Source organism: Anaerobacillus alkalilacustris, from assembly GCF_001866005.1.
GTDB classification, from domain to species: domain Bacteria; phylum Bacillota; class Bacilli; order Bacillales; family Anaerobacillaceae; genus Anaerobacillus; species Anaerobacillus alkalilacustris.
This window is the reverse complement of sequence record NZ_MLQR01000036.1, coordinates 1-57,671: the sequence shown is the minus strand read 5'-3', so window position 1 is coordinate 57,671 and position 57,671 is coordinate 1. Positions and strand designations below refer to the sequence as shown.

Genomic DNA, 57,671 nt, shown 5'->3' with positions numbered 1-57,671 from the left:
AGTTGTAGAAAATACGAACCTATTTGATACATTTTTTAAACACCCAAAAATAACAAGTGAACGAAAAAAAGAGCTTGTTAAAGCTAGCTTTCAAGGGAAAATCAGTGATACGCTGTTAAGTACATTATTCCTACTCATAGATAAAAAGCGTGAGGGGATTCTTTTTAAAATGGCAGAAGAATTCTTAAAGCTATCGAACGAAGAACAAGGGATTGCAGAGGCGAAAGTTTTCACTGCAAAACCACTAACAGATGCAGAAAAGGTAGCTTTCTCAGCAACTTTTTCAAAAGTATCTGGTAAAGGAACACTAACCATTGAAAATATCGTTGAACCTGAGTTAATCGGCGGCTTTAAAGTCCGTATTGGTGATCGTATATATGATGGAAGCGTTTTAAGTCAACTTAGACGTATAGAGCGTCGTATGATTTCTGGGAACGTTAGTAGATAGGGGTGAAGGATATGAGTATCAAAGCTGATGAAATTAGCTTAATTATAAAAAAGCAAATTGAAGACTATCAGTCTCAAGTTGAAGTTAACGATGTCGGTACCGTTATCCAAGTTGGGGATGGTATCGCAGTAGCACATGGTTTAGAAAATGTCATGGCTGGAGAGCTTCTTGAATTTTCTAACGGTGTCGTGGGTATGGCTCAAAACCTAGAGGAAAATGCTGTAGGTATTATTATTCTTGGACCTTACACGGAAATTCGTGAAGGTGATGAGGTAAAGAGAACAGGCCGCATTATGGAAGTACCTGTAGGGGATGCACTACTTGGACGTGTTGTTAACCCACTTGGACAGCCTGTAGATGGATTAGGTCCAATTGAAACAACACAATCTCGTCCAATTGAAAATGAAGCACCTGGTGTTATGGATCGTAAAAGTGTTCATGAACCATTACAAACAGGAATTAAAGCCATTGACTCTTTAATTCCGATCGGACGTGGTCAACGTGAGTTAATTATCGGTGACCGTCAAACAGGTAAAACAGCGATTGCGATCGATACAATTTTAAACCAAAAGAACGAGAATATGATTTGTATTTACGTTGCCATTGGTCAAAAAGAATCGACCGTTGCAGGTGTTGTTGAAACACTTCGCAGGCACGGTGCACTAGATTATACAATCGTAGTTACGGCAAGTGCGTCTCAACCAGCTCCACTATTATACTTAGCTCCTTATGCTGGGGTATCAATGGGTGAGCACTTCATGTACGAAGGAAAGCACGTATTAGTTATTTATGATGATTTAACAAAACAAGCATCTGCTTACCGTGAACTTTCACTATTACTTCGTCGTCCTCCAGGTCGTGAAGCATATCCAGGGGATGTATTCTACTTACACTCACGCCTACTTGAGCGTGCAGCAAAGTTAAGTGATGCAAAAGGTGCAGGATCACTTACTGCTCTACCATTCATTGAAACGCAAGCAGGTGACGTATCTGCTTACATTCCAACGAACGTTATTTCCATCACTGATGGACAAATCTTCTTACAATCTGATCTATTCTTCTCAGGGGTACGTCCAGCGGTTAACGCAGGTCTTTCCGTATCTCGTGTAGGGGGATCAGCTCAGATTAATGCGATGAAAAAAGTTGCTGGTACACTGCGTCTTGACCTCGCATCTTACCGTGAGTTAGAGGCGTTCGCGCAGTTTGGATCTGATTTAGATAAAGCAACACAAGCGAAGCTAAACCGTGGTGCTCGTACAGTAGAAGTACTTAAGCAAGGTTTACACGAGCCGTTAGCTGTTGAAAAGCAAGTACTGATTCTTTTCACACTAACAAGAGGCTTCTTAGATGACATCGTAGTAGAAGATGTCAGCCGTTTTGAACAAGAGTTATTCACTCATTTTGATCACAACAATAAAAATCTATTAGAGCAAATCCGTTCAACTGGTAAACTGCCTGACGAAAACGAACTGAAGGCTGAAATTGAAGCATTTAAGAAAAACTTCGTAAGTTCAAAGTAAGAGAGTATGTTCACTAGGTAACGATATTGAAAAATCTTCCTCACTAGACTTGTGATCTATCGTTCTTGTGAACCACTCTCTATAAAGATGGGATACCAGTTTAGAAAAAAGGTGGTGAACGGAACATGGCTTCTTTAAGAGATATAAAAAATAGAATCAATTCAACAAAAAAGACGAAACAAATTACAAAGGCGATGCAAATGGTATCTGCAGCCAAGCTTAACAAAGCTCAGGCTAAAGCCCAAAATTTTCAGCCTTATACGGATAAAATTCGTGATGTAGTGGTTTCTATTGCTGCGGGTAGCAGTGAGAAAGAAAATGTTCATCCGATGCTACAATCACGTCCTGTTAAGAAAACAGGTTACATCGTTATTACTTCTGACCGTGGGTTAGCAGGAGCATACAACAGCTCAATTTTACGTACAGTAATGAACACAATCAAACAGCGTCATAAGTCAGATCAAGAATACGGACTAATCGTTATGGGGCGTATCGGTCGCGATTTTTTCAAAAAGCGTAAAATGCCAATCATTCAAGAGATTGTGGGCTTATCTGATAACCCAACTTATGCAGACATTAAAAATATCGCAATGACAACTGTACAGATGTTTACAGATGAGATTTTTGATGAATTGAATGTTTTCTATAACCATTTTGTCAGTCCGATTAAACAAGACGTAACAGAAACAAAGCTGTTACCGTTAACTGAACTAACAGCTGACGCAGCAACTCCAGAATATATTTACGAGCCAAATGAAGAGGTAATCTTAGAGCAGCTTTTACCGCATTATGCTGAAAGCTTAATCTATGGTGCCCTTCTCGATGCAAAAGCTAGTGAATTCGGGGCGAGAATGACAGCAATGAGCTCTGCGACAGACAATGCAAGCTCACTTATTGATGATCTTACACTTAAGTATAACCGTGCTAGACAAGCTGCAATCACTCAAGAGATTACGGAAATTGTCGGTGGAGCAGCAGCCCTTGAATAACCTTATTTTGGCTTGATTAGGAAGTTAGGAGGAAAAATGATGAACAAAGGACGCGTAACTCAAGTTATGGGACCAGTTGTTGACGTAAAGTTCAACCGCGGGGAACTACCTGAGATTTATAACGCTTTGAAGATCCAGCATAAAGCACAAAATGCTGGTGAAGTTGATATTGACTTGACATTAGAAGTTGCCCTTCACTTAGGTGACGACTCGGTTCGTACAGTTGCGATGGCTTCTACTGACGGTGTTGTCCGTGGGTTAGATGTATTAGATACTGGCGCTCCAATTAGCGTACCTGTAGGTGAAGTAACATTAGGACGTGTATTTAACGTATTAGGGGATAACATCGACTTAGACGCTCCAGTACCAGCTGGAGTAAGAAGAGACCCTATTCATAGACAAGCGCCAAAATACGAAGAACTTTCTACTGAAACAGAAATTCTTGAAACAGGAATTAAAGTAGTAGACTTACTTGCTCCTTACATTAAGGGTGGTAAGATCGGTCTATTCGGTGGTGCCGGTGTAGGTAAAACAGTATTAATCCAGGAGTTAATCAACAACATCGCTCAAGAGCACGGTGGTATTTCGGTATTCGCTGGTGTAGGTGAGCGTACTCGTGAAGGAAATGACCTTTTCCACGAGATGAGTGATTCTGGAGTTATTAAGAAAACGGCGATGGTATTCGGTCAGATGAATGAGCCACCTGGAGCACGTATGCGTGTTGCCTTAACTGGTTTAACAATGGCAGAATATTTCCGTGATGAGCAAGGTGCAGACGTACTTTTATTCATCGATAATATCTTCCGCTTTACACAAGCAGGTTCAGAAGTATCAGCCCTACTTGGACGTATGCCTTCAGCCGTAGGTTATCAGCCAACATTAGCAACGGAAATGGGTCAGCTTCAAGAGCGTATCACATCGACAAAAACAGGTTCAGTAACATCGATCCAAGCGATTTACGTACCTGCCGATGACTATACGGATCCAGCTCCTGCTACAGCGTTCGCTCACTTAGATGCAACAACGAACCTTGAGCGTAAGCTTTCTGAGATGGGTATTTACCCAGCTGTAGATCCATTAGCATCTACTTCAAGAGCACTTGCTCCTGAAATCGTTGGTAAAGAGCATTATGAAGTAGCACGCCGTGTGCAGCAAACACTTCAAAAGTATAAGGAGTTACAAGATATCATCGCCATCTTAGGTATGGACGAGTTATCAGAAGACGACAAGTTAGTCGTACACCGTGCTCGTCGTATTCAGTTCTTCTTATCACAAAACTTCCACGTTGCAGAACAGTTTACTGGGCAACCAGGATCGTACGTACCAGTGAAAGAAACAATCAATGGATTTAAAGAAATCCTTGAAGGTAAGTATGATGATCTTCCAGAGGATGCATTCCGTCTTGTTGGACGTATCGAAGAAGTTGTTGAAAAAGCAAAACAAATGGCATAGAAAAGCGAAAGCACCTTGGGTAGCTTCGTAAAGCGTTGGAAGGCCGTTCTGCAGTGGTTGATTTTTACCGTAAGAGACGGGCGGAAGCGTAGGAGAAGCTAGGTGCTGTAGCTAGACAGCTCGAAAGGCAAAAGCATCTCGGGTAGCTTTCAAAAAATATAAATCCAAGCTCTTTCAGTGAAGCTTTTCTTCACTGAAAGTAGTCTCCACTCAAAGAGTAGCAACTTAATGTAGCGCTCTGAGTCCTTAAGGAGGGTTTTCATGAAGACAATGAATGTCAGTGTTGTAACCCCTGATGGTAAAGTATTCGATGGAGACGTTGAAATGGTAAGTGTGAAAACAATGAATGGTGGACTTGGGATTTTACCTAATCACATTCCTTTAGTTACGCCATTAACCATTGGAGCGGTTCGAATTAAGCGTAATTCTGAAATCATACTTGTAGCAATCACTGGTGGACTGATGGAAGTTCGCGGCGATCAAGTAAGTATCCTTGCAGAAACAGCTGAATTACCATCAGATATTGACGTATCACGTGCCCGTGCAGCAAAAGAACGAGCCGAACGTCGCCTGCAAGAAGCAAAACTAGACGATATCGACTTCAAACGTGCTGAAATGGCCCTCAAGCGTGCCATCAACCGCCTTGAAGTTGCAGATAGAAAATAAAAAAGACGCCACGTGCGTCTTTTTTTCGTTTGGTGGGTACGGCGAGGCTGTGCAGCATGGGTTGGAGTGCGCGCAGAAAATCCAGGGAACGCGCATAAAGCGATGGTCGCGCACAAATGTGGAAAACCGCGCAGAAAGTAGAGTGAACCGCGCACAAAATCCGGGGGAACGCGCATAAAACGATGATCGCGCACAAATGTGGAAAACCGCGCACAATCGACAGGGAATCGCGCAGAAAGTAGAGTGAACCGCGCACAATCGACAAAGAAGCGCGCAGAAAGAAGAGGGAATCGCGCACAAAATCCAGGGGAACGCGCATAAAACGATGATCGCGCACAAATGTGGAAAACCGCGCACAATCGACAAAGAAGCGCGCAGAAAGAAGAGGGAATCGCGCACAAAATCCAGGGGAACGCGCATAAAACCGACGCCCGCGCATTGGAGAGGCAACCGCTTTTAACTCAATCCTGTTTACTAACTTACACCAAATATAAAATTGTAATAAAATATGACAAGCAATTAAAAACATAAGGAAGGATTTATAAAAAAAAGGTAGAATTGTAGGATCAAATAAAAAATAGAGGTGAAAATATGATAGAAAAACATCAAAGTAAATCTCCCAAAATATATGGATTAGAAGTTTTAAACAGACGTGTACCACCAACACACTTCAATAAAACGAAAATAGAGCACGATCTGTCTTTAGCGCTATCGGGTTACCGTGGTGAAAAATCAATAAGTTACTATTTATCATTCCTCGATCCAGATAAGTACTCTATATTACATGGCTTACGCTTAAGAGATGCATTAAATCGTTATTTCCAAATTGATGTCTTGTTACTATCGAATTTTTTTCATATGATAGTAGAAGTAAAAAACCTTTCTGGTAATTTGTATTTAATGCAAGATCCTAATCAACTGGTTAGAACTTCAAATGATAATAGTAAAGAATACTTTCAAGATCCAATTCTCCAAGTGCGTCGCCAAATTGTTCAGCTCCAATCATGGATGAAAAAATATAATTATCCTCCTCGCCCCATTATCTATTTAATTGTCTTTGCAAATTCTAATGCAGTTATTGAGATTGCCCCTGATTACGATGAGGCCAAAGAGACTGTTATTCGTTCAGAAGCTCTCCCTTTCAAATTTGAGGAAATTGAAGCCACATATAATATTCAAAATGTACAACAGATAGATATAAAAAAGCTTATTCATCTATTGATCAAAAAAAACGAGCCATTATATGCAAACTTACTTCAAACATATGAGGTACGTGCAGAAGAGATTATTAAAGGAGTATCTTGCCCTAACTGTTCACAAATCCCCATGAAAAGACTAAATGGAACATGGTATTGTCCTCGTTGTACAACAAAATCAAAAGAAGCTCACGTATCTTCACTAAAAGACTTCCAACTACTTTTTGGCCCCACAATTAACAATAGTCAATTTCGTTCATTCTTAAAAATCGAATCTAGGTCCGTTGCCACTCGCTTGCTAAAGTCTATGAATTTAAATCACTCAGGTCAACAAAAAAATCGAAAATATATGCTCCCTCCAATAATTTAAAAATATTTATAACCATTTCAACTTCACTTATGAGTAATTCAATTAAAATTGTATGGGTGACGGCTTAAGAAAATTTCTGTAGTCTAGTTTGAGCTGTACCCATAATCAATAAGTGTGCACCACGATCGCGCACAAATGTGGAAAACCGCGCACAATCGACAGAGAAACGCGCACAAAACCGACGCCCGCGCACAAAACCGACGCCCGCGCACAACCTACAATCCACCCACCTTCCCCATGCGGCGCCCCTCCATGTCAACACTTGCACGTCTACAAATCACCTTAGCAAACTATTATATTCGTAAAATTTTTATTTAGAAGTCTTAAAAAAAATCAATGTCAAAAATGAGGATTTCGTCGACAGGATTCGACACCGTCAAACAAGTTCAGCGCGACCCAATGTAAGTAATGAAAAATGATAAACCCTTTAGTATCAAGGGTTCGGTCGGTTAGTAACATAACGATAGTAATTTGTATAATATCCAGGCACTTGAGAAAAATGTGGACATATTTTGAACGGCTTTGTTATAATTTAGTAGGGGAGTTGAAAAAAATAAAAGACTAAATAGCAATAGGAATGGAGGGAGAGAGCGCATGGATTTGGATTTATATCTAAATAGTTACGTGTATGTGATCATATTCTTGCTTTTAGGTATTGCACTTCCAGTAGGGGGATTAACGTTTGGTAGGTTAGTAAGGCCTCACAACCCATATCCTGAAAAATTAGTCCCTTATGAAAGTGGTATTTTGCCAACTGGGGATGCTCAAATACGCTTCAGCGTGGCCTACTACATAGTAGCGCTAGAGTTCGTAATCTTCGACGTTGAAACCGTATTCATATATCCTTGGGCAGTAGCCCTTGATCATCTTGGATGGTTCGGGATTAATGCAATGCTGATATTTATTGTTGTTCTTGCGTTAGGCCTTGCGTACTCTTGGAAAAAGAAGGTGCTAGAATGGAACTAAAAAAACAGGGGTTTGAAGAGTTTGATCCAGCAGTAGTCGAAGAAGTAAAGCGTAATGTTCTTGTTACGAAGGTAGAAGAAGTAAAAGCATGGGCGCGTACGAGGTCATTTTGGCCATTAAGTTTTGGGTTAGCCTGTTGTGCGATTGAAATGATGGCCACAGGTGCAGCGCGTTATGACTTAGACCGTTTCGGTGTTATTTTCCGTGCATCTCCACGTCATGCTGACTTGATGATTGTTGCAGGAACAGTAACTGCTAAGATGGCACCAGTCGTGAAACGCTTGTACGACCAAATGCCAGAGCCCAAATGGGTTATTGCAATGGGATCCTGTGCAACTTGCGGAGGACCTTATCACAAAGCTTATAGTGTTGTTAACGGCGTTGACAAAATTATTCCTGTCGATGTTTACATCCCAGGTTGTCCACCAACTCCACCTGCGTTGTTAGACGGCATTGAGAAACTTCGTGTTCAAATTCGTGAAGAAGCGAAAGGTAAGAGAAGGAAGAAGGTGGGCCAAAGGATATGAGTCAAAAATTATTAGATAAAGTACTAAATAAAATTGAAGAATTATCCGGCCCGGAGGTCGTTATAGAAAGTAAATTAAATTTCGAAGAACCTTTTTTAATCATTGATAGTGAAAATTGGAAGATAGAGATTCCTCAAATGCTACGAGATGATGAAGAATTAAGGTTCGATTTCTTATGCTGTTTAACAGGTGTTGATTATGAGGAGCATATGGAAATCATTTATAACTTTTATTCAATGGAACTAAACCATTATCTTTGTATAAAAGTAAAAACGCCAAGATCGAATCCAAAGGTAGTTTCTGTACAACCTATTTGGAAAACGGCTGATTGGCATGAGCGTGAAGCATATGATTTATTAGGCATTGAGTTTCCAGGTCATCCGAATTTAACGAGAATTTTACTAGATGATGACTGGGAAGGACATCCACTTCGCAAAGATTACGAGTTTAATAAAGAAGAAATGGGTTTATCGTAGGGGGTGACTATTGATGAGTATAAAAACTGAGCAAATGGTATTAAACATAGGCCCGCAACACCCTAGTACACACGGTGTATTTCGTATTGAGGTAGTCATGGAAGGTGAAATTATTAAACAAGCAAGACCTGTGATCGGTTATTTACATCGAGGTACAGAAAAACTTGCTGAAGATTTAACGTATTCTCAGTTTATTCCATACACAGACCGCCTTGACTACATGAACGCTATGACAAACAACTATGTCTACTGTGCTGCTATAGAGAAGATGATGGGACTTGAAGTTCCTGAAAGAGCTGAGTATTTACGTGTCATTACGATGGAGCTTAATCGGATTGCAAGTCACCTTGTTTGGTGGGGAACTTACTTACTAGATATCGGTGCTTTAAGTCCGTTCATTTATGCGTTCAGAGATAGAGAAACGATCCTTGACCGACTAAACGAAATTAGTGGAGCGCGAATGACGTTTAACTATATGCGCATCGGTGGTGTGAAGTGGGATGCACCAGACGGTTGGATTGAAAAGGTAAAAGAAACCGTGAAAGATCTTCGTGAAAAAATGGAAGAGTACGACACACTTGTCACAGGAAATGAAGTTTTCCTAGGGCGAACAAAGGGTGTAGGAATTATTAAGAAAGAAGATGCCATCAATTGGGGGCTTTCAGGTCCAACCTTGCGTGGTAGCGGTGTCAATTTTGATCTGAGAAAAGATCAGCCATATTCAATTTATGATCGTTTTGATTTTGATGTGCCAACAAGAGAAGAGGGCGATTGCTTTGCGAGGTACGAAGTAAGGTTGGAAGAAATGCGCCAATCTTTGCGCATTGTTGAGCAAGCGTGCGAGCAAATTGTTGAAGGCGACATTATTCATAAAAAAGGCCAACGAATTATGATGCTTAAGCCACCAGCTGGCGAAACATATTTCCGTTGTGAAGCGTCAAAAGGTGAAATTGGCGTTTACGTCGTCAGTAATGGGAAAAATAAGCCTTACCGTGTAAAGCTTCGTCGTCCATCGTTTGTAAACGTAGAAATTCTTGCTTCTATGCTAAAAGGTAGAAACATCGCTGACTTAGTAGCAATTTTCGGAAGCCTTGACGTCGTTTTAGGGGAGGTCGATGCGTAATGGAACTCCTTTTTATGGTGTTTTATGGTGTAGCTGTTTTAGGGTTATTACTAATTGGCGTTATGTATGCGATTCTCTTTGAAAGAAAAGTTATCGGATATATGCAAGTCCGTATTGGGCCAAACCGACACGGGCCATGGGGAATGCTGCAAACCGCTGCAGACGTTATGAAACTTTTAATGAAGGAAGATATTATCCCATCACGAGTTGATAGAAAAGTATTTATTATTGCTCCGGTTCTTGCGTTTGCACCGTCATTTATGGTGTTAGCGACGATTCCTTGGAGTGAAAATTTAGTCGGTGCAAATTTAAATATTGGTGTTCTTTACTTTATCGGTATTTCTTCAATCTCAACGATTGGTGTACTGATGGGTGGATGGAGTTCGAACAATAAGTATTCATTAATGGGAGCGATGCGTGGAGTCGCTCAAATGATTAGTTATGAAATTCCACTCGTTCTTGCCATTATTGGGGTTGTTATTTTAGCTGGTTCATTAAACTTAAATGACATTGTCTATGCGCAGCGTGACATGGGAGTTTGGTTTATCGTACCGCAAATTTTAGGTTTTGTTATTTATTTAATTGCAGCAATTGCTGAATTAAATAGGTCTCCGTTTGATTTGCCTGAGGCAGAAAGTGAGCTTGTATCAGGGTATCATACTGAATACAGTGGATTTAGAATGGCATTTTTCTTCCTTGCTGAATACGTGTATGCAATTGCCATTTCAGCGCTTGCGACAACGTTGTTTCTTGGAGGATGGCTAGGGCCAATTTTACCAGGTGTTGTATGGTTTTTCCTCAAAATGTGTATCTTTATGTTCATTTGGTTTTGGTTACGTGCAACAATGCCACGTGTCAGAGTGGACCAATTAATGTCCTTTGGATGGAAGGTTTTAATACCACTAGCACTACTTAACATTGTCATAACGGCAGTGATAAAAGTATGGATGGGGTGATGTAAATGTTTAATTTTTTAAAGGGTTTCGGTGTTACGCTGAAATACTTCGCAAAAGAGAAGGTTACCATCCAATACCCAGAACAAAAACCAGAAATTCCAGAACGTTTCCGCGGAATTCAACGATTTTTCCCAGATAAATGTATCGTGTGTAACATGTGTGTCAATGCATGTCCAACGGATGTGATTACGTTAACAGGAAAGCCACATCCTGACAATCCGAAGAAAAAAGTGATTGATACGTATAACATCGATTTTCAAGGCTGTATTTTATGTGATTTTTGTACAGAGGTTTGCCCAACTGATGCGATTGTGATGACGACAAAGTATGATAATCTTTCAGACTATACTCGTGATCCGATGTATAAAGACATTGATTGGTTGTCAGCGAACGATGTGTACGGAAATTACACGGTTGAAGAAGAGAAAGAAGAAGCTAAGCGGGGTGAAGAAAAGTGAATGCAGAGTTAATTATTTTTCTAATCCTAGCCATTCTTTCAATCTCGTGCTCCGTTCTTGTCATTATTTTAAAGAGAATTGCACATCGAGTGTTATGCATGGCATTTACATTCTTCGCTGTTGCAGGACTTTACTTTTTACTTAGAGCAGAGTTCATCGGAATTGTTCAAATCATGGTTTATGTAGGGGCACTTTCAATCCTATTTGTTTTCGGTATGATGATGACAGATCATAAATCAGTGTCCATTGGACCAAAACGTACATTTAGTTTTAAAATGGTAAGTTTAGCAGGGGTAGCAGTATTGTTATTTCTCATGTTAAAGGGGATTTTCACTTTAGATGTACCTGGGCAAGAATATTATATCGGAAGTGCAGAAGCAATTGGAATTGAGCTTTATGGAAACTACGTCATCGCGTTCCAAGGTGCAGGAATACTGTTGCTTGCTGCTTTAGTAGGAGCCATTGTTTTGGCACGAAAGGAGGCCGATTAGAATGGTACCAGTTCAGTTATATCTAGCACTAGCGGCTATTCTATTTTGTATCGGCTTATATGGAGTACTGACGAGAAGACATCTTGTGATCGTTCTTGTTTCAGTAGAGTTAATGCTCAATGCTGTTAATATTAATCTAGTCGCGTTCTCCAGTATTGGACCGTTTGCCAACATTACAGGGCAAGTGTTTACCTTGTTTGTTGTGACAGTTGCTGCTGCAGAGGCGGCGGTTGGTTTAGCGATTTTAATAGCATTATATCGTAATCGAAAATCAATTGATGTCATAAAACAAGATCTTATGCGTTGGTAAGGCTATAGCTAGTAGAAATTGTTCAAGAACTTTTTGAACGACCTCTAGTAGACTAAATGAGGAAAAGGTGATGGTATGATACAATATGCCTGGATAATACCCGTCTTCCCACTATTAGCCTTCGTAGTGCTTTTACTTTTTGGAAGATTACTGAAAGAGAAAGCGGCATACGTTGGAATTATTGCAATGGCTGCTTCATTCGGGGCGTCGTTAATCGTCTTATTCGAAAGAATCGGTGGGGAAGGTTATCAGTATGTTGTAAGGTGGATCACGTTTGGTGAACACACAATTACAATGGGGTACGAGGTAACAGCATTAAACGCGATGATGTTAATTGTTGTTACAACAGTAAGTTTACTTGTTCACTTATTTTCAAAAGCATATATGCACGGGGATGATCGTTTCCCAGTGTTCTACTCTTATTTAGGGTTATTCTCGTTTTCGATGTTAGGACTTGTGTTGTCACCTAATATTCTTCAACTCTTTATTTTCTGGGAGTTAGTAGGGTTGTGTTCATTCCTATTAGTAGGTTTCTGGTTCTTTAAACCTGAAGCTGCTGCTGCGGCAAAAAAGGCGTTTTTAACGACAAGAATCGGAGACGTGGGACTATTTATAGGTTTAATACTTATATTTATTTATACTGGATCATTTGAATATGCTACCATTTTTGCTGCTATTGAAAATGGTTTAGTAGAACAAACAATGGTGACGATCATTGCTATCTGTATTTTCCTAGGGGCAGTCGGGAAATCGGCACAATTCCCGCTTCATGTATGGTTACCAGATGCGATGGAAGGTCCGACACCAGTATCAGCGTTAATCCACGCCGCTACGATGGTAGCTGCAGGGGTATACTTAGTGGGGGTTATGTATCCTGTATTTTTAGCATCAGAAACGGCATTAACCGTTGTTGCGTATACAGGAGCGATTACAGCGATTTTCGCAGCATCAATTGCGCTTGTTAACACTGATATTAAGCGTGTGCTTGCGTATTCAACCATCAGTCAGCTTGGATTTATGATTTTAGCTCTTGGAACAATGGGGTATGTAGCAGGTTTATTCCACTTAATGACTCACGCGTTTTTCAAGGCACTTCTATTTTTAGGAGCTGGTAGCGTTATTTACGGAATGCATCACAGACAAGATATTAAAGACATGGGTGGTCTTTGGAGCAAAATGAAGATCACAGCCATTACGTTCTTAATTGGAACACTAGCGATTGCGGGGGTACCACCTTTTGCAGGGTTCTGGAGTAAAGAAGTTATTTTAGCGGCTGTTTTATACAATGGCGATCCGTTCTTGTTTGCGATTGTATCAATCACAGCAGCGATGACAGCGTTTTACATGTTCCGACTTTTCTTTAAAGTATTTACTAAGGAATATCGTGGTAGTGATAATTTAGAAGCAGGTGAGCATCACCATGAGCCACATGAAAGCCCAAGTGTGATGACAATCCCTCTAGTTGCATTGGCCGTACTTGCCATTTTTGCAGGGTTTGTAAACACGCCAATCTTCGGTTTTGGACTTGAAGCGTTCTTAACAGAAGGAGTGAATGTAGGTTACCAAGCTCACGGAGAAGTCTGGTTGATCCTTTATTCAATTGTGATTGCTGCAGCTGGTATTTTCTTAGCGTACTTAATCTACTATAAAGGCACAATTTCAGAAAGCTATTTTCCTAATCTTGTACCAGGAGTGCACAAACTATTATTAAACAAGTATTACATGGATGAGCTCTACGCAGTCGTTTTTGTTCGTCCGGTTGTCATTCTTGGAAAAGTTCTTTGGGGAATTGATCGCTTTATCATTGATGGAATCGTGAATATGCTTGGCTACCTAACAAAGGGAACAGGCTATGTCATTTCTAGAAGGCATACAGGACAACTGCAAACGTACGGTTTAGTAACCGTTGTTGGCGGAATGGCAGTTATGATTCTCGCCTTTGTATTAAGGGGGTATTTCGGATGATCCCAAATATATTAAGCGTACTCGTCTTTTTACCTTTATTAGGGGCATTAATCATTTTAACTATTCCTAATGAACATAAAAATGTCATTCGTTCAGTCGCTGGCATCACTTCATTTGTAACTTTGATTATTTCAGTGATTGTTTGGAATGTCTTTAATCGAAGCACAGCAGGAATGCAGTTTGCTGAAAACTATACGTGGATCGACTTAGGGTTTGTTTCGTTTAACTATCAATTAGGTGTTGATGGACTATCGATGCCACTTTTAGTATTAACAACGATTGTTACATTCCTTGGGATCGTTGCATCAGTATCAATTAAAGATCGTGTGAAAGAGTACTTCGTTTGGATGCTTATTTTACTAACAGGGATGCTAGGAGTATTTGTAGCACTAGACATGTTCTTGTTTTTCTTATTCTTTGAATTAACGTTAATTCCAATGTTTTTTATTATCGGAATTTGGGGTGGAAGTCAAAAAGAATATGCAGCATTTAAGTTTTTAATCTATACAGGACTAGGAAGTGCAGTCATGTTAATTGCCTTCTTTGCGATGTTCTACCAAGGCGCAGTCGCTGAGGAAGCAACGTTAAACTTCCTACGATTAGCTGAAATTTATGCAAATCCTGCGAATGCTCACATTATTTCAGATGCATTTAAAGCTGGTTTGTTCATAACTTTATTTGTTGCTTTTGCTGTAAAATTACCAATTTTCCCTTTCCATACGTGGTTACCAGATGCCCACGTTCAAGCGCCAACTCCAGCTAGTATGATTTTAGCGGGTGTATTGTTAAAAATGGGTGCATACGGATTACTTCGTGTCGGATTTGGAATTTTACCAGATCAAGCAGCAAAATTTGCCTTTTTAATCGCAATCCTTGGGGTTGTAAACATCATTTATGGTGCACTACTCGCTCTCGTTCAAAAAGATTTGAAAAAACTTGTGGCGTACTCAAGTATTTCACATATGGGGATTGTCCTATTAGGTGCAGCGTCATTCACGACGCAAGGTATGCAAGGCGCAATTTTCCAATTAGTTTCTCACGGCTTTATCGCAGCACTTCTATTCTTTATGGTTGGGGCGATTTACGAGAGAACTCATACACGTATGATCGAAGACTTAGGTGGTTTATCAAAAACGATCCCAATTTTGGCTGGGTTCTTACTGGCTGCCGCTATGGCTTCAGTTGGACTGCCGGGCATGTCAGGATTCGTTAGTGAGTTGTTAGCATTTATGGGTATTTTCGGGGCATCTCCGGATATCATTCCTGCTGCAAAAACAATCGCTGTTGTTGCGGCACTTGGTATCATTCTCACAGCTGCATACTTACTGTGGGCGATGCAAAGAACAACATTTGGACAATTACATCAATCGAATGCACATTTAGAAGATGCACGTCCAATTGAATATATCCCAATGATTTGCTTACTCGGTTTAACGATTTTAATTGGGGTGTACCCAGCGATTTTAAGTGACGTTATTAATATTACAGTGATCGACATTGTGTCGAAGATAGGGGGTTAAAGACAATGACAGCATTTAACGCAGACTGGTCTTTAATGACTCCGGAGATTGTGTTGGCAATACTTGCTTTAACAGTGTTTACGATTGATTTTACAACGGGGATACGTGGAAAAAAACCGTTCATCGGTATTTTAAGCGTATTGTCACTTTTAATTACGATCATCCTTGTCGTTATTTTTAACCAAACACCAGGATCAATAGGTGCAACGTTCGTTGTTGATCCTTATGCAATGCTATTTAAGATTGTCATCTTAATTGGGGTTGCACTTGTGATTATTAATTCCATGTCTTATATGGAAAAGCACCACGAAATGTATCAAGGTGAATTGTACTCGCTTTTACTTTTTGCAGCACTTGGTGCGATGTTAATGGTGTCTTCTGCCGATTTAATTACGTTATTTATCGGACTAGAGATCCTAAGTATTTCTTCTTACTGTTTAGCTGGCTTCCGAAAATCTCAAGCAAAATCGTCTGAAGCAGCGCTAAAATATGTTGTGTTAGGTGGAACAGCATCAGCGTTCATTTTATACGGGATGTCGTTTATGTACGGTTTAACAGGAACGACGAATTTGGGGGAAATTGGAGCAGGGATCCAACAGCTATACGGACAATATCCGTACCTAGTGATTATGTCATTACTATTTATGATTGCAGGTTTCGGTTTTAAAATTTCGATTGTACCGTTCCATATGTGGGCCCCAGACGTTTATGAAGGCGCGCCAACACCAATTACAGGGTTTTTAGCTACTGTTTCAAAAGTTGCTGGATTTGCGATTATGATCCGAATTTTGGCTGTAGGTTTTGGTGGAATTTATCATGAGTGGTATTTCGTGATTGCTGTGATTGCAGCGTTAACGATGATTGTCGGTAACACAGTTGCGTTAGTACAGAAGAATGTGAAGCGTCTTATGGCTTACTCAGGAATTGCGCAAGCGGGTTACTTACTCGTTCCACTTGCTGCGTCACTTTCGTTTAACATTACGATGAGTATGATCGTTTACTACGCATTTGCTTATATATTTATGACATTAGGGGCATTTGCGATTATTACACACGTAACGGAAAATGCTGAAAGTGAGGATATTTCTAGCTTTGCTGGACTACAAAAGCGGTCGCCGTTTTTGGCGCACTCAATGACGGTTTTCCTTCTTTCGATGACAGGTTTACCGATCACAGCCGGTTTTGTTGGGAAGGTGTACATTTTCTTAGGCGTCATGTCGAGTGAAATGGTATGGCTCGCAGTGGTTCTAATTGTAACAAGTACAATCTCGTTCTTCTATTACTTTGGAATTATTAGACAAATGTACATGATGGATCCTAAGGAAGATAGTAGCATGCTAAAAGCACCGACAAGCATTTCGCTTATCGTGACGATTTCACTTATCGGTACTTTCGGCCTAGCTTTTTTTGCCAACATGCTGACCAACTATATGAACGGCTTAATGTGGATCATCCTTTAGTATTCACAAGTTATAATAAATTCAAACCTACCAGAATGAAAAATTTTGGTAGGTTTTTATTTTGGAAGAATGAGTTCACATCGGCTACTTCAGCGTGATGTGCAAGGTGGATCAACGATCGTGCTTTTTTGAAGTTTAGAAGGTGAGCTGCCGAGGAAGCGGACTACAGTTCCGTTATTTCTGAAAAAATGGCTGTTTTTTGAAGCTAATGGACTTAGGTTCCGTTATTTGCTATTTTTCGTGATAATTCTAGAAATTTTGAGCAAATAACGGAACCACGGTCTGCAAAAAAATTTAAAATGAAATATTTTTAAAAATAACGGATTCTCTGTCCGATCCGATAAAAATATCATTATCTTCATTTGTCGAAGAAAATAGTCAGTTTTCTTCATATTTAAAATAGCTTTTTATTAGAAATTTCGTTATTATAAGAAATGTGTCTGTTATATAAGTGGTTTTTTTTAGTATTATCATATTTTTTCATATGTAGTCACGAAAAAAATTATGATATATAACAGAAATACGTAAGGTTAGGGGTTTTTACAAATGTTAGAACAGTTTGGACAACAAGCTCTTGTCCACCTTCTTGTAAATCTCGCGTTTTTAGTAGTCATTTGGTGGGCTTTACAAGCGTTTCGCTTTGAATTCCTTGTGAAAAATCCAAAAGGACCACAAGGTAAAGTATTGATGATTATTACAACTATTGCGCTAACACAGTTAGTAAGTGGCTTCTTTTTAGATTACCTAAACTGGTCAAAAATGCTTCGCTTTCTCTTTTAAAAGCGGTCTAGCTTCAGCTTGGTCACTTCGTAGCTGTTTTACGACGAGTAAACGGAGTGTAACAAGAATAGCTGCTCGTGACCAAGGTGCTTCTGCTTTCCTTAATTAAATACGGATTTTGTCGACTTTTAACTACAACTTCCATGTATTTATGCTCTCGAACTGGTAAAAATGCTAGTAAGAGAATAGTTCGACGAAATCGAACGTATAAGGAGAGAGAGAAGCATGGGGAATAAACATAAGCTGCACATCATATTTTTTGGTATTGTGTTCTTCAGTCTTTATTATTTAGGACTAAGTGGGAAAGGAGAAGCAACGGTAGAAAATCCGTTCTCTGAATTAAACCAAATTGTAGATGTAATGGATAAACATGATATTGAGCTTACTGAATGGACGCTATATACACGGGGTCACTTAAATCACTGGACAGAACCAGGTGAATATGAAAAAGAATTAAAGACAATTCAACAGATGATAAGCCATTTTGATTGGGAACCACTAAAAGATTACCCAAAAAACCAAAAGAAGGCGATCGGCACATTTATTCACCACGATATAGGTGTTATCCAAACACTTACCTACATTGTCTACCCTCACAACAAGCAGTTACATTCATATCTAATTTACGAAGTTCAAGGTGTTCAAACGTTATCCGAAAAGCAATTAGACTCCCTTACGTCAGTAGTACTTTTTAGGCATCAAGACTTATTTAATAAGAATACCAAAATTTTCACTTGTGCAACAGGAAATGGCAGTGATAAACTAAATCTTGGTTTAGGTGAGCAAGCAGAACTTTTACTGAAAGAATTCTCTGCTCAGAAAATTGAGGCATTAAAAGAGGAAACGTTCATTTCCATCTCTGCATACACTAATATATGGAACAGTTCCTTAACAACAAATGAAGAAAGTATGAATTTACAGCTAGCTATTCGAGCAAATGAACGATTGGGCGGTAAAACTACCGTGACAATTGGCACGCCGATAATTACGACTGAATATTAATAGTATAGAAACTGGACGTCGGAGGGGAATACGTTGGAAAAAATAATAGTCCAAGGAGGTAAACGGTTATCTGGTAAAGTGAAAGTCGAAGGCGCTAAAAATGCTGTTTTACCAGTAATCGCTGCATCTATTTTAGGTAGTGAAGGAAAGAGCCATATTTATGATGCACCAGCACTTGCTGATGTATACACAATAAATGAAGTTTTACGAAATTTAAATATCGATGTTTCTTATGAAAATGGAAGCATCGAAGTGGACGCCGAAAAAACATTAAAAACGGAAGCTCCTTTTGAATACGTTCGTAAAATGAGAGCCTCGTTTCTTGTTATGGGCCCACTATTGGCTCGAGTTGGTCATGCACGAATTGCCCTTCCAGGTGGATGTGCGATTGGTTCACGTCCAATTGACCAGCACTTAAAAGGTTTTGAAGCAATGGGAGCCAAAGTAGAAATTGGTAATGGTTTTATTGACGCTAAAGTGGACGGACGCCTTAAAGGAGCAAAAATCTATTTAGATTTTCCTAGTGTAGGCGCAACTGAAAATATTATGATGGCCGCTACACTTGCAAAAGGAACAACAATCATTGAGAACGTAGCAGAAGAACCGGAGATTGTATGTTTAGCTACGTATTTAAATGCAATGGGGGCGAAAGTTCGTGGTGCTGGTACAGGTACGATCCGTATTGAAGGAGTCGAAAAACTTGTCGGTGCCAAGCATACAATAATCCCAGACCGTATTGAAGCAGGAACATTTATGGTTGCCGCTGCTATTACTGGTGGTGACGTATTTGTTGAAGGTGCTCTTACTGAGCATTTACGTCCGTTAATCGCAAAAATGGAAGAAATGGGTGTTACTATTATTGATGAAGAAACAGGTATTCGCGTCATTGGCCCAGAAAAATTAAAGCCAATTGACATTAAGACGATGCCACATCCAGGTTTCCCGACAGATATGCAATCACAAATGATGTCTCTACTTTTAAAAGCAGAAGGCACGAGTGTGATTACAGAAACAGTTTTTGAAAATCGTTTTATGCACGTGGAAGAATTCCGTCGTATGAATGGAAATATTAAAATTGAAGGTAGAACAGCAATTATTTCAGGGCCAACTTCCCTACAAGGAGCAGAAGTTGCAGCCACTGATTTACGTGCGGGAGCAGCATTAGTCATTGCTGGTCTTGTGGCAGACGGCTACACAAGAGTTGTGGAGCTAAAACACATTGATCGTGGCTACGTTGACTTTGCTGGCAAACTAAGAAGCCTAGGAGCTCAGGTCGAAAGAGTATATGAAGTTGATCACACTCAATTTGAGAACCTTGAGGCACCGTCTCCGTTAAAAATGAATCCAAACCTAGCGTAGGTATGCCTATTTTTGTCTGTTATGTTGTGTGACATCATTTTGGACAAAAAGCAAAGCTATCTATTCTAAAACAACACAGGAGAGTATTTCACACAAATGAAAAACTCTCCTTTTTGATTTTTAAATATGGACAAACTGTGAAAAAATCCAGCGTAATGTAATGAATTTTTTTCTGCCTAATAAATGAATGAATTTCATAATCCATCATTCTCCCAACTAAGATGTAGTTTTATGTAGCTCGGTTATTGTAATCATCAAATTCACTCATATACATAAACATAAAAATCTTGATAACTTCATGCCTACATACTTTAATGAATTTCATCATTGTTTATCTGAAATTTTTTTAGGGTAAAAGACCCCCACCTCTAAGCGGAGACTGCTGAAAAAGCCCAAATTTTTTTATCTGAAAAATAATATTCAAAAAACGAGCCTCTAATCGCTTCTAAGGCTCGTTTGAGGGGTTAGGGAGACATTTTTGGCCCCCTATAATCATACGTTTTTCAAAAACATTCACTTTTTCAGTGGCCTCCTCTAAGCGTAGGTGGGATTTCCCGATGTTTCAGCTTGCTGAAACGAGTTCACTTTCACTACTAGGATACTAAATTGATGGATAAAACAACATTTAAACTTATGTAGCTCCATTTAAGTAAATGATGAAATTCACTCACTTATTAGACTCTGAATTTAAAGGTCTATTTTCTTTGAAACAGTCATAAACTCCGTATAGACAATGGAATATTAGCTGCAATTATCGTCTACAAATCTTAGTCCAATTTCAAAAACTGGAGGCGTATAGGCAATGCGACAACTAATCATAATCGGTGCAATTCTATGTAGTATCATTTTAATTATTCCTACGATGCTTGTACTAGCATTTAAAGGAGATGCACAAGAGCAAACGGTAAACTCCGCAGTCGTGCAAACATCAAACGTAACAAATACGGAGGAAGGTTCAATAGGAGTTCCAGAAGATTTATCAGTGGCCGTTTTTCGGACAAAGTCAAATGTCATCGAAGAAGTTGATTTTGAAGACTATATTGTTGGTGTGGTATCTTCAGAAATGCCAGCAGATTTTTCACTTGAAGCACTAAAGGCGCAAGCGCTAACAGCGCGTACCTTTATCATTAGACATATGTTAAATCCGCTAGATACCAATATACCAGAAGGGGCCATCGTATTAGATACAGTCATTCATCAAGTTTACCAAAACGAAGATGAACTTCGAAAAAAATGGGGCAAAGATTATGAACGGAGACATTCGAAAATCTTAGAAGCAGTTCAAAGTACGCGTGGGCAAGTGATCACTTATGAGGGTGAACCAATTACCGCAACCTTTTTTTCTACGAGTAACGGCTATACAGAGAATTCAGAGGATTACTGGCCAAATGAAATTCCGTATTTGAGAAGTGTCGAAAGCCCGTGGGATACCCAATCGCCTCGGTATGTCGCTGAAAAAGTGATCTCAACGCAACAATTTACGAATGCATTAGGAGTACAACTTCCTAATGATGGAACTGTAGGTGAAATTACAGCTCGTACAGATAGTGGCAGAGTAGCAACTGTAAACATAAGTGGAAAATCATTCACAGGTCGCGAGATTAGAGAAGCGTTAGATCTAGACTCTAGTGATTTTCGTTGGAAGCGAAATGGGGACAATGTCGTCATCGAAACTAGAGGCTGGGGGCACGGCGTTGGCATGAGCCAGTATGGAGCTAATGGATTGGCCAAAGAAGGTAAAAGCTATCAAGAAATTATCCAACACTATTACCAAGGTGTCCAAATTTCTTCTGTAGAACCGTTTATGACCGCTCTGGCAGATTAATTAGGTTATTACGAGAACGCATAGATTTTCATTACGAAAATCGTATGCGTTTTTTTGTATTTGGAGAGTTCTGTTAAGTTTGTTTCGGTTTTATAAGGGAAGGGCATCAAAGGCTTGTGATGGTGCTCATATCACTTCAAAAGACTGATTAAGTGGACACCAGTTCCGTTATTTCAATAAAACGCGCGATTCTTAGAAGTTATCGGACATCAGATCCTTTATTTTGTATGATGAGCGCCATTTCTTAAAGGATTTAAGCAAATAGCGGAACCACGGTCCGAAAATGGCAAAAAATTGATGTAATTCTTAAAATAACGTACTCAGTGTCCGTCCCCCCTCCTTAACAAACCTCCAAAAGCTAATCACGAGAAAGCACACCCTCACAGTGCAAAATTTAGCATAAACTGCCTCAAAACTTTTACAAAAAACTATGAATAATTTTGCTAACCTTGTCGAAAAATAAAAATTTAATATTTTTTATAATTGTGTATATAATTCCGTTAATTTGATCAGACTGATTGCTGAGGTGATGATTAAATGAGAGAAGAAAATCAATCTTCTAAATTAACAAAAATGAAGGCAAACCTTCAAAAAATGATGAAAAAACGTTGGGCTTTACCTGCAGTTTATCTTGGTTTAGGAGCAGTTGTTTTGAGTGGTGTCCTTTATCTTCAAGGAACAGCTAATGTAACTCAAGAACAACCAGTTGTTGACGATGAAGGCTATGAAACTGGTGCAGATATTGATGTGAATTATGAAGATGCATTCCCAGTTGCAAAAGTCGATGAAGTGATCAAAATGCCAGTTGTCAATGAAGATGAAGTGAAAGTAATCGGATATTTCTTTGATTTTGATGCTACAGAAGAAGAACAGAAAAAAGCTCTCGTACTTTATGATAATACTTACCGCCAAAATAAAGGCATTGATTTAGCAATGGAGAGCGGTGAAACATTTGACGTAACTGCAGCATTAAGTGGTACTGTTGTTAAAGCCGAAGAAGATGCATTGTTTGGTAAAGTTGTTCATATTGAACACGATAACGGTGTAGTCACTGTTTATCAAAGCTTAGATGACCTAAAAGTTGAAGCAGGTCAATCTGTAAAACAAGGTGATATTATCGCTCAAGCTGGAAGAAGTCTTTATAACAAAGACGCAGGTGTACATGTACATTTTGAAATTCGTCAAGACGGTACTCCAGTAAACCCAATGGATTTTTTCAATCAAACAGTTTCAGCTGTAGATGTTAGTGACAATGCAAATGATCCAAATGAAGATGAAGAAGAAACTGAAGAAGCAGATGAAAAAGATATGGAAGAACAAACTTTTGAATTAGAACTAGAACAAAGCTAATATAATTTTACGACAAAACAGTCCTCTAACTTTGAGGGCTGTTTTTTTGTCAATGTAAGAAAGGCATAAAATTTATGTAGGTCGAAAGGTGTCTAGCTCTAGGCGCCATCAGCTCGATATATTCTTCTTTTCTAAAGAAAACTTAAAATTATCAAAAAAAGGGACATTTTACAAATAAAAACCCTTATTTTATCACGTTTTATGCATATATACCCGTCTCCCTTAATAAAATGTTACAAATCATTAGATTAAACGAAGGGTCCAAAGAAGTCAGGTGATGGAAAATGTAAATAAAAGTTCCTCTCTACATAAGACAGGATGTGTTTAAAAAGTCCTAAATGATAAAAGACGAGTGAGACTGGTATAAAATAAATTTTCTACAGGAACTTCTCCTCACTCTTTTTTCTGATTTTACTGACTTTTTGAACGTGCCTTATTATGAAGAATGAATTTTCCTAGCAATCTGTCACACAGCCTTTTGGACCCTCACGAATTAGGGAGGCGAGAGGTGTGCACGATTACATCAAAGAACGAACAATCAAGATTGGCAGGTACATCGTCGAAACAAGGAAAACCGTAAGAACGATCGCAAAAGAATTCGGAGTTTCCAAGAGCACAGTTCATAAAGACTTAACAGAACGATTGCCTGAAATTAATCCAGAGCTGGCAAATGAAGTAAAAGAAATTTTAGAATATCACAAATCAATTCGCCATTTAAGAGGTGGAGAAGCGACAAAAGTAAAATATCAGAAAACGACAGAACCAGCATCAAAGAAATTTGCAGAAACTCAACAGTAAGAAGAAGAAAATCATATCCCTGCAATGACAATATATGATAAAATAATACATTGGATACAAACTAAGAGTGAACAATGAAACGGTTACTAAAAGCAGGGAGGAAAAAACATGTTTGGCAGGGACATTGGAATTGATTTAGGGACAGCAAATGTTCTCATACACGTAAAAGGAAGAGGAATTGTATTAAATGAGCCCTCAGTAGTCGCAATAGATACAAAAACAAGTAGAGTTTTAGCTGTTGGAGATGAAGCATTTCGCATGGTAGGCCGTACTCCTGGAAACATTGTTGCCCTTCGTCCTATGAGGGATGGTGTAATTGCGAACTTTGACCTGACAGAATCAATGTTAAAGCATTTTTTAGACAAAATTAATGTGAGGGGTTTTTTAACTAAACCGAGAATTTTAATTTGTTGTCCAACAAACATTACATCTGTTGAGCAAAAAGCAATTCGTGAAGCGGCAGAAAAAAGCGGTGGAAAAAATGTTTATTTGGAAGAAGAACCGAAAGTAGCAGCAATTGGAGCAGGAATGGATATTTACCAACCAAGCGGTAACATGGTCGTAGACATAGGCGGTGGGACAACGGATGTTGCTGTATTATCAATGGGCGATATTGTCACCGCCTCTTCAATTAAAGTCGCAGGGGACAAGTTTGATCAGGAAATCTTACACTACATAAAGAAAACATACAAACTACTGATCGGCGAACGTACAGCAGAGCAAATTAAATTCGAGGTAGCAACGGTGTTTCCAGGTGGACGGAAAGAAGAAATTGACATTCGTGGACGTGACTTGGTCAGTGGACTTCCAAGAACGATTACCGTATACTCAGAGGAGATACAAAAAGCGCTTGAAGAGCCAGTTTCTCATATTGTACAAGCTTCAAGAAGTGTATTAGAACAGACACCACCAGAGCTTTCAGCAGATATTATCGACAGAGGTGTAATTATCACAGGTGGTGGAGCATTACTACATGGCATTGATTCACTACTTGCAGAAGAGTTAAAAGTACCAGTCCTAATTGCAGAGGATCCTATGCACTGCGTAGTCAAAGGGACAGGCCTATTATTAGAAAACTTAGATAAAATCGAAAAACGTAAATTTAAGATTTAGTATAACGTTCGGAGTGTCTGGTCGTATTTTTTCCAGATGCTCCATAATTTACATATTAATTTTCATAGGAACCTACCGATATATATGATAGATTAAATGATTGAAAGTGATTTTATCATGGAAGTTAGAAAGGTATCTAGCTACAGTCGCCTTGCGCTTTCCATAAAAATAACGAGGTGAAAACATGATCCGTGGATTTTATACGTCTGCTGCTGGAATGATTGCTCAACAGCGCCGTCAAGAAATGTTAACGAATAATTTAGCTAACGCAAATACGCCAGGTTTTAAAGCAGACGATGCTTCCCTTCGTTCTTTTCCAAACATGCTCGTAAAAGCAATGGGAGGCGATAATCGTCCTTTAGGCAATTCTCATCATGTTGGTGAGTTAAGTACGGGAGTTTATTTACAAGAAAAAACATTGAATTTCCGCCAAGGCGACATCCATGAGACGAATAACAGTACTGACATTGCGCTTTTTCAAGGTGTCGTTCCGGTAAACGAAGAGACAGGACGTCCAGGAGCATTGTTTTTCACAGTTGAAAATAACAATGGTGATACTCGCTATACTCGTAACGGAAGTTTTACAGTCGATGGACAAGGCTTCTTAACGACTGGTGAAGGATTTTATGTCCTTGATAACAACGGAGATCGAATTCAAGTTGCGAATGAAGATTTTCGTGTTTCACGAGAAGGTATCATCTTTAATGATGTAGGTGAAATTACGCAATTAAACGTTGCGTTTGTGGAAAATCCAAATCTACTTGTAAAAGAAGGGAATGGGTTACTCCGTTATGAAGGTGAAGAGCCTGTTGGTACAGCAGTCGGAAATGGTGCGATTACGTATCAACTTCAACAAGGCTTTATTGAGCGGTCAAATGTTGATGCAACGCAAACGATGACGGATATGATGACGGCTTTTCGCGCCTTTGAAGCAAACCAACGAGTACTTCAGGCATACGATCGTAGCATGGAAAAAGCAGCTAACGAGATTGGAAGAATCGGATAATGAACTTTATTTGAAAAAACGAGGTGCAAAATGAATCAATCGATGATCACGGCATCTGTGACAATGGGCCAATTACAAAAAAAGTTAGATACAATTTCACATAATGTAGCTAACGTGAACACAAATGGCTATAAACGTCGCGATGTTCAGTTTCAAGATTTGCTCTTTCAACAGTTGAATAACCAAACCGTTCATCAGCAAGAAACCGGACGAAACACATCGAACGGGCTTCGTATTGGTTCAGGTGCCCGAGTTTCTCAAACGATTCTACGTATGGAACAAGGAGCCATTAATCAAACAGGGCGCCCGCTTGATATAGCAATTGGTGAGAAAGGGATCTTTTTTGAAGTTTTACCAACTGATGAAAATGAACCTCGACGCTTTACGAGGGACGGAGCTTTTTATCTCACGCCGAACCCTAATAATGCAGATGAGTTGTTTTTAGTGACAGGTGATGGTGACTTCGTTATGTCAGCAACTGGTAATGCTATTGCGATACCAGCTAATTACGACTCAATTAATGTTACTGAGACAGGTACCATACTTGTTACGTTAAAAGGAGAACTAGATACTGAGATAAATTTAGGTCAGTTACAACTTTTTCGTGTAACAAAGCCTCAATTATTAGAAAGTATCGGTGATAATTATTTTTCGTTCCCGGATCTTGAACAGCTTGGTCTAGGCTTCGATGATGTTTTAGAATTAGTTCCTGAAAACGAGGGGAAACTAATCCAAGGAGCATTGGAAGGGTCGAACGTTGACTTAGGCAAAGAACTAAGCGAACTAATCCTTGCCCAAAGAGCGTACCAATTCAACACACGCTCCATTTCAATGGCTGATCAAATGATGGGATTAGTAAATAACATTAGAGGCTAGTAAAGTTTGATATTTAGAGCGGAACCTATCAACAACTAATAATGCGTTCTAAATGAAGAAGGTGTATGAATGACAACTAATGAAAAAGAAAATAAAAATAGACAAGCTATACGTAAAGAAAAAGAAGAGAAAAATAAGCGTAATCGCCGCAAGCCCATTCGTCTTATTCCTATCTGGGTCCGTGTATTATTAGTAACATTAATCTTTGCGGCTAGCCTTGTTGGTGGAGCAATGTTTGGCTACGGGATTGTCGGAGATGGTAACCCTACAGATGTACTAGGAAAAGGACCATGGCTGCAAATTCACGACATCATATATAAAGATATTGAGTAGTCCATGACGGGTGTTTTTTACACCTATCATGGGCTTTTGTATTTTGGGAGGTGGATGTAGTACACTTACATTTGTGGTACAATTATAATAATATCAGTTACTATTAGGAGGTACTAATTCATGACTATGCTAGATGTTCAACAAATTAAAGAAATTATCCCGCACCGCTATCCATTTTTACTAGTAGATCGCATCGTAGAACTAGAAGAAGGGACACGTGCAGTTGGAATTAAAAATGTAACGGCTAACGAAGAATTTTTCAACGGACACTTCCCGGATTATCCTGTTATGCCAGGAGTACTCATCATCGAAGCACTTGCACAAGTTGGTGCAGTAGCTATGTTAATCAAAGAAGAAAACCGTGGACGTCTAGCATTCTTTGCAGGAATTGATGGCTGCCGCTTCAAAGGACAAGTGAAACCAGGAGACCAACTTCGTCTAGAAGTAGAAATCACTCGCCTAAGAGGTTCAATCGGCAAAGGAAAAGGAACAGCATACGTAGACGGCAAATTAGTTGCCGAAGCAGAATTAATGTTTGCACTAGGTGAAAAATAAAGTAAGAAGGCTGCCATTTGGGCAGCCTTCTTACTTTAGGGTGGCGCGCACAAAAACGGAGCCCGCGCACAAGCGACAAGGGATCGCGCACAATCGGTGTGGCGCGCACAAAAATGGGAAACCGCGCACAATCGACAAGGGATCGCGCACAACCGGTGTGGCGCGCATAAAAATGGAAAACCGCGCACAATCGACAAGGAACCGCGCATAACGAAGGAAGAATCGCGCATAATCGGTGTGGCGCGCACAAAAATGGAAAACCGCGCACAATCGACAAGGAACCGCGCATAACCGAGGTTGAACCGAGCACAATCGACAAGGGATCGCGCATAACTGAGGCTGAACCGCGCACAACCGACAAGGGGTCGCGCACAACCGGTGTGGCGCGCACAAAAATGAGAAACCGCGCACAACCGAGGTTGGACCGCGCACAACCGGTGTGGCGCGCATAAAAATGGAAAACCGCGCATATTCGACAAGGAATCGCGCACAACTGAGGTTGAACCGCGCACAAAAATCGTAACGTTTCCCCCACTACAAACAAAATTCCTCTATATAATCTTACAAATCGCTATATAATCTGACAAAAAAAATCGAAATTATCGGGTGAAATTTATTCACAACATATAGTCGCTCCTTTCGTATGCTGATATACTAAAATAAAAGGGTTGTTTTAACATCTGAAAGAAAAATTATCTCTACAGGAAAAAACTTCCCGAACGTACGTTAAAAAAGGAGGTGAAAGGCAGCGATTCTCGCTAGCCTAAATAAGATGAGAGAATATGTGAAAAAATTTGCCATTGATTACAATAATGTCTGGAAACTTTTTTGTCACATGAACGACGGTTTGATTATTACAAATTCTAACCAACAAATTTTAGCTGCCAATCCCACTTTTCAAAAAATTACAGGATATACTTATGAAGAGCTTTATATGCAAAATCCACGTATTTTCCAATCAGGTCAAACACCACAATTTGTCTTTGACGAGATGTGGGAAGAAATTATGGAAAAGGGAACATGGACTGGTGAGCTCGTGAATAAGAAGAAAAACGGTGATCATTATTGGTCGTATATCACAATAACCCAAATCAAAAAAGAAAATTTAGAAGACACCTACTATATCGGGATCATCCGTGATATTACTTCTAGAAAGCTAGCAGAGCAAAGTATTTCATACCATGCCTTCCATGATAATTTAACAGACTTACCAAACAGAGTTCATTTCAACCAACTTCTAATGGAGCAAATTAACGAACATAAAACGAACGGAAAAAAATTAGCAGTTATGTTTTTTGACTTAGATCGTTTCAAGATGATTAATGATACGTTTGGGCATCAATTTGGCGATGAGATGCTAAAGGGTGTTGCCAATCGTTTGAAATCAATTTTTGAAAAAAAAGGTACGATCGGTCGTTTTGGTGGAGACGAATTTACGATGTTTATACCAAACATCGAATCTAAAAATGAGGTTACGAGTTTTATCAGTGAAATTTTTAAAAACTTCTCTGAATTACCAATTATGCGTGTGGAAAGAGAACTTTTCATCACGGCAAGTATAGGCGTTAGCATATATCCAGATCACGGAATTGATGCGGGTACGTTAATTAGAAATGCAGATATCGCAATGTATTGCTCAAAAGAAGAAGGAAGAAATAATTATCAGATTTATGACGATACCATGAGTCAAGGGACGTATCAACAGTTAGTTATAGAAACGGACTTGCGAAGTGCGATGGAAAACCAAGAATTTAAAGTTTTTTATCAGCTCCAGGTCGATGTCGATACTTGCATTCCATCTGGTGTTGAGGCGTTAGTTCGTTGGCAGCATCCAGAGCGTGGTTTAGTTCCACCTAATGAATTTTTATCTATTGCCGAGGAAATGGGCTTAATTGTCGATATCGATGATTGGGTGTTAAGAACCGCTTGTGAGCAAATAAAAAAATGGAACGATGCTGGGAATGCTCTGCAAGTTTCCGTAAACATTTCAAGAAAGCAATTCGAACGAAAAGAATTTGTAGACATCGTAAAGCAAGTGATCCGCGATACCGGAATTAACCCAGAACACTTGAAATTAGAAATCACTGAAAATATAGCAATTATCAACATCGCTGCCGCTGTGAAAAAACTGCAAGCACTTAAACAACTAGGTGTACAATTTGCACTAGACGACTTTGGTACAGGTTATTCGTCGTTAAGTCAGTTGAAAAATTTTCCGATAGATACGTTAAAAATTGATCAATCTTTTGTGAAAAATAGCAATGGACACGATGAAGATGCCGTGATCGTGAAGCTTATCATTGCTATGGCCAAAACTCTTAACCTTACTGTTACATGTGAAGGAATTGAGACGGAAGCTCAGTTAGCTGTGATTAGAGAAGAAGGCTGCAATCATGCACAAGGCTACCTCTTTTCAAAACCAGTCCCAGCTGAAGCGCTAGAACGAATGCTCTTATGTGGTGTCTGAAAAAAGATTAACGTCTAACTACGAGACGTTAATCTTTTTATCATCGTTATAAATGGCTTTTTCTGACCGATCAATCCAATCAATTCAGCCGTAATATGTACAAATAGCAGTAACAAACCAATGATTAAAAACGAAACCCATAATGTAGTGTTTGAGAAAATAATCGCACTAATGCCAAAGAATGCACCCATACCATAAATAATTAAAACGGTAGTTCGATGACTAAATCCCAACTGTAAAAGACAGTGATGAAGATGAGACCTGTCAGGGGATGTTAATTTCTGTTTGTTCAAAAGCCTTCGTATGATAGCAAAATATGTATCGAAAATCGGAATCGATAATATTAACACAGGAATAATAAAGCTCACTAACGTAAAACTTTTGAAAAAACCGAGAATGGAGATAATCGAAATAAAATAACCTAAAAATAATGAACCAGTATCACCCATAAAGATTTTTGCTGGATAAAAGTTAAAAACTAAAAATCCTAACGTACTTGCCATTAATAATAAGGTAACCGTCGCGACAAACACTTGTCCATTAATGATCGCCATAAACAAAATTGCTGCTAGAGCGATTGTGGAAACGCCACTTGCCAACCCATCTAACCCATCAATTAAATTTACCGCATTTGTAATCCCAATTATCCAAAGCATTGTAAAAATATATTCTAACATTCCAAGTTCAACTCTATGTAACATCGGTAAATAGATGAACTCGACAGTCAATCCCGAAAAGACGACGATTGCGGCAGCTGCAACTTGCCCAGCTAATTTTATTTTGTAAGTTAAGTTAAACTTGTCATCAAGTACCCCGATAACAATGATGATACAAGCCCCCAAAAAAATTGGCATTAAATATGGATTTGTAGGACTCACGTACATAAATCCAACTAAAAAACCAAGAATAATGGCTAGCCCCCCTAACCTTGGCATCTGGGTCATATGGATTTTCCTCTGATTAGGCTGATCCACTATTCCAAATTTCAATGCAATTTTTTTCACAAATGGCACCGAGCACAAAGATACAACTAAAGAAATTAAAAAACCTACGATATATAAACTCATTACAAACCCCTTCGCCTTAAGGTTTCTCCAAAAAAACGTTCATAAATATTATTTTTATCTTTTCTTTTTTTATGGAAATTTATACTCAGTGAGATGGTGCGAATGAACTTCTTATAGAACTATCGTAATATTTTTGTCTAATCTACTAGACTTTAGTGGAAAAATGTAGTTTATTTAGTATATATGTGAAATCTGAGAGGTGGTAGTTTGAGAAAGTTTGTACTTATTTTTTCTGTGATTCTAATTGCAATGTTTAGTAGTATTCAGTTTAATAGTCAACCGGCTAAGGTTTACGGTGACAATAGTAGAGTAGCGGTTGGAGAAGTGACTGCTTCTTTATTGAACGTCAGAAGTGAGGCAAACGCGAATGCGAGAAGGATTGCACAGCTTCCAAGAGGGACGAAAATTTCAATTTTTGAGATGGGTGTTAACAAAGATTGGTTAAAAATTAAGGTTAACAACCAATGGGGTTTTGTTCATAAAGATTTCGTAACGATTACTGAAACCTTTACCCAATCTAATCAAGTAAAAGTCGCTGATGGTCAAGTGACGGCATCTAACTTAAATGTAAGAAGCCAAGCTAGTGCATCTTCTCAAAGAATTGGAGTACTTGCAAATGGAACAAAAGTGGAAATTTTTGAAACAGGCGTGAACAAAGATTGGTTAAAAATTCAATTTAACAATAGTTTGGGTTATATACATAGTGATTTTGTAACAATTACTCAAAGTAATACGAACCAATCATCAAACCAAATTGTTAGTAAAGGTCAGGTAACAGCAACGAGCTTAAATGTAAGAAGTCAGGCAAGCACTAGTGCAACAAGGTTGACAACTTTACCACAAGGTACGCAAATCGATATCTATGAAACCGGCGTCAACAAAGATTGGTTAAAAATTAGAGTCAACAACCAATGGGGCTATGTTCATAGTAATTTCGTTACGATTACTCAAGGAAACAATAATAGCCAGGCACCAGCAAATGACCAAGTTATTGCTAAAGGCCAAGTTACGGCAACGAACCTAAACGTAAGAAGTGAGCCCAACGCAAGCGCAAGCAGAATGACAACACTACCGCAAGGAACGCAAATTGATATTTTTGAAACTGGAGTAAATAAAGACTGGTTAAAAATTAAGGTTAACAACAGTTGGGGCTATGTTCATAGTGATTTTGTCTCGATGATTCAAGGTAACAGTCCATCACCTAGCCAAGTCATAGAAAAAGGCCGAGTGACTGCAGCATCGCTGAATGTCAGAAGCGAGCCAAATGCGAATTCTACTCGAATTGGTACACTAACTTCGGGAACTCAAGTGGACATTTATGAGATCGGTGTAAATAACGATTGGTTAAAAATTAAACTAGGAAACGAATGGGGTTACGTTCACCGTAATTTTGTAAGTATTGGAAGTGCCCCGCAACTTGATACATCTAAGTTGAGAAATAAAATCATCGTCATTGATCCTGGTCATGGTGGAAACGACCCAGGGGCAGTTGCTCATGGGTATAGGGAAAAAGATATCGTTTTAAAAATGTCATTATTTTTAAAGCAAAAGTTAGAACAAGCTGGAGCAAAAGTAGTTATGACACGTTCTAGCGATGTATTTGTCTCGCTTAGTAATAGAACGGCAGTAGCAAAGAATGCCAATGCTGATATCTTTTTAAGTATTCATACGAACTCCTCAACATTTGAATCGGCTCATGGTACAGAAACTTTTTGGAATCGAAATTACGAACGGCACAACAGCGAAAAGTTAGCCTCGAGCCTACAATCTAAGTTAGTTCAAAACTTAGGACTGAGAGACCGTGGTGTAAAAGAAGCAGGATTTGAAGTGATTAAATACACGCAAATGCCAAGTGTGTTAATCGAACTTGGATTTTTAACAAATAAAGCCGAGGCGCAAAAATTAGCAAGCTCGCAATTTCAGGAGCAAGCAGCTCAAGCAATACTTGAGGGATTACTAGATTACTATAAATAAAAGGTAGCTAACAAGAGGTGCATAAAATGAAAGAAATAAAATGGGGTTCCCCACTTAGCTTCGCTTGTATCGGAGTATTTCTGATCGGCCTTTCATTACTACTCGATACGATTTGGAAGTATTTTTTAAGCTTTGGATAAGAATACAAAAAAGTGTCCGCAAACCGCGGGCACTTTTTTTCTGTAACTTTTTCCGCTCAGTTGTGCGAGAAAATAAATTTATGCGCGCTTCTGTATGAAATGTGCGCGAATTCATGTCGAATATGCGCGATCCCGTGTCGAATATGCGCGTTTCCTAGAATTTGTGCGCGCCCCGATGATTTGTGCGCGATAATTCAAAAATATGCGCGCTCCCATGTCGAATGTGCGCGATTTCCAGAATTTGTGCGCGCCCCGATGATTTGTGCGCGATCGCGAGCAGTTTATGCGCGAAAATTTAAAAATATGCGCGATCCCGTGTCGAATGTGCGCGCATCTCAGAATTACTGCGCGCCCCGATGGTTTGTGCACGAACGCGAGCAGTTTCTGCGCGAAAATTTAAAAATATGCGCGATCCCGTGTCGAATGTGCGCGATTTCCAGAATTTGTGCGCGCCCCGATGATTTGTGCGCGATCGCGAGCAGTTTATGCGCGAAAATTTAAAAATATGCGCGCTCCCGTGTCGAATGTGCGCGATTTCCAGAATTTGTGCGCGCCCCGATGGTTTGTGCACGAACGCGAGCAGTTTCTGCGCGAAAATTCAAAAATATGCGCGCTCCCGTGTCGAATGTGCGCGCATCTCAGAATTACTGCGCGCCCCGATGGTTTGTGCACGAACGCGAGCAGTTTCTGCGCGAAAATTCAAAAATATGCGCGACCCCGTGTCGAATGTGCGCGATTTCCAGAATTTGTGCGCGCCCCGATGATTTGTGCACGAACGCGAGCAGTTTATGCGCGAAAATTCAAAAATATGCGCGCTCCGGACCACTTCCCATCGATAAATCCTGTATTTCCAATCCTTCCCCCAGTCCCGTATAATAGGAATGTTAGCGCTTAAACTTGACTATTTACCTATCGATCAACTTTATAACCGCTGCATTTGATGGATTCTACCCAATATAAAATTCGTGCAGTGACCTTGAAGCATTCCGTTTAATGTATAATTTAAGATAAACATCACGGCTGCCGCAGCCTTCTAAAAAATGAAAAGGGGAGATTATCTTGGCAAGATGGTTAACGATCATCCTAATCACAGCAGGGGTTATTCTAGTTTCAGTTAGTCTATATCAAATTTTTGAGGGGAAAAAGGATGTTTCGGTTGCGATGAAAGAGGCGGAAACCATTGTCTCGCAATCTAAAAACCAAATTGAAACACAAGAAGAAGTCGTCTTCACCCCTGAACCAAATGATGTGATTGGAATTATTTCGATCCCGAAACTTAACAAAGAGCTACCGATCATTGCAGGGACAGAAGAGGAGCAGCTAAAAAGGGGAGTCGGCCACTTTAGCGGGTCAAAATTTCCTGGGCAAGATGGGCAAATTGTCTTATCAGGGCATCGCGATACTGTGTTCACTGGACTTGGCGATTTAATCGAAGGTGACGAAATCATTTTGAAAATGGAATACGGCACGTATACTTACTATTTGCAGAAAACCTATATCGTTGATGCAGATGATTTGACCGTGATCGACCCTACAATAGACGAAGAAGTATTAACTCTCACAACATGCTATCCGTTCAGGTACGTAGGTGACGCCCCGGAGCGTTACATTATCGATGCAGTTAGGAAGTAGTGTGACTGCAAGACGGCTGCTAAGCTTTAGGATAAGAAAAAAGTGTCTAGCTCTGCAACCTATCAAATAAAAATCTGCTCTTCTCTCGTCTGCCAGACTCACTGTTATTTCTTACGTGTTTCTGATCAAACAAGAAGAGGTACACGAGGCCACTGAAAAAGTGAATGTTTTTGAAAAACGAATGATTATAGGGGGGGGAAATGTCTCCCTAACCCTCAAACGAGCCTTAAAAGCAATTCTAGAGGCTCGTTTTTTGAATATTATTTTTCAGAAAAAAATTTGGACTTTTTCAGCAGTCTCGAGGTACACCTACTCTTCTTTTCCGCGTCCGACCTTCGCATCTCTGTAAACTCTAACCTATGTGTGTTAAAATAAAGACAAGCAATTTATTCCATAATAAATGGAGGGGATATAATATGAAATATTTAATCGTTCTATTATTCATGCTCACAATGATCGTTGCAGGTTGTACGTCAAATGAGCCTACGAATAATGAAGAAGACACAACTAATGATACTGAAATTATCGATGAACAAGAAAATGGTGAAGAAGATAACGCTGATGCGAATGACCCTTCAGAAAACGGCGATACCACCGATAATGGGAAAGACGAAGAGGTTAACGAAGAAAAAGGTTCTGATCCAAGCGAAAACGAGTCTAATATAGAAGAAAACGATCGTTTATTAACTGACGATGAAGCAGTTATTAAAGTGAAAGAACATTTACAGATTTTCTTTGATGACGAAGTAAGAATTGTTATCGACCGTGAAGAAGATGGCAAGTTTATTATTCAGGTATTTGATGTTGTCCCTGGTGATAATGGAGTAGGTCACTCGTCTACTAGAGGTTGGTATTCTGTAGATCGGAAAACTGGAAAAGTAGATCAAATAATTTAGATAAACCTATTTTGGGGTTTTCTCAACTAGAAATTCTCAACAAGCAATTGAAACGTTAAATAACTGAAAATATATCCACAAGCCCACTCATTTGGGCTTGTTTCTTTATGTAAGGTCGCAGCACACTTGATGCAAAAGCACTGAGTAACTGCACGGCCCTAGCCCCGAAATAGATCCCTAATTCGTGAAAATCCGCTCTGACGAATATAATCGCTTGTAAAAACATTTTCGTTTCTCTATCTGACCGAGCATCGCTTACCTTTTATGCATCAAAACTAAAATGGAAAATATATTTATTTACGAGAGGACAAAATTAAGGTAAAATACATAGGTATGTAGTATAACAGTATACATTTAAATGGTAGTATAGTAGCAATTATAATAACTTCATTTGGGCTTCCGCAAGCTAAAGGTAATTGTTGCCCCGAAATAGTAGAAGTTTTTTTATCGTAAAAAACATATCTTAGAATGCTAATTTTATATAATCAAAAAGGAGTGCTAAACTAATGGCACAATCAAGAGTGGAAAAAATGAAGCAAAAAAAGAAAAAACCGATGAACCGTTTTGTTAAAATAACACTTCTAACTTTTCTAGCATTATTTGTAGTTGCTGGTGGAGCATTCGCATATGTCATGCATAAAGTATCAAATGTTGCTTCAGGAGCGCAACAAGAGTTAGAAAGAGGGGACCGCTCTGAACTAAGGGATAACGTAGTAAACCCAATTAAGGATCCAGTTTCTGTATTGTTCCTTGGACTAGATAGCCGTGGTGGTGACTTAAGTGGACGAACAGATGCAATGGTTTTGGCGACATTTAACCCAGATGAAAACACTATAAAAATGCTAAACATTCCGAGGGATTCAAGAGTAGAACTTGCTGGTCGGGGTACAATGGATAAAATTAATCATGCTCATGCATTTGGTGGGCTTGATATGACAATCGCAACAGTCGAAAATTTATTTGATATCCCTGTAGATTATTTTGTTTCTTTAAACTTTGATGCATTTATGGACATCATTAACGAGCTAGGTGGAGTAACTGTAAATTCACCGATGACATTTACTGAAAAAGATAACGGAACCTATGGAACGATTACTATTCATGAAGGTGAGCAACACTTAAATGGACAAGAAGCGTTAGCCTACGTAAGAATGCGTAAGAGTGATCCGCGTGGAGACCTTGGACGAGGTGAACGTCAAAAGGAAGTGATCGAATCGATTATTCGTGAAGCTGCTAGCTTTAGTTCGATAACTCGCTTTGGTCCTGTTATGGATGCAGTAGGAAAGAATTTAAAAACAAATTTAAGTTTTAACAATTTAATGTCGATGCATTCTTATGCAAGTAAACTAAATGAAGTTGAATCACTTCAACTTCAAGGTGAAAATGCAATGATCAATCGAATTTATTATTACCAGTTAAATCCACAGTCAGTGATCGAAATTTCTGAAACGTTCCAGAGGCATTTAAATATTATTGAAGATGATCCGATAATCGATCAAGAAGAAAACGTTGAAAGCTGGTAATTCCAGCTTTTTTCTTTTGCTTTGAAAGGGAGAATTTCAAATATAGTTTGTTTAGATAGAGGACTTTATGACACACTATGTAGTAAAATGTGGTAAGGGACTCATGGTAGAAATGGCTGTTAGATTTAGAGTTCGCCTTTTATAAAAATTCCAAGGAAGGCTGTCTAATTATGAAAAAAGTAAAAGTATTATTTTTTATTTATCAAATGGGTGGCGGTGGTGCTGCACGCACGTTATTAAATATTATCAATAATTTAGACCGCAGTAAATTTTCACCTATGCTTGTAACGTTAAATTTCGATGGAACTTATGAAAGTGAAATAAAAGAAGACGTTACATTTATCAAGTTACCAACTAAAAGACTTAGTAAATCGATCTTTAAAATAGCAAAAATCATTAAAGAACAACATGTCGATCTCGTTTTTAGTACAATCCCACGAGTAAATACGATTGCTATTCTTGCCACAATGCTTTCGTTTTCAAAGGCAAAAAGTGTGGTGAGAGAAGCGGATAATTTAGGTGGGGATTTCAAAACAAATCTACAATTATTAGGTTTTGGAATGATGTATAAACTTTCAAATCAAGTGATCTCACTTTCTGAAGGTGTAAAAGAAAACTTAATTAATAAATATAAAGTAAAAGCCACGGATATTAAAGTGATCTACAATCCAGTTGATCTTAAAAGTATCCGAAAAAAAATGGAAAACGGTCAAATTTCTGCTGAACATCAATCAATTTTTGACTCATCCGATAAAATTATAGTGACAGCAGGTAGATTGGTCGAACAAAAAGATCAGCGCACGTTAGTAAGTGCTTTCGCCAAAGTTAATCAACAAATTAGGAGCAGGCTGGTCATTCTTGGTGAAGGGCCGTTAAAAGAAGAGTTAGAACGACAAGCTGTAGAATTAAACATTCGTGATCGTGTTCATTTCATTGGTTTTCAAAGTAATCCATACATTTATTTTGAAAAGGCAGATTTATTCGTACTTTCATCGAAACATGAAGGGTTCAGCCATGTGATTGCTGAAGCACTAGCTACAGGAACACCTGTAGTTTCAACCGATTGTAAATCAGGTCCATCAGAAGTATTGAATAAAGGCGAGTACGGGTTTCTTAGCAAAGTTGGCGATGCTGATGATCTAGCTGAAAACATGTTACACGTCTTAAGTCTAAATGACCAACAAACGATTGAAATCATTCAAAAAGGTTATGAACGTGCGTATCACTTCGAGGCAAAAAAAATCGTCCAACAATATGAAGAGGTTTTTCTTACTGTATTATCAACTAAATAATCACACATCAATCTCTCGTTGAATTATTCAATGAGAGATTTTTTTAGAATAAAAGTATGCTGTTATTATAATATACATAAACGTAGGAGAAAAGTTGTGTCTTACGAATCAGCGTAGTAAAGTTACCTACAACTATCATTAGTTTACTTCCAATTTTTTAATGCCCCACCTACACTCCAATCTTCCTAAAAAAAATCCAAAAAAACCTAAATTTCAACAGTTAAAATTCTCTAAATTCTATTATATAATAATGATTATCTATTAAAATCGATAATGAATTTCATAGTTTGCAAGTGTGCGTGTCGAAACACCAGAAAATAGGAGGGTTAAATGAAAAGGATATTATTATTGACGACATTATTAATCTTATTTTTAGTTCCAACTATTGAAGCTGAAGATCTCTCACAAAGGGTGATTATTACTTTTAAAGACGAAGTTGATGAAACTCTTGTTACAGACCTAAATGGTAGTGTCGAAAAAAAGTATGACCATATACAAGCAGTTATTGGAGAACTTCCAACTTCAGTTATCGAAGAGTTAGAAAAAAATGATCATGTTCTATCGATTGAAGTAGACCATGTCTTTAGCATACTTGGTCAAACAATTGATTGGGGAGTTGAGAGAGTCAAAGCACCACTTGCCTGGGAAAATAATCTTACAGGCGCAGGTGTAAAAGTAGCCATTCTTGATACGGGAATTGCCAACCACCCTGATTTAACGATTGCTGGTGGGGTTTCAATTATTTCTGACTCTTATCTAGATGATAATGGTCATGGAACTCATGTCGCAGGAATTATCGGGGCTAAAAACAATTTGATTGGCACGGTGGGAATCGCGCCTAACGCTAATTTGTATGCCGTCAAAGTGTTAAATCAAAATGGAGTAGGCTTTTTGTCGGATATAGTATCCGGAATTGATTGGTCCATAAGTAATAACATGGACATCATTAATTTAAGCTTAGGAAATTCAGAAGATTCTCCAACTCTTAATAATGCAGTAGATACAGCTTACGAAAATGGGATATTAGTCGTTGCTGCTGCAGGTAACAAAGGAACATCAGCTGGAAGTGGTAATACAGTAGAGTACCCAGCGCGTTATGAATCTGTTATTGCTGTAAGTGCAACCAACTCCAACAATGTTCGTGGTAATTTTTCAGCAACAGGCCCTTCTGTAGAAATCGCGGCTCCTGGTGTGAACATTTTTAGTACACATCTAAATTCTGGTTATGGTACTAACAGTGGGACGTCAATGGCTGCAGCCCACGTGTCTGGTGTATTGGCTTTAATGAAAGAAGCCCATCCGACATTATCAAATATTCAATTGAGAGAGAAACTACGGGATACAGCTCTTGATATTGGTACTGCTGGTAGAGATCAATTTCATGGTTATGGGTTAGTTCAATATGTTGATGATCAGCGAGTAAATGAAGCAAATGCATATTATGAACAAGCTATGAATGAGGAGAATTTATCAATTCGTTTACAGCTATTAATAGAAGGGTATAATACCTATCCCACTATGACGATATTTCAAGATGGGATTAGTCAAACTTTAGAGTTATTGTTTGAGTACTCTACTAACCATCATCGACAAGGAAATTATGATTTAGCTACTGAAGGTTACAATGAAATCTTAATGGCACCAGTCATTGATAACCACATTAAAACTGCTACCATTTATAATAGAAGTTATGCCTTACAGGAAAAGCGTACGCCTGAAATGTACTATTCATATGCGAGTAATCAATTTCATTTTCATGATCGTATTGCATTATTTGTTGAAGGTTTTAGCCTGTATGATGAAGCAGAGCGAGAGAAAGGACGTTTTCAAGAAGGGCTTAACCATAGTGCTCAATTGTTATTAAACTGGGCAACTCGTAAGCAAAGAGAAGGCGACCATGTCGTTGCCATCGATCGTTATGAGCGTATCTTAACAACACCTTTTATATCTCTCAATATAAAAGAAGCTTCAGAAAGTCATCATCGAACAGCACTTGTTGAACATGCGTTGAAGCAGTTCCATTTCCATGATCGCCTCGCTTTGTCGATTGATGGTTACCATAAGTACCCAAGTGATACACGCTTTAGAGAAGCGATTAATACAAGTGCTAACCACTTAATCAACTGGTCGATAGCTCGACACAGAGATGGAGATTATGAAACGGCACTTGATCGTTACCATCTTATATTGTCAGCGCCAGTATTAGCAAATCATATAAGAAGTCTAGCGATCTATCATCAAGGTTATGCTCAACAAGAGAAACGTACACCCGAACAGTATTATCAATTTGCAATTAGCAGATTTCATTTTACCGATCGCATAGATCTATTTACCCAAGGTTTTAGTATATATAGTGTGTCAGAAAGAAATACTGGAAGGTTACAAGAAGGATTAAACCAAAGTGCCCAAGCATTATTAAGTTGGGCAAACCGAAAGCGACAAGAAGGGGATAATGCGACAGCTATTAATAGTTATGAATTTATCTTATCTGCTCGATATGTAGCAGCGAATATTAAGCAAGCTGCAGAATCAAATTACAAAACTGCCCTTTACGATCATGCGATGAAGCAATTTCACTTTCATGATCGATTGACATTGGCAATTGAAGCATACAACAAGTATCCGAATGATACCCGCTTTAGAGAAGCGATCGATACAAGTGCTCAACATTTATTAAATTGGGCCGAAGCGAAGCATCGTGAAGGTAATTATGATATGGCCATTGACCGGTATAATAGGATATTATCTGCACCAACTTTAGCCAAAAATATTGAAACCCAAGCGGCTCATAATCGATTGTATGCACAGCAAAGGAAACTAACACCACAATTATATTATGACTTTTCCATTGGGCAGTTTCATTTTCATGATCGTATTGCGAAGTTTACAGAAGGATTCCAGTTATACAATCTAGCTGAACAGATCCAAGGTAAGTTTGAGGAAGGGTTAAATGCTAGTGCACAAGCGTTACTAAACTGGGCAAGTGCTCAGCATAGAAATGGTAACTTTGGAGTAGCTATAGACCGATATAAATTGATCATCAATACCCCGAAAGTAAGTAACTTGATTAAAAATACAGCTAAACAAAATTTATTATTGGCTGAACAGGGAATTGCTTTGCACCAACCGAAAAGAATTGTGAATGCAAAGGTTCAAAATTATACTTTTGCACAAATGGAAAAGGATCTAGCTCAATTACAAGCAATGTATCCGAACTTCATGGAAACAAGAGTAATTGGTAAATCATTAGATGGAAGAGATATTTATGCAGTCAAATTAGGTCATGGTAAGACAGAGGTATTTTTCAATGCTGCTTCGCATGCTCGCGAGCATATGACAACCAATGTGTTAATGAAAATGATTGACGAGTATGCTTATGCGTATGCGAAAGGAAATCATTATGGTGGTTTTAATGTTAGAAATGTCTTAAACAATACAAGCATCTGGTTTGTACCAATGTGGAATCCAGATGGGGTCACATTGGTACAACAAGGACCGGGTGCAATAAGAAGTGCTCCTCTGCGTCAAAATGCTATCAATATTAATGGGGGCAGTACTAATTTTAATAGTTGGAAAGCCAACATTAGAGGTGTTGATATTAATCGGCAGTTTCCAGCTTTGTGGGATACAATTACGAATAACCCAGGTGGACCAAGTCGGGAAAATTATAAAGGACCAAGACCGCTAAGTGAGCCAGAATCACTTGCCGTATATACTTTTGTTCTGAGCAAAAATTTTCAAACGGCTATTTCTTATCACTCTTCAGGGGAAGTTATTTTCACAAGAAACCCTGGACATGTGGCGCAGATTGTTTCGCAAAAAACAAATTATCCAATTGTAAACTTAACTTGGAGCAATAGTGGAGGTGGTTTTTCTGATTGGTTTGTTTTGGAACAAAAAAAGCCAGGATTAACGCCGGAAATTTCACCACATGTTGGACCAAGACCGGTTCCAGTGGCTAACTGGGATCGTGTTTGGAACCAAAACAATACAGTTGGACTTATTGTGGCAGATGAAGCATATAGAAACAAAACGTTAAAAAGATAATCGTACGTAAATAGGGAAAGGGATTAGAGTCAAAAGCGCTCTAGTTCCTTTTTTATGTGTGGAGATTAATCGTCTTGCATACCTATTCCAATTTTATTTATCGAAAATAAATTGTTAATTAATAGAATCTGTAACCGGTATCTAACTTTTTGAGTCATTAAAATAATACAGGTGTTAGCATTTTTAAAACTTTATTCTTTTCAGTAAATCCTTCACCTAAGTCAAAAAACACCTCTGATTTTGAGGGCACTGAAAAAGTGAATGTTTTTGAAAAACGAATGATTATAGGGGGGCGAAAATGTCTCCCTAGCTCTCAAACGAGCCTTAGAAGCGATTCTAGAGGCTCGTTTTTTGAATATTATTTTTCAGATAAAAAAATTTGGACTTTATCAGCAGTCTCCTGATTTTGCCCCGTTTTCTGAACTTTGTAGAACGACTAATACCACTTCCCTTGCTGATGAAAAGTCAAAATCTTGATCAACAAATACAAAATTAGGGTCGTTTCCAGTCCCTTTATAAATTGTATAACTATCATAACTTTCCATTGTCTGTACCCACTTGTTGGGGGTAAGTCCTTGTTCTCCATTTTCTGAAATATTAACCTTTTCACCATCAACCATGAAGTAGATGGGTCCTAATTTAAAACATTCTTCCTGATTGGTAGGATCAATTCTGATTTTTTTGAACTTCGCTGATGGTAAAATATATATCTCTTCTTTTGGTTTACTAGGAAGCATATTTATTTTTTCATTAAACAGTTTGATTCCACGAATGTTAGTAAGTAATTCAATGTTTTCAGGATTGCCTTCATATTTAGACTCATATTGGTTTGTTAAAAGATACTGAATTTCAATCAAACTAAGAATTTCCTTTGCATCAATTACACTAGAAATTTTACTTTTGTCATCAAATACCGCACTTAATCGATCAAAATCAACTATATCAAATAACCCTGTGTACCTTGATCCGAGCAAAAATTCTCTAATTTGGTCCCAGCCTTGATCCATAAAATCCCATTGCCAAGTAACTAAATTTTTACTTTGCAATTGTCTAGGTGGTTCAAATGGTTCAGAAATTGATAATCCGTCTAAATAAGGTGTTAACCGCTCGTCCCATTTAGCCCCAAGGAATGGCATCGAAACTAATTTTGGATATAACCTTTTTATTATTTCAAAGTGGAATCTCGCAATATGCCTTAACGTGTGTTGACCGAAATAGGCAATTTGTGCTGCTTTCAAATTAGCCATTGGAAAGATTCTTATATTTGAAAATGTATTTTCGGCTGACCTGATCACATCGAAAATCGATTTTCCATATAAATATAGTCGCTAATACTATTTAAATCTATTCCTTTTTTTATATTTTTGATCAACAATATTACGTATTGTTTCTTCTTGAAAGTTGATATATTCATAATACCTAGAGGGTCCGTCTTCTGTTGATAATTTTTAAGAATACTATATGCTTGGAAAAGTCCATTAATTTCAACTTTAGAATGAGCTTTAACAAATTTAGAGTATATTTCTCCACCCATACCGTTGATTTCAATACTACTACCAGTTGCTGGATCACTGAAACCATCCCAAGGGAAATAGATCCCTCAAATCTAAAGGCGTGGTATTTTAACTTTCCCCAAGTTTTATTTAAGTCAAATTGAGCAGGGTTTGAGCTTTGTGCTGTGTGATCTAACCCTAGTTCTTTACATATATAAGCAGCAATTTCAATTTCTGGGGAGCCTTCTCTACCACTAGAAAAAATACTATCTATTTTTTCTACTAAGCCTGTATTTAATGAAAATACAAGGTTTACTCTTGAAACCTTTCCACCAGTTAGAGACATTCTGAGCTTTTTTGTAGGGAGTTTTTTTAATTGTAGGCTTTGTTTCACTAATTCATTTGTAATGTCATCAAAATCGCGGTCAGTTAGCTCTCTTTGACTACTTGCTCCATACATGCTCACGAAACTCGTGAATCGATACATTTTTACCGATTTCTATATAAGTTCCTGGAACCAATTTTTTTACACCTGAAAAAAAAGCTTCTTCTCTAATAATACTTGCTTGTCCAGGTAACCAAGATAAAGCCTCTAAATTATATTGGAAGTGTTCCGTTTGTTGGGATAATGCCAGCAAAAACTGACGGTTAGAAACGGCAGTAACATACTCGTTTTTAAAATAAAAAAGTGGAGATAACCCAGAGAAGTCACAAAATGCTGTAATTTTCCCTTTAGCTGAATAAGCTACACTGTATGTACCATTTACATTTTCATGATTTTTCAACGCCGTACTTAATCTATGTAGAAATAAAATGATTTACTCCATCTTTCGACTTCTTGATTATCGAAGTACGGTAAACCACTATACACCAAGCATTCCTGATCGTTAAAATATACATGATCCTTGTGTTGAAAATTACCAGAGTGGTGGTTTTCTACTGAAAATACTAGTATATTCTCAGGTAATTCATATGCGTGTACTTTATGACCTTTTAAAGGTACAAAGTTTAGGCCTTTTTTTAGTACCCTTTCTTTTATTTTCTCTCCTGACTTTTTAAACTTACAAATATAAACTTATTCAAACAATTACCTCCAAACTAAATTTTACGGTTTCGAATGGTACAACCTGAAGCACATAGTTTAGTGGGGGAAGTTGGCTCATTTCAACCTGTAGATCTAAGAGAGTTGCGGTTTCAGTAATGACGATTCCTAAAAGCTGCACTACCTATAGAAAAAACTTGATAGTTACCGTAAGTATCGGTATTGTAAAGAGTGTTGATTTATTTTGTTATTACAAATTTTTTGAATGACCGTTGGAGGTGCCTGACATTGAAAGATAGTAAAACTGTTGTGCATATTTCAACAGTACATAATCCGGAAGACCCAAGGATATTCCATAAAGAATGCCAAACACTTAAGAAGGCTGGCTTCGATGTTCGCTTCATCGTTTCAACTACTGAGGAAACGAAACCAAATTCCGATGTTAAGATTATCCCATTAAAAAAATATAAAAATAAGCTGTCAAGAATGCTTTTCTCGACTATAGAAGCATATAGAAAGGCGCGGAAACAAAAGGCAGATTATTATCATATTCATGATCCGGAATTATTGCCTGTTGCATGGCTATTAAAAACTAAACGAAATGTAGTTATTTACGATATTCATGAAGACTATGAAACGAGTATAATGCAAAAAGAGTATTTACCGAAGTTTCTCCGAAAATTTATTGCTAACGCTTATAAAATGGTTGAACAAGCATTTTCAAAAAACTTGGAGCTTTGTTTAGCGGAAAAATATTATAAAGAAAAATATCCAAGAGGAACATGTATATTAAATTATCCAATCCTTAACAAAACCATGATGAATCGAGAGCGCAAGAGTACAACCATCGACAGTCCTCTTCTTTATACCGGTAATCTATCGGTGGAAAGAGGTGCACTCATTCATGCGACACTCCCAAGAATAGATGAGCGTTTGTTCGTATATTTTTATGGACGTTGCCCACAAAAATTAGCAACCAAAATGTACGAGATCGCAGGCAATAAAAAGGAGCAACTAAAGCTAAAGGGTATCGATCAGTATGTACCGAAAAAGGAAATCGACGATGCGTATATGAGTCAAAGCTGGTTAGCGGGTATTGCATTGTTTCCACCAACGGAGCATTATATGCGAAAAGAACTTACCAAGTTTTTTGAATATATGAGTGCAGGTATTCCGATCGTATGTTCAAACTTTCCTGTATGGAAGGATTTTGTGGAAAAGTATTCTTGTGGCCTAGTTGTTGATCCTTACGATGAGAATCAAATAAAGAAAGTGATAGAATATTTACGTGAAAATCCGAATGAGGTGAAGAAAATGGGCAACAATGGTAAAAAAGCAGTGCAGAGTGAGTTGAATTGGGAGAAAGAAGGAGAGAAGTTAGTTGTGTGGTATAACGAGATTTGGGAGAGGAAGTACAAATTTGGTGAGTAATAGTTCGTTATATGGAGATGAGAGCAATGTCTAAACGAGTGCACGAGCCAATTATTTCAGTTATTACACCAGCTTATAACACGGCAAAATTTATTCGTGAAACGATGGATTCCGTCATCGCTCAGACATATTCTAGTTGGGAAATGATTATTGTAGATGATTGTTCGAGTGATGACACGGTGAACATTGTTCAACAATATGAACAGAAGGATACTAGAATTCAATTGATTACGTTACAGGAAAATAGTGGCCCTGCAGTTGCTAGAAATACAGCAATCCGACATGCAAAAGGGCGTTACTTAGCGTTTATAGATAGTGATGATCAGTGGATGCCGGATAAATTAGAAAAACAATTGCGGTTTATGGAAGATCGGCAAATTGCCTTTAGTTTTACAGAATATATGAACATCAACGAAGATGGAAGCGAAACGAACATCATCAACCACGCACCAGAAAGTGTTACATATGAAAGTTTGTTAAAAAACAATGTGATTGGCTGCTTAACGGTAATGTTAGATACGAAAATGGTCGGTCATGTAGAGATGGTCAATATTCGGACGAGACAGGATTATGTATTATGGCTCAACTTAAGTAAAAGAGGCTTTACTCCCTATGGTCTGCAAGAGGTGTTAGCGAAATACCGAATAGTAGGGAATTCTGTATCGAGCAACAAGTTGAAGGTAGCCAAGCAAAATTGGAAAGTGTATCGAGAGGTTGAAAGATTAAGCTGGATGAAAAGTGCTTGGTATTTTATGTTCTATGTGAGCTACAAGCTTAAAAAATATATGAAATAGTTACCAGTGAAATAGAATTCCCCAAAGTATTTAAGTAAACCCTCAAAATGGAGGGGGAAAATTGGATTCTGTACCACTAGATTCAACTAGGAATATCGAAGGTTCTTCGATATAGTAAAAGGGTTATTAAAAAATAAACCTAGACATATTGTAACAATATGTAATAATAGTAATTGGAATTTCGGGGAGTCATAATATTATTAATTGAGGTAAGAACCGTTTGTTCGGTCTTCTAGTGCTTGGAGTCTTATCTAGAGGCTCCGTATATTTGTTTAATGTTATGGTCAATGCCAATTTGCAAAAACTATGTAGGCGGTGTATTGAAAAATTATGCGTCAATATATAAATGAAATGTTGAAAAGAAAAGATCTTTTACTATATCTTGTAAAATCTGGATTGAAGGCAGATAATCGTAATAGTTATTTAGGGTATTTTTGGTGGCTATTAGATCCTCTATTGAATGTAGTCGTCTATTACTTTTTAATGGTGATTATTTTAGGTAGAGGAGGAGAGAATTATGCCGTTTATCTCGTCATTGGTTTAGTTGGGTGGAGGTGGATTAATACAACGATTAGTACTTCTGCTAAAGCAATTACGAGATACTCTTCCATCATTAACCAAGTTTATTTGCCGAAATCTATATTTCCATTAGCTACATCTTTTACTCAATTGTTTAATTTTGGCTTTGGTCTTATTGTGATTTTACTATTTTTGGCTATTTATGGGATTATCCCGGGGTGGCAAGTGATTTATCTGCCATTTATTATTATAATACAGTTATTATTTTTACTTGCAATGAGTATGTTTGTAGCATATAGTTGCGTGTTTATTAGAGATATCGATAACATTTTGTCACATATCTTGCGTCTAGTTTTCTACGCTTCCCCTATTATTTGGGAGGGTAGTATGTTGCCAGAAAGATTTAATTGGATTGTTGCTATTAATCCTTTTGCTATTATTTTAGACTCTTATCGTGCAGTTTTAATTTGGCAAAGCAGTCCACAACTTCTAGGTCTTTTCGTGATCGGTTTATTCTCTTTAGCAGCAATTATTGTATTGTTTTATTACTATAGTCGAAATGAACACAAAATTATTAAAGCACTATAAAAAGAGGTTTTAAACTATGTCTTTAATAGAAAAAAACAGTATTATTAATCCGAATGAAGTCGTTATACAAGCCAAAAACTTGGGGGTTTCCTTTGTTTCTGGTTATCGTAAGGATGACTATAAATCGCTCATATTTAATCGTCTACGAAATAAGAAAGTAGAAAAACACACAAAAATTTGGCCTTTAAAGAAATTAAATTTTAAAGCTTACAAGGGTGAAGTGCTAGGAATTATCGGTTCCAATGGTTCAGGGAAAACGACATTATGCAAGCTAATTTCAGGAATCCTACATCCCGATGAAGGGAAATTGTTGGTTGATGGAAAGGTTTCAGCCCTGTTCTCTTTAGGTATGGGCTTTAATAAGGAGTTAACGGGTCGGGAAAATGTGTATTTGAATGGAATGATGCTAGGGATTGAAAAAAAACGCATTAGCGAATTTATCGATGAAATTCACGAATTCTCGGGTATTGGTCGTTTTCTCGATCAACCGATGAAATATTATTCAAGTGGTATGAGAGCAAGGCTTGGATTTAGTGTTGCTGCTTATTTAGAGCCTGAAATCTTAATTTTGGATGAAGCACTAAATACAGGGGACAAGGAATTTAGTATGAAGGCGGCTGTGAAAATAAAGGAGCTTGTTAATAAGGCAAAAATGGTAATCATTGTTACCCATAGCCTTGGTTTTGCAGAGAGAAATTGTGATCGTTTGATGTGGTTAGACAAGGGTGTTATAAGGGAAATAGGACATCCAAAAGAGGTCATCGAAAAGTATCGAGCGACGGTACCAGAAAGAAAACCGAGAAAGCAACCAAAGTTAGATATTAGCAAGACAGAAGCAGTTATTAAAGACCAAACAGTGGTGAAGGCAAAAAATGTTGGGGTTTCTTTCCAAATGAAAAAGGAAACATTTTGGGCATTGAAAAATGTGAGCTTTGAGATCAAAGAAGGCGAAGTGATTGGGATAATCGGCCACAATGGTGCAGGAAAAAGTACGATGTGTCGACTACTAACGAAAATCTTAACGCCTGAAGAGGGAGATCTTCAGTTAAACGGTGAAACAACTGCCCTTCTTGGGTACGGTACGGGGTTTAATTCTCAATTAACGGGAAAAGACAATATTTTTTTAAATGGGATGCTACTAGGGATACCAAAGCAAAGAGTAGAGAGAGATTATGAGAAGATTGTCCAATTTTCAGAACTAGGAAAAGTCATTGACAAACCAGTTAAGCAATATTCTAGTGGGATGAGAGCAAGATTAGGCTTTAGTATTGCAGCTACGTTAAAACCTGATATCTTTATTATAGATGAAGCTTTGTCCACCGGTGATATGGAATTTCAAAATAAAGCAAGTGAAAAAATACAAGAAATGATTGAAAGCGCAAAAGCAGTGATCATTGTTTCTCATAGCATGGGCTTTGTAGAAAAAGTATGTACAAGGGCGATCTGGTTAAATAAAGGTCAAGTTTTATTTGATGGTGACCCAAAAGAGGCCGTCGAGCAGTATAAAAAGTATATTGAAAAAAAATGATTGTAAGAAATTAGTCATTAATCCCAAAGCATAACGATGTAAAAAACAGTCTTGGTAGAAATAATAAGAATGAGAAATGAATTAAATTTAGTATGAATTGTATAGTCATTTGAAAAACTAAGCTCAAAGGGAGATTGGAGGCCAAAAAAGATGAATAGGTTTTGGGATATTATAATTGAACCTCTATTAAAAATAATAAACGCGAAAACTATTGTAGAAGTGGGAGCACAAAGAGGATTAAATACGGTTAATCTCCTTGAATATTGCAAACAAAATGAAGGAATCTTGCATACGGTTGACCCTGTACCAATGTTTGATTATGAATCCATGGAGAAAGAAAACGGAGGTCATTTTAAGTTTTATAAAGAATTAAGTTTGAGTGCCTTGCCGAAAATGTCAGATTATGAAGCGATATTGATCGATGGTGATCACAATTGGTATACCGTATACCACGAACTAGAAATCATTGGCAGGCAGTTTAAAGACGATAAATTTCCAGTCGTTTTCTTACATGATATAGGTTGGCCATATGGAAGAAGAGATTTATATTATAATCCAGAAAATATACCTGATTACTATCGACAACCTCATAAGAAGTTGGGGTTATTACCAGGAAATGTGAATTTGGTAGAAAAAGGATTAAATCCACATTTGGAGCATGCCATTTATGAAAACAATCCAAGGAACGGTGTATTAACGGCAGTTGAGGACTTTATACAACATACAAACCATGGGTTAAGTTTATTTAGGGTTCAAGCGTTTTTTGGTTTAGGTATCCTTTGTCCGAAGCATTTAGAAGCAGACATTCAACAATTTTTGACAGATTTACATGTTCAGGAATTACTGATTACCCGGATGGAAGAAGAGAGAATTGATCAATTAATTAAAATTGAAGAATTGAAGCGAACTTATCAAGAAAAGAAAGCACAAGTCGAAAAATTATATATAGAAACAAAAGACTTAAAGGAACAAACTGTACTAAAAGAGGAAATGGATACGGTCCTTGCCGAGATGGAAAGTTTATTAGAAAAAATAGACTTCCTTTCAAGAGATAAACAGGAATTATTATCGCAAATTAATGTGATCGCAAATGAAAAAGAAGCTCTAACAAAGCAACTAAACAAGGCGTCATTGGAAAATGACACGCAAATAAAACAACTGCAATTAGAAAATAAAAGTTTGAAATCGAAAAATATAAAGCTGACTCAAGCCGTTCAAAAAAGCAAACGGAAAATCAAAGAAACTAAGGCATCTTTCCGTTACCAATTTGGAGAAATTTTCGCATCGGCAGCAAAGCCATCGATTAATACCTTAAAATTCCCTGTCCGCCTATTAAAATTATTTTTTCGAACGCTTAAGAGAAAATTTAAGGGGACGAATCAGAACGAAAAAAGGAATACGCAAATGGACATAAAGAAGTCGGAAAAGCGGGCTATAAAAGCTATTCCTCAATCATTTCCGAATATTGTAGATATCGTCATTCCAGTATATAACGCCTTAGATGAATTAAAGGAATGTGTGGCAAGTTTACAAAAATATACAAAGTTTCCTCATCGAATTATTTTAATTAATGATAAATCACCTGATCCAAACGTAAGCGTTTATTTACAATCGATTAGCATTAACGAAAATATTATTGTACTGGAAAATGAGCAAAACTTAGGTTTTATTGGTTCTATTAATAGAGGGTTCGAGTATTCATCCAACGACGTCGTCATTTTAAATAGTGATACTCGTGTTACGAGCGAATGGTTACGAAGTCTAGTTGTTTGTGCGTATTCAATGAAAGAAATCGGCACAGTAACACCAGTAAGTAATGCTGCTGGACCATTTTCTGTTCCGAAATTCAATGAGAATTTAGATTTAAAAGCCGGCTATACCGAGCATGATTACGCTAAAATGATCGCTAAGTATTCCGAGCGTAACTACCCAGAGGTACCAACAGGAAACGGTTATTGTATGTATATTAAGCGAGTTGTCATCGATCAAGTAGGTAACTTTGACACTGCCTTTGGGAAAGGTTATTGTGAAGAAAATGATTTCTGTATGAGAGTCTTAAAAAGTGGTATGACCAATGTGATTGATGATAGTACTTTTGTTTACCACCAGCGTACCGTGTCATTTAGCAGTGAAGAAAAACAAAAGCTGATCCAAGAAAATCGCCGTATCCTTGATGAAAAGCATCCCGAATATACAGAGCTCGTAAGAAAGTTTATTGCCGAAAACCCATTGAGCTACCTACAGGAAAAGATGCAAGAAGAATTTGAAGGGAAAAGTGAGCAAACTTTTAAGAGAAATTCATTGTTTGTTCTGCATAAAGGCAGTGGTGGAACTCCGCTTACAAACTTAGACTTATTAAGAAATATTCGTGATACGTATCAGCCATTTGTATTAACTAGTGACCGAAAAGAATTAGAGCTATATAAGTTAGAAAACAACGGAGACTTAAAGTTGATTTTTAAAATTGCTTTCTTAAAGGAAATTTCCGTGAAAGATTTTAGCCGCTTTGATTATAAACACATTTTAACAAACATTATTCATAAATTTGATATTTCTAAAATTCATGTTCGTCATTTACTTGGTCATACCTTTGATATCCCAACGATAGCAAAAGAAATGAATATCCCAATCGTTTTATCATTCCATGATTTTTACTTTATTTGTCCGACGATCCAGCTATTAGATGATAAAAAGACATATTGCGCTGGTGCGTGTACACAAGGACAAGGGAAATGTCATTATCCGAAGGGCTGGTTCCCAGATATGCCTGATTTAAAGCACAATTGGATTTATCAGTGGCGAGAAGAGGCCGGTAAAATGTTTGCGAATGTCGATGTGTTTATTACTACATCTGAATACTCAAAGGAAAGGTACTGCACTGTGTATCCGGATTTGAGAGAAAAGCCGTTTCATGTTATTGAACATGGAAGAGACTTTGAATTAACATTGGATGTTGCTGTACCACCAGAAAGAGATAAAAAGATAAAAATCGTAAGTTTTGGAGGCCTAAATCTCCAAAAAGGTTCGAAGCTATTGATTGGTTTAATGGAGTTAGATAAAAAACGTGAAAACCGCATTGAACTGCATTTGTTAGGTAAAGTCGCAGATAAAAAGCTAGAAGAGGTAGCGATTTCTCATGGGGAATATGAACGTGATGAGCTTCCTATCCTATTAGAAGGAATTCGTCCAAACTTATCAGCTGTATTCTCGATCTGGCCAGAAACGTATTGTCATACATTAACGGAATCTTGGGCGTTAGGATTGCCTACTTTAGTTACTGATATAGGTACCTTGCGTGAACGAGTGGTAAAAAGCGATGCTGGTTGGTTAGTTGATGTGAACAATATCGAAGAAATTTACAATAAGATTTTATATATCGCTGATGACCCAGACGAATACCACCGTGTTAAGGAGAAGGTAGATCAGTTAAGATTCCCAAGCACATTAGAGATGTCGAAGCAATATGCAGAAGTTTATCGAGATCTTTGCGGTTTGAAAGTATTTAGTTAAAAATCTACTAAGAAGTCCAACACTGTTAGCAACTTTCCTTATTGTGTAGAAAATCCTTATATTAAGGACAAGCTCTATAACGAAAAGTGAAAAAAGCCCGCGTTCGGGCTTTTTTCTTTTATAACTAAGAAAACAATGTATCACTTAAAACTTACCGATAAACATGAATATTTTATCAAAAAAAGTAAGAACGGTGATTTTATGGATTTTTAGAACCTTCATCAAAAAGTGGAAAGATGTCCCCTTGGAAAAGTTGTCGAAATGTATTAAGATAATAAAGGTTAATAGTTGTTAGATTAGTAATATTTGGATGTTGTAATATTGTAGTTTATAAGGCTACTAATTATTTATAAAGGAAGAAAATATAGGGTTTTGCCTTGTAGGCTTTTCAAAGGAAAATATAAAAAGGAGTGACGTTTAATATTGGCTAATAAAAAACATAATATTGTAGCTTTGGCAACAGCATTTAGTGTTTTTGTACAACCTCTGAGTATTTATGCTGCAGATGGAACTAGTGTCGACTTGAAGAAAGAAGAAACCGAAATAGTTTTGCTTTCTAATCAAGAAGAAACAGAAGTTGCACCTAAAGAAGAACAAGAAGTAATGACGACTGACAACGAAGAGGTAGAGGAAAAAGAGAGCCTGGAAGATGAGGAAGAGAAACAAGATGAAGCCTCTTTGGTTGAAACCATTAAAGAAGAAATAAAAGAGGAAGATCCTCTTGTTGATACTAGCAAGGAAGATACACCTGAGATAGAGGAAGCTACGACTGTTCTAGAGGAAGAGAAGCAAATAGAAGAAGTTATTGTTGAAGCGAAAAGTACAGAAACAGTTGAAATAACTGCAGATCAATGGCTCGAGCATGCACTAGGACAATTTCACTTTTTTAACCGCCTGGCTTTATCGATTGAAGGGTACTATAAATTTCCTCAGGATACAAGATTCGTAGACGCTATAAATACGAGTGCTCGTTCGTTATTAAATTGGGCTGTTCGTAGACAGAACGATGGGGACTTTGTAACAGCGATCGATAGCTATGAACGAATTTTGGCAGCACCATCTGTACTAAATGCTAGTATGAGACAAGAGGCGATGAATCATCATAAGAGTGCACTTCATGCTCATGCTATGAAGCAATTTCACTTTCATGATCGCCTTGCTTTGTCAATTGAGGGGTATAACACCTATCCAAACGACACACGCTTTGTACAAGCCATTAATACAAATGCACAAGCATTATTGAATTGGACGATTTCAAGACATCAGGCAGGGGAATATGCAATTGCAGCAGATCGCTATAACCGAATATTATCTTCCCCTGTTTTAGCGGCAAATATACGAAATACTGGAACGTATAATAACAGCTATGCAACGCAACAGAAGCGTACACCTGAAATGTATTATGATTTTGCGATTAAACAATTTCATTTTCATGACCGGATCGATCGATTTGTAGAAGGTTTTCAATTCTATAATGCAGCTGAACAGACAGCAGGGCGCTTTAACGAAGGATTACATGCTAGTGCCCAGCATTTATTGAACTGGTCCATCCGTAAGCAAAACGATGGGGACGTTGATACGGCGATTAACCGTTACGAGTACCTTTTATCTGTATCAAGGTTAAATGCAAGCTTTCGACAGACGGTAGAAACTCGTCATCGAGAAGCCCTGTACCATAATGCACTTAAGCATTTCCATTTTACAGAACGTCTTGTGCAGTCGATCAAAGGGCATCAAATGTATCCTACTGATGATCGCTTTGTTCAAGCAATCAGTACAAGTGTGCATACATTATTAAATTGGACACTGCCTAGACATCGAGCGGGTGATTATGAGGTCGCTGTTGATCGTTACAACCTAATTTTAACTTCTCCGATATTGGCAGCTAATGTAAGAGAACTTGTTATCTATAATAAGGGCTACGCGGAGCAGCAAAAGAGAACGCCTGAAATTTATTATGAGTTTGCTGCTGGTCAATTTCATTTTCATGATCGCTTAGCGTTATTCTCTCAAGCGCTGGATATATACGATGAAGAAGAGATCATTACTGGAAAGTTTCATGAAGGTATTTACCAAAGTGCCAGACACTTAATCAACTGGAGTAAAAATCAACAAAACCAAGGGAACTTTAGTGTTGCAATTGATCGTTATCAGCGAATCATTAATGCAAAGCACGTCCCTCAAGTAATTAAAAATGAAGCACAATATTTATTAGAACTTGCTCAAAATGGAGAAAATGCACCGATTCGAATTGAAATTTCGAGACACGTTGATTATGGAATGACGTTAACTCAAATGGCTGATCTTCAGTGGGATCGCTTTAGAGCTCCACAAGTTTGGGCAACTGCAAGAAATGGTTTTGTGCATAGAGATTTTATTACGACGCAAACAAATAGTAATGGAAATACTATTTATCGAGTAAACTTAACGAATACTAGTGGTACTCTAAATGTTAGAGAGACAGCAAGCTCTAGTGGAAATCGAATTGGTTTTCTATGGCATAACCAAGCGGTCAATTTCTTACGAACAAATGGAGATTGGTATGAAATTAGACTTGGAGTTTGGCAAAATGCTGAAAAAAATCAAGTGGCTCAGTTTGCTAACCCTGCTAACAATAGTAGATTTCAACACCTTGTCTTAACAGAAAGTGTAAACCTTCCAGCCTCTGAATTGAATAAGCTTTTACAAGGAAGAGGTACGTTAGATAGTACTGCCTCTACATTTATTGAAGCCGGTCGCAGAAATAATGCGAATGAAATTTATTTAATTTCTCACGCTTTATTAGAGACAGGGAATGGTGGCTCAAGATTAGCGAGAGGAATCTTTGTAGATGAAAATGGAGAAGCATTTACGAAAACAGTTAATAATACAACTGTCGGTATTACCGACGCGAATGAATTGACAGCAAGTCAGTTAAATAGAGCGACGAGAGTCTATAATATGTTTGGTATTGCCGCATTTGATAGTTGTCCGGATGTTTGTGGTGCACGTCATGCATTTGAACAAGGTTGGACAACACCAGAAAAGGCTATTCTCGGTGGTTCTGCATGGATTGCTAGTCGTTACCTTAATAGCGGTAAAGATACACTATATAAGATGAGATGGCAACCAACAGGAACTGGTCAATATGCAACAGATGTCAATTGGGCAGCTCACCAAGCAAATAGAATGGAAAACTTTTATAACCAATTGACGAACTACACAGCATATTTTGATTATCCGACATTTAGATAAAGTATTTGCTAGATTACTAGTATAGTATAAAAAAATCCTACGTTCATTACTTGAACGTAGGATTTTTTTTCAATAGAAAGGCAGAATTATGGGGCTCTATAACAGTTTAGTTAAAAATATTTAATCTTATCTAAAATTCACTATTTTAGGTAAGATTTTTTATTCAAATAATTAATAGGTTGTTATAAAATGGTTTTATAGGAGGTGTTTTCATGTATACACTAAAAGAAGCCGCAAACATTTTAGGGGTTTCTAGTTCCACGTTACGTAGGTGGGAAAAAGAAGGTAAAATTACTTCAACAAGAACTTCCGGAGGGCACAGGAGATACACTACCGAAGATTTATCTAACGTTAATAAAAATAAAGTTAAAAATCCTAAAATGACTATAGGATATTGTAGGGTTTCTTCTTCAGACCAAAAAGATGACTTGAAAAGACAAGTTCAAAATGTTAGTCAATATTGCACTGCTAATGGTTACTCTTTCAAAATTGTTGAAGATTTAGGTAGTGGATTAAATTACAACAAAAAAGGATTGAAAGAGTTGATTGTTTTGATAGAGTCCAATAAAGTTGAACGTATTGTCATAAACTATAAAGATAGGTT

47 protein-coding genes (1 of these 47 running past the window's edge) are annotated in these 57,671 nt (G+C 38.0%); 42 read left to right on the top strand and 5 right to left on the bottom strand.

Going from position 1 to position 57,671, the window contains the following annotated elements; all coding sequences use genetic code 11:
• The 5 genes from BKP37_RS14935 to BKP37_RS14915 form a co-directional block, all read left to right on the top strand.
• A protein-coding gene (locus tag BKP37_RS14935) for a F0F1 ATP synthase subunit delta (protein ID WP_071310424.1) crosses the window boundary here: on the top strand, positions 1 to 448 show its 3' portion. 107 nt of this gene lie to the left of the window's left edge; only the last 448 of its 555 coding nucleotides appear in the window; the start codon falls outside the window, past its left edge; it ends in the stop codon at positions 446 to 448.
• Positions 449 to 459: 11 nt separating this feature from the next.
• Positions 460 to 1,968 (top strand): F0F1 ATP synthase subunit alpha, encoded by a 1,509-nt coding sequence (gene atpA / locus BKP37_RS14930; RefSeq protein ID WP_071310423.1) that lies wholly within the window; start codon positions 460 to 462, stop codon positions 1,966 to 1,968.
• Between the two features lie 125 nt (positions 1,969 to 2,093).
• On the top strand, positions 2,094 to 2,957 hold the full coding sequence (locus BKP37_RS14925) for a F0F1 ATP synthase subunit gamma (RefSeq protein ID WP_071310422.1): 864 nt from the start codon (positions 2,094 to 2,096) through the stop codon (positions 2,955 to 2,957).
• Positions 2,958 to 2,996: 39 nt separating this feature from the next.
• On the top strand, positions 2,997 to 4,409 hold the full coding sequence (atpD, locus tag BKP37_RS14920; RefSeq protein ID WP_071310421.1) for a F0F1 ATP synthase subunit beta: 1,413 nt from the start codon (positions 2,997 to 2,999) through the stop codon (positions 4,407 to 4,409).
• A gap of 261 nt (positions 4,410 to 4,670) precedes the next feature.
• A complete protein-coding gene (locus BKP37_RS14915) occupies positions 4,671 to 5,075 on the top strand; it encodes a F0F1 ATP synthase subunit epsilon (RefSeq protein ID WP_071310420.1) in 405 nt (134 codons plus the stop codon).
• Here BKP37_RS14915 and BKP37_RS19740 read toward each other — a convergent pair.
• Complete coding sequence (locus tag BKP37_RS19740; RefSeq protein ID WP_139193149.1) at positions 5,044 to 5,514, bottom strand: hypothetical protein; 471 nt, start codon at positions 5,512 to 5,514, stop codon at positions 5,044 to 5,046. The genes BKP37_RS14915 and BKP37_RS19740 overlap by 32 nt on opposite strands.
• A gap of 152 nt (positions 5,515 to 5,666) precedes the next feature.
• On the opposite strand from BKP37_RS19740, the gene BKP37_RS14905 reads away from it, so the two are divergent.
• From BKP37_RS14905 to BKP37_RS14790, 24 genes are all read left to right on the top strand, one after another.
• Positions 5,667 to 6,641 (top strand): nuclease-related domain-containing protein, encoded by a 975-nt coding sequence (locus BKP37_RS14905; protein WP_071310418.1) that lies wholly within the window; start codon positions 5,667 to 5,669, stop codon positions 6,639 to 6,641.
• A 594-nt stretch (positions 6,642 to 7,235) separates the two neighbouring features.
• Complete coding sequence (locus BKP37_RS14900; RefSeq protein ID WP_071310417.1) at positions 7,236 to 7,607, top strand: NADH-quinone oxidoreductase subunit A; 372 nt, start codon at positions 7,236 to 7,238, stop codon at positions 7,605 to 7,607.
• On the top strand, positions 7,598 to 8,134 hold the full coding sequence (locus BKP37_RS14895) for a NuoB/complex I 20 kDa subunit family protein (protein WP_071310416.1): 537 nt from the start codon (positions 7,598 to 7,600) through the stop codon (positions 8,132 to 8,134). The genes BKP37_RS14900 and BKP37_RS14895 overlap by 10 nt, the downstream gene beginning before the upstream one ends.
• Positions 8,131 to 8,610, top strand: coding sequence for an NADH-quinone oxidoreductase subunit C (locus BKP37_RS14890; RefSeq protein ID WP_071310415.1), 480 nt, complete (start codon positions 8,131 to 8,133; stop codon positions 8,608 to 8,610). Before BKP37_RS14895 ends, BKP37_RS14890 begins: the two co-directional genes overlap by 4 nt.
• 13 nt (positions 8,611 to 8,623) lie before the next feature.
• The gene (locus BKP37_RS14885; RefSeq protein WP_071310414.1) at positions 8,624 to 9,733 is read left to right on the top strand and encodes an NADH-quinone oxidoreductase subunit D; all 1,110 of its coding nucleotides are present in this window, start codon (positions 8,624 to 8,626) and stop codon (positions 9,731 to 9,733) included.
• The gene (gene nuoH / locus BKP37_RS14880; protein WP_071310413.1) at positions 9,733 to 10,689 is read left to right on the top strand and encodes an NADH-quinone oxidoreductase subunit NuoH; all 957 of its coding nucleotides are present in this window, start codon (positions 9,733 to 9,735) and stop codon (positions 10,687 to 10,689) included. Before BKP37_RS14885 ends, nuoH begins: the two co-directional genes overlap by 1 nt.
• 5 nt (positions 10,690 to 10,694) lie before the next feature.
• Positions 10,695 to 11,147: a NuoI/complex I 23 kDa subunit family protein gene (locus BKP37_RS14875; RefSeq protein WP_071310412.1), complete on the top strand. Its 453-nt coding sequence runs from the start codon at positions 10,695 to 10,697 to the stop codon at positions 11,145 to 11,147.
• Positions 11,144 to 11,638, top strand: coding sequence for an NADH-quinone oxidoreductase subunit J (locus BKP37_RS14870; RefSeq protein ID WP_071310411.1), 495 nt, complete (start codon positions 11,144 to 11,146; stop codon positions 11,636 to 11,638). Before BKP37_RS14875 ends, BKP37_RS14870 begins: the two co-directional genes overlap by 4 nt.
• A 1-nt stretch (position 11,639) precedes the next feature.
• Positions 11,640 to 11,948, top strand: a complete 309-nt coding sequence (nuoK, locus tag BKP37_RS14865) for an NADH-quinone oxidoreductase subunit NuoK (protein ID WP_071310410.1) — start codon at positions 11,640 to 11,642, stop codon at positions 11,946 to 11,948.
• A gap of 75 nt (positions 11,949 to 12,023) precedes the next feature.
• Positions 12,024 to 13,913 carry an NADH-quinone oxidoreductase subunit L gene (gene nuoL, locus BKP37_RS14860; RefSeq protein WP_071310409.1) on the top strand — a complete coding sequence of 630 codons (1,890 nt, stop codon included), beginning with the start codon at positions 12,024 to 12,026 and terminating at the stop codon, positions 13,911 to 13,913.
• Positions 13,910 to 15,433 carry a complex I subunit 4 family protein gene (locus tag BKP37_RS14855; protein WP_071310408.1) on the top strand — a complete coding sequence of 508 codons (1,524 nt, stop codon included), beginning with the start codon at positions 13,910 to 13,912 and terminating at the stop codon, positions 15,431 to 15,433. Before nuoL ends, BKP37_RS14855 begins: the two co-directional genes overlap by 4 nt.
• A gap of 5 nt (positions 15,434 to 15,438) precedes the next feature.
• Positions 15,439 to 16,893, top strand: coding sequence for an NADH-quinone oxidoreductase subunit N (locus BKP37_RS14850; RefSeq protein WP_071310407.1), 1,455 nt, complete (start codon positions 15,439 to 15,441; stop codon positions 16,891 to 16,893).
• A gap of 546 nt (positions 16,894 to 17,439) precedes the next feature.
• Positions 17,440 to 17,673 (top strand): DUF1146 family protein, encoded by a 234-nt coding sequence (locus BKP37_RS14845; protein WP_071310406.1) that lies wholly within the window; start codon positions 17,440 to 17,442, stop codon positions 17,671 to 17,673.
• Between the two features lie 225 nt (positions 17,674 to 17,898).
• Positions 17,899 to 18,675, top strand: a complete 777-nt coding sequence (locus BKP37_RS14840) for a YwmB family TATA-box binding protein (protein ID WP_071310405.1) — start codon at positions 17,899 to 17,901, stop codon at positions 18,673 to 18,675.
• A 33-nt stretch (positions 18,676 to 18,708) separates the two neighbouring features.
• Positions 18,709 to 20,034 carry a UDP-N-acetylglucosamine 1-carboxyvinyltransferase gene (gene murA / locus BKP37_RS14835; protein WP_071310404.1) on the top strand — a complete coding sequence of 442 codons (1,326 nt, stop codon included), beginning with the start codon at positions 18,709 to 18,711 and terminating at the stop codon, positions 20,032 to 20,034.
• Positions 20,035 to 20,836: 802 nt separating this feature from the next.
• Positions 20,837 to 21,859 carry a stage II sporulation protein D gene (gene spoIID / locus BKP37_RS14830; RefSeq protein ID WP_071310403.1) on the top strand — a complete coding sequence of 341 codons (1,023 nt, stop codon included), beginning with the start codon at positions 20,837 to 20,839 and terminating at the stop codon, positions 21,857 to 21,859.
• A gap of 537 nt (positions 21,860 to 22,396) precedes the next feature.
• The gene (spoIIQ, locus tag BKP37_RS14825) at positions 22,397 to 23,209 is read left to right on the top strand and encodes a stage II sporulation protein SpoIIQ (protein WP_071310402.1); all 813 of its coding nucleotides are present in this window, start codon (positions 22,397 to 22,399) and stop codon (positions 23,207 to 23,209) included.
• A gap of 510 nt (positions 23,210 to 23,719) precedes the next feature.
• Positions 23,720 to 24,007, top strand: coding sequence for a sporulation transcriptional regulator SpoIIID (gene spoIIID, locus BKP37_RS14820; RefSeq protein ID WP_071310401.1), 288 nt, complete (start codon positions 23,720 to 23,722; stop codon positions 24,005 to 24,007).
• 108 nt (positions 24,008 to 24,115) lie between these two features.
• On the top strand, positions 24,116 to 25,120 hold the full coding sequence (gene mreB, locus BKP37_RS14815; RefSeq protein WP_071310400.1) for a rod shape-determining protein: 1,005 nt from the start codon (positions 24,116 to 24,118) through the stop codon (positions 25,118 to 25,120).
• Between the two features lie 184 nt (positions 25,121 to 25,304).
• Positions 25,305 to 26,126, top strand: coding sequence for a flagellar hook-basal body protein (locus BKP37_RS14810; RefSeq protein ID WP_071310399.1), 822 nt, complete (start codon positions 25,305 to 25,307; stop codon positions 26,124 to 26,126).
• A 30-nt stretch (positions 26,127 to 26,156) separates the two neighbouring features.
• Entirely contained in the window at positions 26,157 to 27,002 is an 846-nt protein-coding gene (locus tag BKP37_RS14805; RefSeq protein ID WP_071310398.1) for a flagellar hook-basal body protein, read from the top strand.
• 69 nt (positions 27,003 to 27,071) lie between these two features.
• Positions 27,072 to 27,335 (top strand): DNA-directed RNA polymerase subunit beta, encoded by a 264-nt coding sequence (locus tag BKP37_RS14800; RefSeq protein ID WP_071310397.1) that lies wholly within the window; start codon positions 27,072 to 27,074, stop codon positions 27,333 to 27,335.
• A gap of 126 nt (positions 27,336 to 27,461) precedes the next feature.
• The gene (gene fabZ / locus BKP37_RS14795) at positions 27,462 to 27,890 is read left to right on the top strand and encodes a 3-hydroxyacyl-ACP dehydratase FabZ (protein WP_071310522.1); all 429 of its coding nucleotides are present in this window, start codon (positions 27,462 to 27,464) and stop codon (positions 27,888 to 27,890) included.
• A gap of 784 nt (positions 27,891 to 28,674) precedes the next feature.
• Positions 28,675 to 30,357, top strand: coding sequence for a putative bifunctional diguanylate cyclase/phosphodiesterase (locus tag BKP37_RS14790; protein ID WP_169823157.1), 1,683 nt, complete (start codon positions 28,675 to 28,677; stop codon positions 30,355 to 30,357).
• 14 nt (positions 30,358 to 30,371) lie between these two features.
• On the opposite strand, the gene BKP37_RS14785 is transcribed toward BKP37_RS14790, so the two are convergent.
• Positions 30,372 to 31,424 (bottom strand): glycosyltransferase family 4 protein, encoded by a 1,053-nt coding sequence (locus BKP37_RS14785; RefSeq protein ID WP_071310395.1) that lies wholly within the window; start codon positions 31,422 to 31,424, stop codon positions 30,372 to 30,374.
• Positions 31,425 to 31,631: 207 nt separating this feature from the next.
• Here BKP37_RS14785 and BKP37_RS14780 point away from each other — a divergent pair, with 207 nt between their 5' ends.
• From BKP37_RS14780 to BKP37_RS14755, 6 genes are all read left to right on the top strand, one after another.
• The gene (locus tag BKP37_RS14780) at positions 31,632 to 33,398 is read left to right on the top strand and encodes an N-acetylmuramoyl-L-alanine amidase family protein (protein ID WP_071310394.1); all 1,767 of its coding nucleotides are present in this window, start codon (positions 31,632 to 31,634) and stop codon (positions 33,396 to 33,398) included.
• Between the two features lie 1,199 nt (positions 33,399 to 34,597).
• Positions 34,598 to 35,170 carry a class D sortase gene (locus BKP37_RS14775; RefSeq protein WP_071310393.1) on the top strand — a complete coding sequence of 191 codons (573 nt, stop codon included), beginning with the start codon at positions 34,598 to 34,600 and terminating at the stop codon, positions 35,168 to 35,170.
• Between the two features lie 416 nt (positions 35,171 to 35,586).
• Complete coding sequence (locus BKP37_RS14770) at positions 35,587 to 36,066, top strand: hypothetical protein (protein WP_071310392.1); 480 nt, start codon at positions 35,587 to 35,589, stop codon at positions 36,064 to 36,066.
• Between the two features lie 506 nt (positions 36,067 to 36,572).
• A complete protein-coding gene (locus BKP37_RS14765) occupies positions 36,573 to 37,589 on the top strand; it encodes an LCP family glycopolymer transferase (RefSeq protein WP_071310391.1) in 1,017 nt (338 codons plus the stop codon).
• Between the two features lie 170 nt (positions 37,590 to 37,759).
• Positions 37,760 to 38,881 (top strand): glycosyltransferase, encoded by a 1,122-nt coding sequence (locus tag BKP37_RS14760; RefSeq protein ID WP_071310390.1) that lies wholly within the window; start codon positions 37,760 to 37,762, stop codon positions 38,879 to 38,881.
• Positions 38,882 to 39,211: 330 nt separating this feature from the next.
• Complete coding sequence (locus tag BKP37_RS14755) at positions 39,212 to 42,928, top strand: S8 family serine peptidase (RefSeq protein WP_071310389.1); 3,717 nt, start codon at positions 39,212 to 39,214, stop codon at positions 42,926 to 42,928.
• Positions 42,929 to 43,317: 389 nt separating this feature from the next.
• Here BKP37_RS14755 and BKP37_RS14750 read toward each other — a convergent pair whose 3' ends face one another.
• From BKP37_RS14750 to BKP37_RS14740, 3 genes are all read right to left on the bottom strand, one after another.
• The gene (locus tag BKP37_RS14750) at positions 43,318 to 44,175 is read right to left on the bottom strand and encodes a hypothetical protein (RefSeq protein WP_071310388.1); all 858 of its coding nucleotides are present in this window, start codon (positions 44,173 to 44,175) and stop codon (positions 43,318 to 43,320) included.
• Positions 44,176 to 44,347: 172 nt separating this feature from the next.
• Positions 44,348 to 44,881: a hypothetical protein gene (locus BKP37_RS14745; protein ID WP_071310387.1), complete on the bottom strand. Its 534-nt coding sequence runs from the start codon at positions 44,879 to 44,881 to the stop codon at positions 44,348 to 44,350.
• Positions 44,865 to 45,206: a hypothetical protein gene (locus BKP37_RS14740; protein ID WP_071310386.1), complete on the bottom strand. Its 342-nt coding sequence runs from the start codon at positions 45,204 to 45,206 to the stop codon at positions 44,865 to 44,867. Before BKP37_RS14740 ends, BKP37_RS14745 begins: the two co-directional genes overlap by 17 nt.
• A gap of 545 nt (positions 45,207 to 45,751) precedes the next feature.
• On the opposite strand from BKP37_RS14740, the gene BKP37_RS14735 reads away from it, so the two are divergent.
• The 7 genes from BKP37_RS14735 to BKP37_RS14705 form a co-directional block, all read left to right on the top strand.
• A complete protein-coding gene (locus BKP37_RS14735; protein ID WP_071310385.1) occupies positions 45,752 to 46,894 on the top strand; it encodes a glycosyltransferase in 1,143 nt (380 codons plus the stop codon).
• A gap of 26 nt (positions 46,895 to 46,920) precedes the next feature.
• Positions 46,921 to 47,688 carry a glycosyltransferase family 2 protein gene (locus BKP37_RS14730; protein WP_071310384.1) on the top strand — a complete coding sequence of 256 codons (768 nt, stop codon included), beginning with the start codon at positions 46,921 to 46,923 and terminating at the stop codon, positions 47,686 to 47,688.
• Between the two features lie 330 nt (positions 47,689 to 48,018).
• Positions 48,019 to 48,795, top strand: a complete 777-nt coding sequence (locus BKP37_RS14725; protein WP_071310383.1) for an ABC transporter permease — start codon at positions 48,019 to 48,021, stop codon at positions 48,793 to 48,795.
• A 16-nt stretch (positions 48,796 to 48,811) separates the two neighbouring features.
• Complete coding sequence (locus BKP37_RS14720; RefSeq protein WP_071310382.1) at positions 48,812 to 50,323, top strand: ABC transporter ATP-binding protein; 1,512 nt, start codon at positions 48,812 to 48,814, stop codon at positions 50,321 to 50,323.
• 150 nt (positions 50,324 to 50,473) lie between these two features.
• On the top strand, positions 50,474 to 53,833 hold the full coding sequence (locus tag BKP37_RS14715; protein ID WP_071310381.1) for a glycosyltransferase: 3,360 nt from the start codon (positions 50,474 to 50,476) through the stop codon (positions 53,831 to 53,833).
• 423 nt (positions 53,834 to 54,256) lie between these two features.
• Positions 54,257 to 57,067, top strand: coding sequence for an N-acetylglucosaminidase (locus BKP37_RS14710; RefSeq protein WP_071310380.1), 2,811 nt, complete (start codon positions 54,257 to 54,259; stop codon positions 57,065 to 57,067).
• A 212-nt stretch (positions 57,068 to 57,279) separates the two neighbouring features.
• Positions 57,280 to 57,671 (top strand): IS607 family transposase (locus BKP37_RS14705; protein WP_139193146.1); only part of this gene is annotated, 392 nt, incomplete at its 3' end.

Coding starts and splice junctions, on each gene's coding strand:
- atpA (WP_071310423.1), top strand. CDS start 460: ATGAGTATCAAAGCTGATGAAATTAGCTTAATTATAAAAAAGCAAATT.
- BKP37_RS14925 (WP_071310422.1), top strand. CDS start 2,094: ATGGCTTCTTTAAGAGATATAAAAAATAGAATCAATTCAACAAAAAAG.
- atpD (WP_071310421.1), top strand. CDS start 2,997: ATGAACAAAGGACGCGTAACTCAAGTTATGGGACCAGTTGTTGACGTA.
- BKP37_RS14915 (WP_071310420.1), top strand. CDS start 4,671: ATGAAGACAATGAATGTCAGTGTTGTAACCCCTGATGGTAAAGTATTC.
- BKP37_RS19740 (WP_139193149.1), bottom strand. CDS start 5,514: ATGCGCGGGCGTCGGTTTTATGCGCGTTCCCCTGGATTTTGTGCGCGA.
- BKP37_RS14905 (WP_071310418.1), top strand. CDS start 5,667: ATGATAGAAAAACATCAAAGTAAATCTCCCAAAATATATGGATTAGAA.
- BKP37_RS14900 (WP_071310417.1), top strand. CDS start 7,236: ATGGATTTGGATTTATATCTAAATAGTTACGTGTATGTGATCATATTC.
- BKP37_RS14895 (WP_071310416.1), top strand. CDS start 7,598: ATGGAACTAAAAAAACAGGGGTTTGAAGAGTTTGATCCAGCAGTAGTC.
- BKP37_RS14890 (WP_071310415.1), top strand. CDS start 8,131: ATGAGTCAAAAATTATTAGATAAAGTACTAAATAAAATTGAAGAATTA.
- BKP37_RS14885 (WP_071310414.1), top strand. CDS start 8,624: ATGAGTATAAAAACTGAGCAAATGGTATTAAACATAGGCCCGCAACAC.
- nuoH (WP_071310413.1), top strand. CDS start 9,733: ATGGAACTCCTTTTTATGGTGTTTTATGGTGTAGCTGTTTTAGGGTTA.
- BKP37_RS14875 (WP_071310412.1), top strand. CDS start 10,695: ATGTTTAATTTTTTAAAGGGTTTCGGTGTTACGCTGAAATACTTCGCA.
- nuoK (WP_071310410.1), top strand. CDS start 11,640: ATGGTACCAGTTCAGTTATATCTAGCACTAGCGGCTATTCTATTTTGT.
- nuoL (WP_071310409.1), top strand. CDS start 12,024: ATGATACAATATGCCTGGATAATACCCGTCTTCCCACTATTAGCCTTC.
- BKP37_RS14855 (WP_071310408.1), top strand. CDS start 13,910: ATGATCCCAAATATATTAAGCGTACTCGTCTTTTTACCTTTATTAGGG.
- BKP37_RS14850 (WP_071310407.1), top strand. CDS start 15,439: ATGACAGCATTTAACGCAGACTGGTCTTTAATGACTCCGGAGATTGTG.
- BKP37_RS14845 (WP_071310406.1), top strand. CDS start 17,440: ATGTTAGAACAGTTTGGACAACAAGCTCTTGTCCACCTTCTTGTAAAT.
- BKP37_RS14840 (WP_071310405.1), top strand. CDS start 17,899: ATGGGGAATAAACATAAGCTGCACATCATATTTTTTGGTATTGTGTTC.
- spoIID (WP_071310403.1), top strand. CDS start 20,837: ATGCGACAACTAATCATAATCGGTGCAATTCTATGTAGTATCATTTTA.
- spoIIQ (WP_071310402.1), top strand. CDS start 22,397: ATGAGAGAAGAAAATCAATCTTCTAAATTAACAAAAATGAAGGCAAAC.
- mreB (WP_071310400.1), top strand. CDS start 24,116: ATGTTTGGCAGGGACATTGGAATTGATTTAGGGACAGCAAATGTTCTC.
- BKP37_RS14810 (WP_071310399.1), top strand. CDS start 25,305: ATGATCCGTGGATTTTATACGTCTGCTGCTGGAATGATTGCTCAACAG.
- BKP37_RS14805 (WP_071310398.1), top strand. CDS start 26,157: ATGAATCAATCGATGATCACGGCATCTGTGACAATGGGCCAATTACAA.
- BKP37_RS14800 (WP_071310397.1), top strand. CDS start 27,072: ATGACAACTAATGAAAAAGAAAATAAAAATAGACAAGCTATACGTAAA.
- fabZ (WP_071310522.1), top strand. CDS start 27,462: ATGCTAGATGTTCAACAAATTAAAGAAATTATCCCGCACCGCTATCCA.
- BKP37_RS14785 (WP_071310395.1), bottom strand. CDS start 31,424: ATGAGTTTATATATCGTAGGTTTTTTAATTTCTTTAGTTGTATCTTTG.
- BKP37_RS14770 (WP_071310392.1), top strand. CDS start 35,587: ATGAAATATTTAATCGTTCTATTATTCATGCTCACAATGATCGTTGCA.
- BKP37_RS14765 (WP_071310391.1), top strand. CDS start 36,573: ATGGCACAATCAAGAGTGGAAAAAATGAAGCAAAAAAAGAAAAAACCG.
- BKP37_RS14760 (WP_071310390.1), top strand. CDS start 37,760: ATGAAAAAAGTAAAAGTATTATTTTTTATTTATCAAATGGGTGGCGGT.
- BKP37_RS14755 (WP_071310389.1), top strand. CDS start 39,212: ATGAAAAGGATATTATTATTGACGACATTATTAATCTTATTTTTAGTT.
- BKP37_RS14750 (WP_071310388.1), bottom strand. CDS start 44,175: ATGGCTAATTTGAAAGCAGCACAAATTGCCTATTTCGGTCAACACACG.
- BKP37_RS14745 (WP_071310387.1), bottom strand. CDS start 44,881: ATGTATGGAGCAAGTAGTCAAAGAGAGCTAACTGACCGCGATTTTGAT.
- BKP37_RS14730 (WP_071310384.1), top strand. CDS start 46,921: ATGTCTAAACGAGTGCACGAGCCAATTATTTCAGTTATTACACCAGCT.
- BKP37_RS14725 (WP_071310383.1), top strand. CDS start 48,019: ATGCGTCAATATATAAATGAAATGTTGAAAAGAAAAGATCTTTTACTA.
- BKP37_RS14720 (WP_071310382.1), top strand. CDS start 48,812: ATGTCTTTAATAGAAAAAAACAGTATTATTAATCCGAATGAAGTCGTT.
- BKP37_RS14715 (WP_071310381.1), top strand. CDS start 50,474: ATGAATAGGTTTTGGGATATTATAATTGAACCTCTATTAAAAATAATA.